Genomic DNA, 57,671 nt, shown 5'->3' with positions numbered 1-57,671 from the left:
AACGCATATCCTGTTGCCAGGTGTTGCCAACTCGGACGGGACAGGACAAATGGATACCGGCCGGACTCTGCGCACAGCAAGGCAATCCGCTGGCATTTCCTTGCGCGAGGTCTCCCGGCTCACCCACTACAGCCCGAGCTACCTGTCCCGTGTCGAATCGGGCCAGCGCGCCGTTACCCCCGAGGTGCTCAGCGCATACGAGGCCGCCCTGGGTGTGGATATGAGCAGGCTGACCGCAGTGACCGAAAAGCTGGCCAGGATCGACACCAGCGCCCTCAATGACGTGTCTGTGATGCTGGCCGCCACCCGCCGCCTCGAGGATGCCACCGGACCCGTTGCCGTGTTGCCCGCGGTCGCGGGTATATCGGCAATGACGGATCAGTTCGTACAGTCGGCCCCTGCCCGCAACGTAACCGCGCTGGCGTCGGAGGTGTCGCAGTTCCGGGGATGGCTCGAACACGCCACAGGGGCCAGTGGGGCGTCGCGGCGCAGCCTGGGCAGGGCTCTCAACTTGGCGAAGGACTCCGGCCACCCCGACCGCCTGGTACACGGTCTGAGCTTCGCGGCCTACGTGCTCCTCGAATCGGGCGACCGGGCCACAGCTCAGGCGATGTCGGACGCGGCCATGACGGTCAGGGGCGCCGACCCCCACCTCCACGTCTACGAGCAGTTCCAGCGCGCTCGGATTCACGCCCTGGCCGGCGAGGCACACGAGGCCGATCGACTGCTCCTCGACGCCGACAAGGCCATCACTACACTCGACGGCGAGACGCCCCCGGACTCCGGCTACTGGTACGGCCCGGGGTTCTACGGCTTGCAGCGCTCCCGCGTTCTACGCACCCTCGGCCGGGTCGCCCTTGCACAAGACGAGGTTCGGGCTGCCGTCGATGCCCTGCCGCCGAACCACTTCCGATCCGAATGGGCAGCGAAGTGGCGTGCAGCTGCGGATGGCGAGACCGACGTTCCGCAGTAGGTACGCACCCGTGCCCCTTCTCACTTTTGGCATCGGTGGAGATACCGGCGCCGGTGAGCACGACCATCGATCGGCCACCGATCAACTCGGCCAGATCGTCGAGAGCATCGGCCCGGGGACCCGAGGGGTGCTCGTACAGTGACGCCGTAACAGGCATCTTCCGAGCCTACGTGCCGGGCAGCGACCGGAGTACGGCCGCCACCCGAGACGGTGCACCGATCGGTCAGGTCTGGATACCCGCGAGTTTGCCCGCTTCCGCGTCGAGACCCAGCATGGCGAGCAGGTTGCGGCAGTCGGCGGCATCGGTGGAATGGCCGGCGACGATCCGGGCGGCGACGGCGCTGCGGCGGGCGGCCTCGGCACGTTCGGCACTGCGGATCTCCGCGAATTCGGCCAGATCGGACTCGGGGATATCGTGATCGACGGGGGTGGTGCTGCGGCTGGATGTGCCAGGCATGGGTCTCCTTCGAGTTGTCCGAAGCCTACGCCGAGGACCGGTGACGCACAGCGCAACCGGAAACTCGGATCGGCCTCCGACATATGGTCACTTGCACCCGGGATTCGCGAACCGGGGACCGGTCGTAGGTGTATTCGCCGAATCCGCTGGGCGCACCTCGTAACTCGACCGAATCGAGGCCCGGTGGGTGCCGGAAACGACATGCCGATCGATTGCCGGAATTCATATCAGAGTTTCCGGTACTGTGTCCCGCGTCATAATGGGATCTCCGAGCCCGCCGCGTCCGACATCGTGTCGCAGGTGCGCCGATGTCGTTTTTACGGCCCTTGTTTTTTATGACATACCTCCTCTAAATTCACCTCCTGCACGTACACCAATTTGGAATACTCGCGTTCCGCTACTCGGGGGGCGGTATTCCAACCCAGCAAGGAGGTACACCGGTGCAGATCGACCACTTCAGCCATGGCTGGCTCACCCCCGTGGTCGCGTACATCATGTCGTTCACCGGATCGTTGCTCGGGCTACGGTGCATGAGCCGCGTACGCAGCGAATCACCGTTCGACGGCTGGCTCATCGCGGCGTCGGTCGCCATCGGCGGCACCGGGATCTGGGTCATGCATTTCATCGCCATGCTGGGATTCCGGATCGACGGTGCGGCCATCAAATACGACGTGCCCGTGACGCTGATCAGTGCGGCCATCGCCATGGTGGTGGTCTGGGCCGGACTGTGCCTGGCCCAGCAACGCCGATTGGGCGGCCAGAGCCTGCTGGTCGGGGGCGTGGTCACCGGGATCGGCGTGGGTGCCATGCACTACGCCGGTATGTACGCCATGAAGACCGATGTCGAAATCGGTTACGACTGGTCGACCGTATCGTTGTCCATGGTGATCGCGGTGATCGCGGCGACCGCCGCACTCTGGTTCACCCTCAATGTCCGCGGCACCCTGGCCACTATCGGCGCCGCGCTGGTGATGGGCGTGGCCGTGGCCGGTATGCACTACACCGGGATGTACGCCATGCATCTGGGCACGCAGCACCATATGACACCCTCGGGCGCGGGAGCGGCGCAACTGCTGACTCCACTGATCGTCGGTGTCAGCCTGTTGACCGTGGGCATGCTGTTCCACCTGGGTCTCACCGAGGTGAGTGGCGGCGCGGCGATATCGCGCCGGCCCGCGGCCGACAACTACTGGCCCACCCGCGACTGAGCCCGGAACCGTCCACGCCGCGACATTTCGGCTGCCTGTCCGAAATGCGTCACGTGACACGACCCGCGCCGGATGCTTCCCGATGCCACCCCGATAGGGTCGAGGGGTGCGACAGCGGATCATCCTGGATGTGGACACCGGCGTGGACGATTCCCTGGCACTGCTGTATCTGCTCGCCAGCCCGGACGCCGAGATAGCCGGTATCGCCTCCACCGCCGGTAATGTGCCCGCGGCCCAGGTCGCGATCAATAATCTGGCGTGGCTCGAGCTGGCCCGGGCACCGGAGATCGAGGTGGCGCTCGGAGCGGCCGATCCACTCGAGATCTCGCTGCGCACCACCGAGGACACCCACGGACCGCACGGGGTCGGCTATGCCGAACTCCCCGCCCCGACGCGCAGTATCTCGACGCGCAGCGCCGCGCAGATGTGGGTGGACCTCGCCCGGCGCCATCCCGGGGAGCTGATCGGTCTGTGCACCGGGCCGCTCACCAATCTGGCACTCGCTCTGCGGGAAGAGCCCGGACTCCCCCGGCTGCTGCACCGGCTGGTGATCATGGGCGGCGCGTTCAACCACCCCGGCAACACCACGCCGACCAACGAATGGAATATCCACGTCGATCCCGAGGCCGCGAAAATCGTCTTCGACGCGTTCTCCGCGGCCGCGCCCGATCGCCGCCCGATCGTCTGCGCGCTCGATATCACCGAAACCATCGAGATGCGGCCCGCACATCTGATCCGGCTGGCCGAACGCGCCGGCAGCCTCCCGATCGAGACGGTCTCCCCCGCCGATCCACCCGAGGCACGGTCGGCGGCGAGCAATCCCATCATCCGGTACCTGACCGACGCGGTCCGCTTCTATTTCGATTTCCACGACGGCTACGACCTCGGCTATCTGGCCCATATGCACGACCCGTTCGCCGCGGCGGTCGCGCTGGACCCGGCGCTGGCCCGCACCCGGCCGGCGACCGTGGACGTCGAGCTCGCGGGCACACTCACCCGGGCCACCACCGTCGCCGATTGGACCGGGATGTGGGGTCGCCCGCCCAACGCCGATATCGTCGTCGGCACCGACCCCGTGCAGTTCTTCGACCGGATGATCGCCCGGATCGGCGACCATGCCCGGGCCGTCTATCCCGGGGAACCCGGCGCAGACCCCGGCGCCCGGCTCCGCTGATATGCCGGCGAACTCTGCCCGAACCGAGCGAGAGGTACGAACGTGGACACGTCCGGACTGACCGAGGTCCCGGCCGACGAGGCGTACCTGGCCGGGTTCCGGGAGCGGTTGGGGCTGCCCGGGATGATCGATGTGCACACCCACTTCATGCCGCACCGGGTGCTACGCAAGGTCTGGGCGTACTTCGACGATGTCGGCCCGCTCACCGGCCGCCCGTGGCCGATCACCTATCGCGCCGAGGAATCGGTGCGACTGGACACTCTGCGCCGCTTCGGTATCCGCGCCTTCACCGCCCTGGTATACCCGCACCGCCCGGATATGGCGGCCTGGCTGAACGAGTGGACCGCGAAATTCGCCGCGGAGGTCCCGGAATGCCTGTCCACCGCCACCTTCTACCCGGAACCCAGCGCGGCCGGGTATGTCGCCGCCGCCGTCGACGCGGGCGCCCAGGTGTTCAAATCCCATATCCAGGTCGGCGCCTACGACCCGCGCGACCCCCTGCTGGATCCGGTCTGGGGCACGCTCGAGGACGCGGGCGTGCCCACGGTGATCCACTGCGGTTCCGGCCCGGCGCCCGGCGCTTTCACCGGACCCGGGCCGGTCGCCGACGTACTGCGGCGCTTTCCACGACTCCCGCTGATCGTCGCGCATATGGGTATGCCCGAGTACCAGGATTTCCTGGACCTGGCGGATCGATATGCCGGGGTGTATCTGGACACCACGATGGCGTTCACCGATTTCGCCGAGGCCGATATCCCGTTCCCGGTGGCCGACCGGCAACGATTGATCGACCACGGCGACCGGATCATGTTCGGTAGCGATTTCCCGAATATCCCCTACCCGTACCGGCATGCCGTCCAGGCCCTCGAACGGCTCGAACTGGGCGAGGACTGGTTGCGCCGGGTCTGCTACCGCAATGCCGCCGACCGGTTCGGCCTGGACTGACGGGGTTCCCGTCCCGGCCGAACCGGTGCCTCGGCGGCGGCGCCGGGATCCGGCGTCAAGTCGTTCTCTCCGTCGCGATCATCGCCGTCGCCATCGGTTCGCCCGGCGCCTCGACCCCGGCCCAGCGCGCCAGCGCCGTACGGCATTCGGCGATCTCGCCGGGCCCGGGCGCGCAGTCGGTGGCCCAGGCGACCCGGCCGTCGGGCCGTAGCACCAGCGCTTTCGCCGTGGTCTCCACCGTCCGCGCCCGCACTACGGAGATCCGGCTCGGCAGATCGGTGAGCGCGGCGGACCATGCCTCGTCGGCGCTGAGATCCAGCAGTAGTGTGCGGGAGTCCCGAATCAGCTCGGCCAGACGTACCGTGCCGTCGCCGGTGCGCAGCGTGAGATCCGGTGCGCTGTAGCCGATGAGCGGGTGCGGATCGGTGACGCCCATATCGAGACGCACATCCGTCCCCGCGATCAATCCGGCTACCCGCGCGACCGCGGTCTCGTCCGCGAGCAACTCGCCGAACACCGTGCGCAGCGCGGTGACATCTCCGCCCGGCGCGAGCAGGGCCGATTGCGCGCGGGCGGCGAGTTCGGCCCGGACCGCCGCCTGCCGGCGTTCCCGGTCGTAGCTGTCGAGCAGACCGGCCGGCGCCCAGCCGTCGATCTCCGCCGCCAGCTTCCAGCCGAGGTCCACCGCGTCCGGCAACCCCGCGTTCAGCCCCGGCCCGCCACCACCGGTGTAGACGTGCGCCGCGTCGCCGGCCAGGAAAACCGGTCCGTCGCGGAACCGTTCGGCCACCCGGGTGTGCCCGCCGCGCAGCCGGCGCAGCAGATGTGGGCCGGGGCCCTCGGGCGCGGCGAGTGGGATCTCCGCGCCGAGGACCCGGGCGATACTGGCCCGCATCTCCGCCAGCGTCATCGGCTCCGCGACCGCGGGTTCGTCCCATTCGACGGTGGACAGCATCACCGGCCGGCCGGCGAACGGAGCGTAGGTGAATCCGCCGTGTTCGGTACGCAGCGACAGGAACGGCCGGATCGGGCCGAAACCGGGCACCCGCAGTTCACCCGTGCGCGGATCCACCCAGTCGGCGGGGATCGAGGCGTGGACCGTGCGGGCGGTCGTGCGGTCGTATCCGATACCGGGGAAGCCGATTCCGCGCTGTTTGCGCACCACGCTGTGGGCGCCGTCCGCGCCGACCAGATAACGCGTGTGCAAGCGCACCGCGCCGTCCACGCCCGAGAGTTCCACCGCGACCCCGTCGCCGTCGTCCTCGACGGCGACGACGGCCGCACCGCGGCGGATCTCGATACCGAGTTCGGCAGCGTATCCGGTCAGTGCGGTGACCAGTTCCCGCTGCGGGATCGGCAGTGTGTAGACCGGTCCGTCGTCGAGCAGGCTCAGATTCAGGGCCAGCCCGCCGAACATGAAGTAGCGGTCGTTGGGGCGGGGTGGTCCCGGTGTCCCGCTGAGCCGCTCGTACAGACCGCGCCGATCCATCAGCGGCACCACCTGACCTACCAGGCCGTTGGCCCGGGGTTCGGTATCGGCTTCGGCGTTCCGCTCGAGCAGGAGCGGCCGGATACCGGCGCGGCCCAGTTCGCAGGCCAGCAGCAGACCCACCGGGCCCGCCCCGGCGATGATCACGTCGTAGCGCATCTCAACTCCCGGTATCCGGTACGGGCAGCCCGGCGGCCACCTGGCTCAGGGCGGCGCGCAGTGCGGCCGCGATCGATTCGGGCGGGCGGGTACTGCGGGAGTGTTCGGTGGCCACCGCACAGGCCGAACCCACTACCGCGGCGACCAGTTTCGGATACATATCCCGCGCGGGGTCGGCGCCGATCCGCGCCGCGACGGCAGCGGCCAGGTCCCGTTGCGCGAGCGCGTCGGCCTCCAGTACGGCACCGCGCACCGCGGGCTGGGCGAGAATCTCCCCGACCCCCTCGGCCCAGCGGGTATCACCCGCCGTGCCCGCCTGCGCGGCTCCCACGCCCAGTTCGAAACCGTGCAGGACAGCGGCAGTGATCGCCGGCCAGAGCGGTTCGTCCACCGGACGGGTGCCGAGCAGCCGGCCGATCTCGTTCATCCGGTCCAGGTGCCGGGAGGCCACGGCTTCGGCCTTGCTGCCGAAGTAGTTGCGGAAAGTGCGGTCGGAGACACCGACGGCCGCCGCGACGTCCTCGACGGTGACCGCGTCCCAGCCCTTTTCGATCGAGAGCCGGATGGTGGCGAGACTCAGCGCGAGCCGGGTCTCGCGTTTCTTGCGTTCCCGTAGCCCGGGTTCGGCATCGTTCATACGAACCACGGTACCGATAATTTCCAAAAACGAAAGATTTCCCTGTCGGAAACTTTTTCAGCTGTCGAAGGCGTTCAGCAGTTTCTCGGCCGCCAGTGCCGCGGTCAGCGTCCCGTCCCGGACCTCACGCTCCACCTCACCGCGTAACGCTTTCACCTTCGGATTGTCGGCGAGGCGACGTAACAACTGGTCGTGCACCATGGTCCAGGTCCAGTCGACCTGCTGCCGTCGGCGCTTCTCGGCGAACTCCCCGGCATCGGTGAGCACCCGGCGATGGTCCAGGACGGTCTGCCAGAACTTCTCCAGACCCACACCCTCCAGCCCGCTCATGGTCAGCACCGGCGGACGCCACAGCGCGTCGTGCGGATGGATCAGCCGCAGCGCCCCGGTGAGTTCCCGCGCCGCCGATTTCGCCTCGATCTCGTGTTTACCGTCGGCCTTGTTCACCGCGACGAGATCGGCCAGCTCCAGCACACCCTTCTTGATGCCCTGCAACTGATCACCGGTCCGCGCCAGCGTGAGGAAACAGAACACGTCGACCATATTCGCCACGGTCACCTCGGACTGCCCCACACCGACCGTCTCCACCAGGATCACGTCGTAACCGGCCGCCTCGAGCAGGACGATGGTCTCGCGGGTCGCCTTGGCCACCCCGCCCAGCGTGCCCGCCGTCGGCGACGGGCGGATGAAAGCCCTCTCCTCCACCGACAGCCGGGCCATCCGGGTCTTGTCGCCGAGGATCGAACCGCCGGTCCGGGTGGACGACGGATCGACCGCGAGCACCGCGACCCGGTGACCCGCCCCGATCAGCTGCATACCCAGGGCATCGATGAAGGTCGATTTCCCCACCCCGGGCACACCGGTGATCCCCACCCGATTCGACAGTGCCGCACCGGCTTCCGGAGTCAGCCGGAGCAGCAGTTGCTGGGCCTGGTCCCGGTGATCGGACCGGGTGGACTCCACCAGGGTGATCGCCCGCGCCAGGGCGGCCCGCTCACCGGAGCGGACCGCCTGCGCGAGGGCTTCCACGTCGACTACACGTGCGCTCATCCCTGGGCTTCGGCCTCGGATTCGGTAGCACCGGAGCCGAGTTCGTGCCCGAGTGCGGCACCGAGCTTGCGCAGCAGATCGATCGCCGCGTCCGCGATGACGGTGCCCGGCGGGAAGATCGCCGCCGCACCCGCCTCGTACAGCTCGTCGAAGTCACCGGGCGGGATGACCCCGCCGACGATGACCATGATGTCGGGCCGGCCGACATCGGCCAGTGCCTGCCGCAGGGCGGGCACCAGCGTGAGGTGACCGGCGGCCAGCGAGGACACACCGACGACGTGCACGTCGTTGTCCGCCGCCTGGCGGGCCACCTCTTCGGGGGTCTGGAACAGCGGGCCCACATCCACGTCGAACCCGAGATCGGCGAAGGCCGTGGCGATCACCTTCTGGCCGCGGTCGTGACCGTCCTGGCCCATCTTCGCGACCAGGATGCGGGGACGCCGCCCTTCGGCCTCGGCGAACTCCTCCACCAGATCCCCGGCGGTGGTGATGTTGGTGACCTTGCCGGCCTCGTCGCGGTACACACCGGACAGGGTACGGATCTCGGCCTGATGGCGGCCGTAGACCTTCTCCAGCGCGTCCGAGATCTCCCCGACCGTGGCCTTCGCGCGGGCCGCGTCGATGGCCAGCGCCAGCAGGTTGTTCTCCATCCCGCCCGCGGACGAGGCGGCGGCCCGGCTGAGTTCACCCAGCGCCCGCTCCACCGCGTCCTGGTCGCGGCCGGCCCGCAGCTGCTGCAGTTTCTCGATCTGCTCGGCCCGGACCCGGGAGTTCTCGACCTTGAGGACCTCGACCTCGTGGTCCTCGGCGACCTGGTACTTGTTGACGCCGATCACCGGCTGCTGGCCGGTATCGATCCGCGCCTGGGTCCGGGCCGCGGCCTCCTCGATACGCAGCTTCGGAATACCTTCGCCGATGGCCTGGGCCATCCCCCCGTGGGCCTCGACCTCGGCGATATGCGCCCGGGCCCGTTCGGCGAGCTGATGGGTCAGCCATTCCACGTAGTACGAACCACCCCACGGGTCGATCGGCCGCGTGGTGTTGGATTCCTGCTGGATCAGCAGCTGGGTGTTCCGCGCGATCCGGGCCGAGAAATCGGTCGGCAGCGCGAGCGCCTCGTCGAGGGCGTTGGTGTGCAGCGACTGGGTGTGCCCCTGGGTCGCCGCCATCGCCTCGATACAGGTGCGCGCCACATTGTTGTAGGCGTCCTGCGCGGTCAGCGACCAGCCCGAGGTCTGCGAATGGGTCCGCAGGGATAACGATTTCGGGTTCTTCGGATCGAATTTCGCGACCAGTTCGCTCCACAGCAGCCGACCCGCACGGAGTTTGGCGACCTCCATGAAGAAGTTCATCCCGATCGCCCAGAAGAACGACAGCCGCGGCGCGAACTCATCGATCTCCATCCCGGCGTCGATTCCGGCCCGCAGGTACTCCACCCCGTCGGCGAGGGTGTAGGCGAGTTCGAGATCGGCGGTCGCTCCGGCTTCCTGGATGTGGTAGCCGGAGATCGAGATGGAGTTGAACTTCGGCATCTTCGCGCTGGTGTAGGCGAAGATATCGGAGATGATCCGCATCGAGGGCTTCGGCGGATAAATGTAGGTGTTACGGACCATGAACTCTTTCAGAATATCGTTCTGAATGGTTCCGGCCAGCTGTTCGGGAGCCACACCCTGCTCCTCGGCGGCCACCACGTACAGCGCCAGGATCGGCAGCACCGCACCGTTCATGGTCATCGATACGCTTACCTGATCCAGCGGGATCTGGTCGAAGAGCTGGCGCATGTCCAGGATGGAATCGATGGCGACACCGGCCATCCCGACATCGCCCTGGACCCGGGGGTGATCGGAGTCGTAGCCGCGGTGGGTCGCGAGGTCGAAGGCCACCGACAGGCCCTTCTGCCCGGCCTGCAGATTGCGCCGGTAGAAGGCATTGGAATCCGCGGCCGTGGAGAAGCCCGCGTACTGGCGGATGGTCCACGGCTGGTTCACATACATGGTCGGGTACGGCCCACGCACGAACGGCGCGACACCGGGGACACTGTCGAGGGGGAAACCCGCTTGGGCGACGGCGTCACGATCGGACCGGGTGAACACCGGCGGGACATCGATCCCCTCCGGCGTCGACCACACCAGCTGTTCGGGCGTGTAACCGTTCGCCTCCGCCGCGTGCCGCACATAGGCGTCCCGGGCGCTCCCGTCGGCCTGGTCCGGGGTGAAACCCGGCTCGGTGAGCGGAACCTCGGCGAAACTGCCGACCTCCTGCTCGATTCGCTGTGTAGTCATCAGGCTCCCACCTTCTCCAGCAGGCCGGTCAGGGCGGCGACCGCGTCGATCCGGGCCGCCAGGAACCCGTCCGGACGCCGGGCCTCCTCGATACCGGTCAGCACCTTCTCCGGCCCGGCCAGCAGTACGGTCTCGACTCCGGCTCCCCGCAGCTGTTCCACCGCCGCGGCCGCGTCGGTGCCGTAGCGTGCGTCGGTACCGCAGAGCACCGCGATCGACGCCCCGGATTCCTTTGCCGCCGTGGCGATATCGTTCTCGGCGAGCGGGCCCGGATCGATGGATTCGATCCCGCCGGATGCCAGCAGGTTGGCGATGAAGGTGACTCGCACATTATGTTCGGCGACCGTACCCAGCGGCACCAGCAGCGCCTTCGGGCGTGTGCCGTGCGCGGCGAGGTAGGCGTCCGAGCGGTCCCGCAGCGCGTCGAACGGCGCGCCGTAGCGCGGGCCCGGTCCCGCCGCCCGCGCGGCTTCCGACAACGGCGCCTCGGCGAGATTCGGGAATTCGTTCACCCCGGTCACCGCGGTCCGGCGATGCGCGATATCGCCTTCCCGCCGGGCATTCGTCTCCCCGATCCGGGTGGCCAGCAGGCCGGAGTCCAGGGCCGCGCGGTAGCCGCCGGCCGCCTCCAGCTCCTGCATGAAACCCCATGCGGCGGTGGCGAGTTCGTCGGTGTACCGCTCGACGTACCAGGAACCCGCGCCGGGGTCCTGGACATGCCCGAGATGGGATTCCTCGAGCAGCAGCAACTGGGTGTTGCGCGCCATCCGCTCCGAGAACGAGGCCGAGACCCCGAGTTCGCCCGCGGGCAGCGCGGAATCGAACGGCAGGACGGTGACGGTATCGGCGCCGCCGACGCCGGCCCCGAAGGCGGCCAGCGTGGTACGCAGCAGGTTCACCCAGGGGTCACGCCGGCTCATCATGGCCGCCGAGGTCACCGCGTGCTGCGGGGCCGCGCCCTCCGACGGCGCGCCCAGCGCGTGGGCGACTCGGGCCCACAACCGCCGGGCAGCCCGGAACTTCACGAGCGTGGCGAACTGATCGTCGGTGGCGGCGAACCGGAACTCCAGCTGCCGCAGCGCCTCGGCCACCGGCATCTCGCCGGACAGCACGCGCAGGTATTCGAGTCCGGCGGCGACGGCCGCGCCCAGCTCCTGGGCGTCGGAGGCGCCGGCATCGTGGAAGACGGTGCCGTCCACGGTGATCGCCCGCACCGTCTCCGGTCGCTGCCCGGCCGCGACGGCCAGGTCCGTGGTCTCGGCGAGGCCGAGATCGTCGACGCCGGCGAAGGCACTCGTGAGGGGTGCCGCACCGAGAGCGACCCGGATGGCGGCGCGATCGGGGGCCGCATAGCCGTCGATCACCGCGTACACGGCAGCGGCCGCCGCGGCCGCCGCGGTCCCGGCGCGCAGGCTCAGCGGGGCCAGCTCGAACAGCAGACCGTCGAGCGCGGCGGCGATGTCACCCACCGGCACGCCGTGGGCCCCCACCCCGAGTTCGACGGCGCTCAGGCCGTTCTCCAGGCCGACGGTGATCTCCCGGTTGGCGGTCGCGGCATCGGCGGCACCGATGCGGGCGCTGACGAACCAGCCGCGGTGGACATCGCGGCCGGCGTCGGCGCCCCGGACGAACGGGTAGGCACCGGGCAGCGGCGGCTCGGGCAGTTCGTCCCGGCGTGTGTACAGCGGCGCGATACTCAGTCCGTCGTAGGTGGACTGGTTCAGTAGCTTTTCGGGTTCCGCACCGAGTTCGGCCGCGTCGACCTTGCGGGTCTTGGCCAGCACTCCCGCCACACCCTTGCGCCAGGCGGGATATTCGGGCACCGCGGACGAGGACGGATCAGCTCCGGCCGCGGGCTCTGCAGCAATCGGCATACCCTGTTCCCTCATTGTCGTTCCAGTACGAGCGCACCACAGGTGAGCGCGGGTACCTTGGCATCCGCCCAGCTCAGCGAATACTTTGGTTAACGAGCATTCAGCCCGCCCCTCCGATGCTAGCGGGATGCCCGTACGGCATCGTCCGGGGCCACCACTACCAGCGAGTAACCTGCGGGTCGCCGACGGCACAAGCCCTGCTCACCGCGCTCGGCCGGGCGGACGGTCCATCCACCGGGTGCGCAGTCCGGCCACGAGGTGCGCGGAGGGTTCCCGCGACAACTCGCCCGGCCCGGGCATCGGCACCCCCCGGGGCGGCCCGGCGCCCTACCGGTAGCCTCGGCCGGTGCCCCGTATGCTCCGCGACCGGCGGCTGGTCCTCCTACTGTGCGCCGCCGCGCTCGTCTGCGCGGCAGCCTTGCTGACCCCACTGCCGAGCCCCGCGCAGATCCAGGGGTGGGCCGGCGAGGCCGGACCCTATTTCCCCGCCCTGTTCTTCGTCGCGCATGCCGTGATCACCATTGCCCCGGTGCCCCGCACCGTGTTCACTGTGGCGTCGGGTCTGCTGTTCGGCCCCGCGGTCGGGCTCGCTGTCGCCGTCGGCGCCACAGTACTCAGCGCGGCCACCGCTTTCCTCCTGGTGCGCGCCCACGGACGCGACCGGGTCGGCGCGTATCTCGATCATCCGACCGTGCGGACGGTGGACGAGCGCCTGCATCGCCGGGGCTGGCTCGCCGTCGGCGCGCTCCGGCTCATCGCCTTCGCGCCGTTCTCGGTGGTGAACTATTCGTGCGCCCTCTCCTCGATCCGGTTCTGGCCGTATCTGGGCGCGACGGTGATCGGCATCCTGCCCGGCACCGCGGCCACCGTCATCCTGGCCGACGCGCTGACCGGAGGCACCCATCCGGTGATGGTCGCGGTCTCGATCGCCTGTATCGCCGTCGGTCTGCTGGGCCTGGTGATCGACCAACGATGGAAACCGGCCGTCGAGAATCCGGTCACCGTCCTCGACTGATCCCGCGCCGACCGACCCCGCGCCGGTGTGCAACGCCACGCCAAAAATCGTTGCTGACCGATAGCCAGCGCTGTCCTGGTTACCATTCAGGTGACCGACCCCCGCGCATACACGCCGTTTCCCTGTTCGATCGGGAACGCCATCGGATAGCTGAAGGGTTCTTGCCCATGCGGATAGCCGTTCGGACGTTGGGTACCTGCTGGGCAGCACTGGCGGTCGTCGCCCTCACCGCGGGCCCCGGAACCACCCAGCCACCGGACACGATCGCGCGACCACCGGCCGGGACCACCGAGTTCGCGGCGCGCGATCTGGGCCTCGGCGAGCAGATCGTGCTCCGCGGCGACGACGACCAGGTGGATCTGACGATTCCGGTACCGCCCGGTATGTCTCCCGTCCAGCTCACCGCCGCCGTGGATCTCCCGGCCGATCTCGCACGCGGGACAATCGATGTGGAATCGGGTGACCGGTTCATCGGCCATGCCGATCTGCCCGCCGGCGCCGACGGCCGCGTCCCGGTCACCCTGCCGTTGGACGGAGCCGAGATCCGAGATCAGGCGGCCGGTGTCACCCTGCACGTGAACCTGTACCCGGAGGTGGGACGCTGCCCGGACGACTGGTTCGAGCACGGCGCGGTCCTGCGCGAGGTGCGGATCGACTACGCCGGTACACCGCAGGCGCCCGCGGTCATCGCGGATTTCCTGCCGCCGATCCTGCAGGAACTGCGGATCTACGTCCCGGAGAAGCCGTCGGCACTGGAGGCCGACGCCGCGTTGTCGTTGTCCACCGCGATCGTGGCCTACTACGGCAGCCAGCCGGTCCGGGTGAGCCTGCGGAAGCTGCCCGCCGACGGGACTGTCACCGAACCGGATACCGATTTCACCCGGTCCGTCGCCATCCGGGCGGGCGGCGGCGCGGCCGCGACACTCAGCCCCACGGCCGGGCCACCGGCACTGCTGATCACCGGGGAGGATGCCGCCCTGCTCGATCAGATCCGGCTGATCACCAGCCGGGTATCGGAATTCGCCGTGGCCGGCCGGGCCGTCGCGGGGTCCTTCGATCAGCCGCCGGTCCTGGCGGCCGGCACCACCACCCTCGGACAGCTCGGCGCCGGTACGCTCAGCGCCAGTTCCCATGCCCAGGTGAGTGTCCCGTTCACCCTCGACCAGGCCCGGCTCGGCCGGCCCTCCGGCAATATCCGCGTGAAACTCCAGGGCAACTACACGCCACTGCCACCGAGTCAGGCCGGTCTGCTCACCGTGACCGCGGACAATCGGGAACTCACCAGCTGGGCGGCCGATCCGACCGGACAGATCGACCGCTGGATCGATATCCCCGACGATGTGCTGCGGCGCAGCACCACCGTGAACGTCACCCTCCGTACGACCGGCGACACCGGCCGCTGCGGCACCGACCAGCCGCTCACTTTGACCATCCTGCCGAGCAGCGAGGTCACCGGCGAATCCACGCCGGGCGGGCCGCCGCAAGGTTTCCAGGCGCTGCCCCAGAGTCTGCTCCCGGTTTTCGATATCGCCACCACCACCGGTGGTTTCGACGATCTGGACCGGGCGGTGGCGGTGGTGGCCGGTCTGCAATCGCTCACCACGACCCGGTTGGACCCACACTGGACGCCGGTAGCCGACGCGGTCGGCAGCACCCGGCCCACCGTACTCATCGCGGCCGACGGTGAACTGCCCGCCGGAATCTCACCGCCGCTGAACAAGACCGACGACACCCGTATCGCCCTGACCGACCGGACCGGGACCGTCACTCAGCTGCAGCTCTCACCCGGGCTGCGCTTCGCCTCGTTGCAGAGCTACTACGACGACGGGCGGCAGCTACTCGTCGCCACCAGCAATGCCGGCCCGGGCGAACTGAACCGCACCCTCGACCGGCTCGCCACCGAACCCGGCGGCTGGTCCTCGCTGTCCGGAGATGTCCTGTTCACGGCGGCCGGACGGGAACCGGTCGACTATTCGCTGACGGCCGCCGAATCACCGACCGGCACCACGGCACCGATATCGCCGGCCATGCGGAACCTGCTCATCGCGGCCGGGGTGCTGGTGGCCGTCGGGCTGGTGGTGGCACTGTGGTTCGCCGCCCGCGGCCTCCGCCCCACGAACCGACGCTGACCCGTGATGCTGTGCGGCACCGCGGACCCCGTCGCCCGCGTCACGGTCCGCTGGGCGGTGTTGATCGTGCTCACCGGGCTGGCGTTCCGGCGCACTCTGATCGACGTCTGGGTCGGTGCGGGCGAGGGTACCTCGATCGGCTATGTATTCCTGCTCCCGCTCCTGGGCGGAGCACTGATGCTGGGCGTCCGGCGCCGCGACAAACCGGTACTGCCGATCCACGACCGGGAGACCGATGTCATCGTCGGCCTCCTCGGCCTGGTGGTGGCGCTGTTCGTACAGCGGCTGCTACTCCCCCGCTACGCCCCCTTCTACGAGCTGTTCCACTTCGATGTACTCGCCCTGACGCTGTTCGTCCTGTCGGGGTCCATCCTGCTCTTCGGGATGCGGGCCACCATGCGTTACTGGGAAGTCTGGGTGCTGTTCCTGGTGGTCAACCCGATCACCTACCGGCTCACCGCGGTCGCGCTCGGCGGCGGGCAGCTCGCCTACGCGTTCGTGATGATCGCGGCGTCGGCGGTCACCCTGGCCTACGGATTCCACATCGGTTTCCGGCGGGTCACCGCGGTCGCCGCACTGACTGTGGTCGTGGATACGGCGGTACTGGCCCTGATCGGCCACTGGTACCCGAATCTGCGGATCTCCCTCGTCACGACCGGGGTGGTCGCGTTGTCGGCACTGGTGGTCTGCGGCTGTGCGCTGCTCCGGCGGGAACCACTGCTGCCGTCCGGCACCGCACCCCGGATCGGCGGCGGACCGGACGCGCCCGGCTATGTACTGGCCCTGCTCGCGGTGGCCGCACTGCTCGTCGCGTTCGCGCCCATGCCGGCCATGACGAGTGACAAGGTGGTCGCCGGACCGCCGTATCAGGGTATGACCGGACTCGTGGTACCGCCGGGCTGGCGGGAGACCGGATTGCAGACCATGGACTGGCCGCAACACTATTTCCACACCGAATCGACATTTTTGCGCCAGACCCTCCGCACCATCGAACCCGACCCCGCCTGGGACACCCTGGGACGGAACCGGACCGCGCAGATCGATCTGCTCACCGTGCGCTACGGCGCCGCGCTGGATGTCTCACCCACGCTGGTCACCTACGACCTGCGCTATGCCAGGGTCAGCAATCCACCGCGATCGGTCGAGTTGGGGCGCGGTCTGACCGGCACCATGTACTCGATCGTCGACGAGCGCATCCACCTCACCTGGAACTACCTCACCTTCACCTGGCGCCGGGATTCCGCCCATATCCAGCGGGTCACGGTGATGACCGTGGACAACCACGAGCCCGACGCGTACTTCCTGCCTCCGCAGCCCTCGGTGGCGGGGACAGCCTCGGCGATGGTCGCGCTGCTGGCCCGGGGCGTTTCCGCGGTGACCGACAGCGCTCCGGTTTTCAAGGACGCCGATCTGCTCGAAACCCTGGGCCGGCAACTCGTGGAGGTGCAGCCGTGGTGAACGACGATCCGGCCGGCCGGGCGGATCCGGTGGCCGTGGCACTGCACGATGCGGTGCACGGCCTGCGGGAGCGCCGGCCCGAGGTGTCCGCGGCGACGGTGGTGGTGCCCTGGCAGCGCTGGGTGCTGATCGGCCTGCTGGTCGCGCTGGTGCTCGGAGCGGTATTCGCCCGGCTGCAGACCCTGATCGCCATCACCGTGGTGTGTACGGGCGCCTATGTCTGGACACTGGTCGATCGCCTGATCCTGTTCTTCCGCGGCCTCGACGGCCGCAGCATCGTCTCGGTCGGCGACGCCGACGCGCTGGCCGCCCCCGACCACACCCTGCCGACCTATACGATCCTGGTCCCTGCCTTCCACGAGCCCGAGGTGATCGGCACGGTGATCGCGAATCTGGCGGCCTTCCGGTACCCACCGGACAAGATGCAGATCCTGCTGCTGCTCGAAGCCGACGACGAGGCCACCATCACCGCCGCCCGGGCCGCCGACGCTCCGGAATCGCTGCGCATCATCGAGGTACCGCCCGCCGAACCCCGCACCAAACCCAAAGCGTGCAACTTCGGCCTGCACTTCGCCACCGGCGATATCGTCACCATCTACGACGCCGAGGACCGGCCCGATCCGCTCCAGTTGCGGCGTGCCGCGGTCGCTTTCGACCGGCTGCCCGCCGAGACCGCCTGCGTCCAGGCCCGGCTGGCGTTCCACAACGGTGGCCAGAATCTGCTCACCGCCTGGTTCACCGCCGATTACGCGCTGTGGTTCGGTTTCGTCCTGCCCGGGCTGATGCGCGGGAACGCACCCATCCCGCTGGGCGGTACCTCCAACCATCTGCGCCGCGAGGTACTCGACGAGATCGGTGCCTGGGACCCGTTCAATGTCACCGAGGACGCGGATCTGGGTGTACGCATCGCCGAGAGCGGCTATCGCACCGCGGTACTGGATTCGGTCACCTGGGAGGAGGCCAACAGCGACCCGGTCAATTGGATCCGGCAGCGTTCCCGCTGGTACAAGGGCTACCTGCAGACCTGGCTGGTCCATATGCGCCGCCCCGTCCGGTTGTGGCGGATGCTGGGCCCCACCGGTTTCGCGCGGTTCACGACGCTGCTGGCCGGAACTCCGCTCATCGCCTGCCTGAACATGGTGTTCTGGTTGATCACCCTGGCCTGGCTGCTCGGCCAGCCGCACGCGGTCCAGGAACAGTTCCCGGCCTATGTCTATTTCCCCGCGCTCTTCTGTCTCGTCTTCGGCAATACCGCGGTGATGTACATGAATCTGGTCGCGTGCCGGGAGAGCCGGCTGACCGTGCTGCTGCTCGCGGCACTCACGACTCCGCTGTACTGGCTGCTGATGAGTGTGGCCGCGATCAAGGGCACGTATCAGCTGATCAGCAAACCTTCCTACTGGGAGAAGACCTTCCACGGCCTGCCCGGTACGGAGAGCGCGGAACCGACGGGCGCGCCGCGATGAAGACCACCCGGTGGTTGTTCGCGCTCGCCACGCTCGGCTACCTCGCGGCCGGGTTGTACCTGGCGATCGAACCCCACTACATCCTCGGCGATTCGCTGAGCCGGGTCTCGGCGGCGCGCAGCGTACTGTTCAGCCGCGACCCGCATCTCGCGGCGATCGGGTTCATCTTCACCCCGCTGGCCACGGTCGTCCAGCTACCCGCGGTAGCGCTGAGCCAGTGGTGGCCCGAACTCACCTCCTGGAATATCACCGGCGTCCTCATGTCGGCGCCGTTCATGGCCGGCGCGGTGATCCAGATCCGCGGTATCTGCATCGATCGCGGCGCACCGACCTGGCTGGTCTGGGTGCTCACCGCCGTTTTCGCCCTCAACCCGATGGTGGTGTTCTATGCCGCCAACGGGATGAGCGAGGCCCCGTTCCTGTTCCTGCTGTGCTGGACGACCCGGCGGCTGATCCGCTGGCTGCACACCGACGACGTCCACGATCTGTGCATCGCCGGAGTAGCGCTCGCGCTGGCGTACCTGACCCGCTACGACGCCCTGCCCGCGGCCGCGGGGGTCACCGTGTTCGTGGCTGTCGTGACCTGGCTGCGCGCGCGGGAGCCGCGCCGCGACCGCGTCACCGATACCGCGATGGACGCCCTGCTGGTGGCCGCGCCCACCGGGGTCGCCTTCGTGGTGTGGACGGTAACCAGCTGGCTGATCACCGGTGAGCCCTTCCAGCAGTTCACCTCGAACTACGGCAACACCAGCATCATCGAACAGAGCAGCGGCGGCGGCACCACCACCATCGGACCCGTTTACGGACTGGTGTTCTCGATCAGCGAGATCATGGTGCTCGGACCGGTGCTACCGGTGCTGATCCCGGTCTGCCTGGTGCTGTCGTGGCGCCGACGCGACCCCGAAGTGCTGGCCGCGGGTATCGTTTTCGGTGCGGTCCTGGTGTTCGCCACCCGTAACTACATGACCGGGACCACGTTCCCGTTCCTGCGTTTCTACATCAGCGCGATCCCGCTCATGGTCGTCCTGGCCTGTCAGCTCGTCCCGGCCCGCGGCCCGGTACCCGCGCGCCGGCCCGGACGGCATCAGCGGCCGCGGGGCACCGTACCGGGTGCCCGCCGCGCACCGGCGGTATTCGCGGCGGTAGGGGTCCTGGCGACCCCGGTGGTGACCGGTGCGCTGATGATGTCACCGACACTGTCGGTGCAGCAGTACGCACTACAGGAGATCATCTTTCCCGATCCCGCCGATACCGCCGCGGTCCGCTCCGAACAGCGGCGCATCATCGCCTCGTTCCACACCGAACGTGAGCTGGCCGGATACCTCGATGATCTGAACCTGCCGGATTCCTCGGTACTGATGGATACCGTGTACGGCTTCGCCGTGTACACGGCCACCGACCGGCCGCACACCTACATCATTCCGTCGGATCAGGATTTCATCACCGTACTCAACGACCCCGCCGCGCACGGGGTCCAGTACATCCTGGCGGTCCCGAACAGTGGCCGCGGTGCCTCCGACGCGATCAATGTGCGCTATCCGACCCTCTACGAGACCGGCGCGGAGATCGCGACGCCGGAACTCGAGATCCCCAACGACGGCGACGATCAGCCGACCTGGCGCCTGTACCGCGTACTGTCGGCGCCCGGTACCGGTCAGGGCTGAATCGACCCTGTCAGAAGGACTGATCGTCCGAATCGCGCACCTCCAGCGGCCAATACGTGAACTCGGGTGGTTCGGCCACCCCGCGGACCGCCGCCGCGCGGTCGGCGTAGTAACCCACGTGGGCGGCATCCGGATTGCGCCGCCCGGCCTCGGCCAGCCAGCTGTGCGCGCACCGCATCACCTCGCCGATCCCGGGTGCGGCCTCCTCGGCGAGCACCAGATCACCGTGCTCCGGCGCCACCAGCACCGCGGCTCCGAGATGCTGCAGACACCGCCCGATCCCGTTGTCGTCGGCCAGATCGCGGTAGGTGGTCAGGGCGCGCTGCCAGCAGCGCAGCGCACCCCGGGGTTCGCCCCGCGCCCAGGCCACCGCCCCGGCGATCTCGTGCACCCGGGCCCATCCGTCGGCGTCCTCGTCGTCGAGCGCGCGCAGCGCCGCCAGCTCGAGCCGGTCCTGGGCGGCGTCCAGCCTGCCCTGATGGATATGCGCCACGGCGAGATCGGTCAGCACCCGGACCTGGTTCGCCAGATCCTCACGCGGTAGCCGCCACCAGGCCGTCCGCAATCGGTCCGCGGCGTCGGCCAGTGCCTCCGGTGTTGTCGCCGAGCGGAGCAGGGCCAGACCGGCCGCGTGCTCCGCGCGGGCGCCGACGCCGGTGGCGCGCCGCCACCACGGCCGCCACCGCCGTCCCTCCGGCCCGAGGGACTCCCCGGCGCGTAACGCGATCGCCCGGTGGTGGCCGCCGAGGATTCCGGGGCCCAGTTCCAGCAGATCCCTTGCCACCGCTCGGGTTTCGGTGCCGTCGGCCGGACCGATCGCGTACCAGATATCGAGGGCGTCGCCGATCCGGACCAGCTGCGCGGCCGTGGACGGTGGCACCGCGGCGGCGATATCACCACGGCAACACTGATGGATCAGCGCCCGCAATCGCGGCTCCTCCACGACGAACCAGCGCCGGGCCCGCGGCCCGAAGGGCACCGTGCCGGAGCCGATGGCCCAACTGGTCGCCCGGTCCGCACTGTGGTACAAGAGCGCGAACAGGGCCGCCTGCCATACCGCGCCACCGATCACCGCATCGCGGCCGGGTGAATCCGGAAACCGCGCGAGCCGGTAGCGCTGGGGTTCGTGGCACTCCAGCACACCCGCCGATACCAACCGGGTGAGCAGCCCGGTCGCGGTCCAGCGCTCGCCCAGGGCGGGCTGCTGGTCACCGTCGGGCGGATCGCCGATCTCGGGGGGCAGCGCCAGTTCCATCCCGGCCGCGGTCAGGATCGCGTGTACGGTCGCCGCGTCGTATTCGGTGACCGGCAGTTCGCGCAGCGCGGCCGCGACCGGATTCTCGTCGAGTCCGGGGTCGCGCTCCGGTGGATCCGGCAGCGGGCGTGGGCTCGACGGCCCGGTCAGCGGCGGTCCGTCCAGATCGGCGAGCAGGGTCCGGCGCCGCAGCAGCCGACGCCGGTCCCGCCGTTCGGCGGTCATCCGGTACCCGGTGTAGAACAGCGCCAGCACCACGATCAGCACTGCCAGCCAGCGCAAACCGGAGGCCAGCAGTTGCACTTCCGCGCTGTCGCCGAAGGAGTTCATCACCAGATTGCGGCCCAACTCCAGCAGCAGGGCCGACGCGAGCACCGACAGGCCGCTGAGCACCCCGGACACGACCGGGGCCCGCGGCAGCGGTTCCCTCATCGCAGCACCCCACCGGTCAGGCCCGGCACGATCCAGCGCCGCCAGGTCGCCAGGACCAGCGCCACCGGTAGCAGGGCCGCGATGAGCGCACCGGCGGCCAGCTGCGCGGCGTTCTCACCGAACTGCCGCGCCTCACCCCACAGCAGCAGCGACCACGGCGACGCGCCCGCACCACTGATCAGCAATCCGACGATGAAATCGTTCCACACCTGAACGAATTCGAGCACCGCCACCGCCGCCAGCGCGGGCCCCGCCGAGCCGAGCAACCGCCGGCTGATGGTGCCCGGAGCGGCCAGGCCGCGCAGCGCGTCGGCGGCCGGGCTACCCGGTGGTGCGGCCACGGCGCCCCGCAGGATCAATACCGCGATGGGAAGTCCGGCGGCGGCGTGCACGAGAACGAGCGGTACCCGGGTCCCGGACAGACCGTGATCGTCGATGAAGATATCCAGCGGGCCGAGATACGCCTGCACCGGCAGCACCGCGAGCACCACCAGGGCGGTGACGATCGTGCGCGTCACCCATCCGGCGGGCGCCACCGCCAGCCGGTAGGCCAGCGGCGCGGCAGTCGCCACCACGATGATCGTGGCCAGTACCGCCACCCAGAACGTGGCCTCGACCGAATGCAGCAGCCACCGGTCGCGCCAGACATCGGTGAACGCGGCCGCCGACCAGCCGTCGGGTCCGCGCAGGGCCACCACCGCGAGTACCAGCAGCGGGATCACCGCCGCCACCGAGACCACGCCGATCACCGCACCCCGGGCCCATCCGGCGAGCGAACCACCGGCCGGTGCGCCGGGCCCGGGGTCACCGGGATGTCCGGTGGCCGGGAAACCGGTGCGCCGATCCCGGATATCGGTCTGCAGTGCCAAGGCCACCACGCCGAGCAGCGCGGCCAGTGGCAACGCGTACGCGGCGGCATCGCCCGCGGTCGCCGGGTCGGTGGCCAGCCGCCACCACGAAACGGTGGCGCTGTCCACCTGGTACTGGACCGATCCGGGTACTCCGATGAGCACCACATCGAAAACCCGGGCCGCCGCCACACCCACCACGAGGCCGGCCACCAGGACTATCGGCCGCTGCAGCGTGAACAGCCGCCACACCAGCGTGATCCCGGGCTTCTCCCGGAGCAGGGTCCAGCGCACCGGATCGCGTTCCAGCGCCCGGATACCCGCGCGGAACACACCGATCAGGAAACCGAGCCAGGTCCACAGGAAAGCCGAGCCGAGCATCACCACGAACCAGGCCCGGTATCCGGGGAACCCGTCGAAGCCCAACCGGGCGCCCGAGTACTGGAAGATCAGCCGGAACGCGACCCCGGAAACGATCGCCGAGATACCGAACGGCACGATCAGCGGCAGCAGCAGCCCCCGACTGCGCCGAGTCCACCAGGCCAGCAGCATCGCCGCCACCAGTAGCGCCGCAGCGAACGCCATCCAGTACAGGCTGCGCGCATACGATTCGTCCGACCAGTACAGCGCGGCGAGAGCGACCGTCCCGACCGCCGCCGGGACCGCCCACAGTCGCCGATGTGCGCCCCGGCGGGCCGCCTCCAGCGCGATCACGAACGCCACGGCCGCCACCACACACCCGACCACCGGCCACAGCCGGGTCCGTACCGCGAGGACGACCGTACCGGCGGTGGGCACCAGCAGCAGGGTCAGCAACAACACTGCGGGCAGGCACGCGACCAGCGTGATGCCCCGCTGGGGTGGACGGCCGGATACCAGTGGTCCGCGCATCGGGCCGACGGGTAGCTCCACGCGCAGGCCGTGCGCTTCGAATTCCGTTGGTGCCGTGGTCATCTCCATCCTCTTTCGAAGCGGCTCAGGGTCGTGACAGCTGTTCCGGTCGCGCCCGCGACATCGCCGCCCCGGTCGCCCACGGTGATCAGGAATTCGGTGAGTACCCGCCACAGGCCGTCCCGGCCGCCGACCGCGCCGATCCGGTCGGACAGATCGAAATCCGGCCAGTCCCCCAGCGCGGCGGCCGTCGGTGCCGCCCACCGGGAGTAGCGGGCCCGGGTGCCGAGATTGGGACCGAGGAAGCCACCGACCTCTTCGATCCACGGCACGGGTACCTGTTCGGCCGCGAGCCCCGCGACCACCGCCTCGGCCCGGGCACCCGCCGCGCGGGTCAGCACCATGACATCGCCGCCGACGATGCGCGGGCCCACCGCACCGGGCCCGGTGCCCGGGAACGGCACCACCGCCGCGGCGTCCGCGGAACGGCCCGACCGCGTCAGCGCATCGCGCACCACCGGTTCGGCGAAATCCGGTGCCGCGACCGCCAGCGCCCGGCGATGACCGAATACATCGCGGATCGAATCGGCGAACTGACTGGTCAACGCCGTACCGACACCACCGGGCAGGCCATCGCGGATCCCCCACAGACCGCCCAGTCGCCGGAAGGTGTCGTGGACCGCCGCGACATCCCACTCACGGGGCCCGGTACCCAGCGCCCGATACACCGCGGGCGATTCGGCCAGCAGCAGGTTCTCGAACAGATCCGTCAGCACCCAACCGTCGGCGGCGCCGAGCGCGAGCAGCCGCCGGTCCGCCCCCGCGGCCTCGCGGACACCGGCGAGCCAATCGTCCACTGTCCAGGTGGCCGGATCGCTCAGTCCGGATCCGGCGAAGGCGTCCCGGTCGTACCAGATCAGCGATTTACCACTGGCCTTGAAGGGCACGCCGTACAGGCGACCGCGATCGTGACACAGTTCCCGCCACTGTTCGGCATACCGTGGCCCGTCCGGACCGGACCAGAGTTCGCCGGGCACCTCTCGCAGCCGCCCGGCCGCGACCAGATCCCGGAGTTGCCCGGCCTGCGGCAGCATGACGATATCGGGAGCCGATCGCCCGAGGGCGGTGAGCGCGGTCCCGATCTCGTCGCCCAGGGGTACCACTTCGACCGGGTCCGGTAATGCCGCGGCCTCCAGCACCGACCGGAAGGCCGTCAGTTCGAGACCGCTCCAGGCGACCGCGATACGCACCACATCGCGGTCGCCGAGTAGTACATCGGGTGAACAGGCCGCGAGCAGCGGCGCGAGCGCCGCCGCCCGGAGTACGGCACGACGTGTCCTCACGATCCCCCGATGCGTCTGTCCGGCAGTGGGTTCCGATTATGACCCAGGTACCGGGCGGACGCGCGCGGTTCGGTGAAGCCGGTAGCGGCCGCCGCCGGTGCACGGCGACGGCCGGTCGTTTGCTACTGCCCCGGGTACTGCCGGGGCCGGTACTGCTGCGGCGGCCCACCGGGCTGCTGCTGCGGCGGCATTCCCGGCTGCTGGGGTGCGATTCCGGGCTGTGGCGCCGCCTGCTGCGGCGGCAGCGCCGGCGGGGCCGCGGGCTGCCCCGGTTTGCTGGTCGTCACCGGCGCGGCGGTGTCCACCGGGGTACGCGCGACCGATTCCGCGGCGCGCACCGCCCGTTCCACCGCCGGATCCGTGCTCGTATCGAACCAGTCGGCCACCTCGTCGGCGTCGTCGTCCGGTTTCGGGGGGACCTCCGCGTCGGTGGGCGGTTCGTACCGGAATACGCCGTCCTCGCCCTGGGTCGCGAAGTTCTTCGCGAACCCCTCCAGCGCCTTCCCGAAATCGCTGGGCACCAGCCACACCTTGTTCGCGTCACCGCGAGCCACCATGGGCAGGGTCTGCATGTACTGGTAGGCCAGCAGTTCGGGCGTCGGTTTACCGGATTTGATCGCGGCGAAGACCTTCTCGATGGCCTTGGCCTGGCCCTGGGCCTGCAGATACGAGGCGGCCCGTTCACCCTGGGCACGCAGGATCCGGCCCTGCCGCTCACCCTCGGCCGACAGGATCGCCGATTGTTTCGCGCCCTCCGCCGACAGGATCTGTGCCTGCTTGGCGCCCTCGGCGGTCTTGATCTGCGATTCCCGGGTGCCCTCGGCGGTGAGGATCATGGCCCGCTTCTCCCGGTCCGCCTTCATCTGCTTTTCCATCGATTCCTGGATCGACGGCGGCGGATCGATGGATTTGAGCTCGACCCGGGCCACCCGCAGCCCCCAGCGCCCGGTGGCTTCGTCGAGCACTCCGCGCAGCTGGTTGTTGATCTGGTCGCGGGAGGTCAGCGTCTCTTCGAGGGTCATCCCGCCGACCACATTGCGCAGCGTGGTCACGGTGAGCTGTTCCACGGCGGCGATGTAGTTGGAGATCTCGTAGACCGCGGCCTGCGGCTGCATGACCTGGAAGTACACCACCGAGTCGATCTGCAGGGTCAGATTGTCCTGCGTGATCACCGGCTGGGGCGGGAAGGAGACCACCCGCTCACGCAGATCGACCTTGGCCCGGATCCGGTCGACGAACGGGACCAGGAAGGTCAGCTGTCCCGATGCGGTCCGGGAGTACCGGCCCAGCCGTTCGATCACGGCAGCCTCGGCCTGCGGTACCAGCGCGATCGATTTGAACACCACCACCGCCACCAGCAGTACCAGTGCAAGGACGATTATCAGCGCAGCCATTACGGCCCTTTCCAGACGACAGCGGTCGCCCCGTCGATCTTCATCACGTACACGGTCGCGCCCTCCGGGTACTCCTCACCCGGGTCCAGGGCACGCGCGGTCCATACTTCACCGCCCAGTTTCACTAGGCCGCCGTGCTCGCCCACCGGTTCCAGCACCCGCGCCGTCTTACCGGGCAGCGCGTCCGCGTTGGTCAGGGTGGGCGGCGGCGTCCCGAAGCGGCGCAACAGAACCGGGCGGACGCCCAGCAGCAGCACCACCGCCGCCACCGCGAACACCACCGCGTCCACGACGGGTGTCGTCTCACCGAGGAAACTCACTCCGGCGGTCAGGAGCGCGGCGGAACCGAGCATCAGCAGAGTCAGTTCACCGACGAACATCTCGGCCGCCGCCAGCAGTATCCCGGCGACCAACCAGACAATTGCGGCCACGTAGCCCACCTTAGTGCGCGACGACGCATCCTGGGGGCGGACGGGCGACACCCCGCCACCGGACGAGCGCCGGGGGCGGCCGGTGCGCTACGTTCGGCCCGGTGAGCGATCGATACGGCGATATCTTCTCCGGGCATCCGCGCACCGCCCGGCGCACCGTCCCACGGGTGGACGCCGACCCGGACCTCGTCGTCGAGGATGCCGCCAGCGGGTTCTGTGGGGCCGTGGTCGGATTCGACCGGAGCTACGACGGCGATTTCGTGAAGCTCGAGGACGCCCGGGGCGCGGTACGCCTGTTCGCCCTCCGGGAAGCCGCCTTCCTGATCGACGGCGAACCGGTCACCCTGGTGCGGCCGCGGGTGCCGGCGGCCGCACGCCCCACCCGCTCCGCGTCCGGGTCCACCCGAGTCGAGGGATTACGCGCGAAAGTCGCCGCGCCCAGCCGGATCTGGGTCGAGGGCGTGCACGATGCCGCCCTGGTGGAACGGGTCTGGGGTCACGATCTGCGGGTGGAAGGGGTGGTCGTCGAACATCTGGAGGGCCTCGACAACCTCGCCACCCGGCTCACCGAATTCGGCCCCGGCCCCGGGAAGAAGGTGGGTGTACTCGTCGACCATCTCGTCACCGGGTCCAAGGAGACCCAGCTCACCACCGGACTCGGCGAATACGTTCTGGTCACCGGTCATCCGTATATCGATGTCTGGCAGGCGGTGAAACCGGCAGTCCTCGGAATCCCGGAATGGCCGCGGGTACCGCGCGGGGAGGACTGGAAGACCGGAGTGTGCCGGCGACTCGGCTGGGGCACACCGCAGGAGGGCTGGCGCCGGGTCTATTCGGCGGTGAATTCGTTCCGCGATCTGGAGGCCCCATTGCTCGGCGCGGTGGAACGGCTGATCGACTTCGTGACCGAACCGGGCGAACCATTCTAACCGCACGAAACAGCCTGCGCAGAGGCTGCCCGCCGGTAGCCGACACCCTTTATGCTCGATGATTATGTGCTCTCCCAGTGCCACCCTCACACTGTGGGCCGGATCGTGGCTCACGGGTAGCAGCGCGCCCGACGACGTGCTGGAGGCGCTGCACGCCTGGGCGCCGCGGCATACCCTCGCGGCCGGGGACCCGGTCACCGGCGGGCGTACCGATCTGCCGTGGTCGGCGCACGGCAACCCGGGCGGCACCGGAGTCATGGCGCTGCTCAAGCTGATTCGTGAGGAACTGGCCGCGCCGGGGGCGGAACTACGGCTGGTGCTGCCGGTGCCCGGTGATGTCCGCGGCCTGCCGACCGGTACCGCGTTCGCGGCCGACGCGGTGGAATCGGGTGAGGGAATTCTGCTGGGCGTCCCGGGGACCGAGGGCACCGGTCTCATCCCCTCCCAGACCGACGAGAACACGTTGCAGTGGACCGTCTACAGCGTGCCGATGCCGCGGACCGCCGGATCGGATATGTCGCTCGGCGAGGCCGAATACGCTATGCGCGAGGCGGTCCGGGACGCGGCCGACGCGCTCATGCGCCTGCACACCACCGGCCTGGGCGCCGGGGACGCCGACCCGCGCGAGCTCATCGAGGCCGAACTCGCCGACTACTCCCGGCACACCTATCCCGAATACGTCCCGCTGCGCGCCAAGCGGATCCTCGATTCGGCCGATCACGTGGCGGCGATCCTCACCGTCGCTCAGCGCGAACCGGCGTCCGCGCCGACCTCGGCCAGCGCGGCCACCGCACACGAGACCCTGCTACGGCCGCTGTGGGATGCCATCCGCGCGGCCCGCCTCGTCGCCGTGCACACCGCCGCACCACAGTCACACTGATCCCGATCAGGGGCAGCCACCACGGGGCGCGTATGCGCCGCTATCCCCCCGCGCCGAGAACCGCGCGGCATTCGCTTTCCGTTCTCCTGTGGCACAACGGTATCGGACGATGGTTCGCCGGCGTCACCAGCGAGCCGAACTTGTAGCGCAGGCGGCCGCGCCCCGCGGTGACCGCCACCTGGTGACCGTCGGGGTGCGGACGCCGACCGGCGCTTCCGCTCGCGGACTGCCGCGCTGCCCGGCCGCGACCGTGCGGGCTCGCGACCGGGAGAACCGGGGAGTCAGCGCGCGGCGATGATCGCCGAGCCGTGCCCGAACAGACCCTGGTTCACCGCGATGCCCGCGCGGGCGTTCTCCACCTGGCGACCGTCGGCCTGCCCGCGCAACTGCCAGGTGAGCTCACAGACCTGGGCGATCGCCTGCGCCGGGATCGCCTCACCGAAGCTTGCCAGTCCACCGCTGGGGTTCACCGGCACCCGTCCACCCAGTGTCGTCGCGCCGCTGCGCAGCAGTTCCTCGGCGCCGCCTTCCGCGCAGAGCCCGATATCCTCGTACCAGTCCAGTTCCAGCGCGGTGGACAGGTCGTAGACCTCCGCGAAGGACAGCTCCGCCGGCCCGAGTCCGGCTTCCTCGTACGCGGCCTGGGCGATGGCGGAACGGAACGTGCGCTCCGGGGGCGGGACGGCCACAGCCGAGTCCGTCGCGAAATCCGGCAGGTCGAGGACGGTTTTCGGGAAGGTCGGCGTCACCGTGGACAGCGCCCGGATACGGACGGGGTTGTCGATACCGTGCCGGCGGGCGTACTCCACCGAGGTCAGTACCAATGCCGCGCCGCCGTCGCTGGTCGCGCAGATATCGAGCAGTCGCAGCGGGTCCGCGACCACCGCCGAGGCCGCGACCTCGTCGGCCGAGACCTCTTTGCGGTATCGGGCGTACGGATTGTTCAGTCCGTGCTTGGCGTTCTTCACCTTGACCGCGGCGAAATCCTCGAGTGTCGCCCCGTGCACGGCCATCCGGCGGCGGGCGTACAGCGCGAAATAGATCGGATTGGTGGCGCCGAGCAGGTGGAAGCGCAACCAGTCCGGATCATCGCGGCGTTCACCGCCGACCGGCTGGAAGAACCCCTTGGGGGCGGCGTCCGCGCCGATCACCAGGGCCACATCGGTCAATCCGGCCAGAATCTGGGCGCGGGCGTTGGCGATGGCCTGCGCACCGGAGGCACAGGCGGCGTAGCTGCTCGAGATCCGCGCACCCGACCAGCCCAGCGCCTGGGCGAACGTGGCCCCGGAGACGAAACCGGGGTATCCGTTGCGGATCGTGTCCGCGCCGGCGATATAGCCGACATCGCGGTGGTCCACACCGGCGTCGGCCAGTGCCGCGCGCGCCGCGACCAGCCCGTACTCGACGAAATTGCGTCCCCATTTACCCCACTGGTGCATACCCGCACCGAGGACGGCGATATCGCGATCAGTCCTGTCGGTCATCGACCGGCCTCCACATCCACACCGTGTGATCGGCTTCCTCGTCGGTGTACAGCACGCCGAGCGCGAGCTCCACCGGCATTCCGACGGCCAGGTCGTCCACCGTCAGGCCGCGCACGACCTGCCCGAGGATCACCATCTGCTCGACCTCGAGCTCCACCGCCGCGACGACATAGGGCTCGAACGGGTCGGGCGAGACATAGGGCGGGGGTGGTTTGTACCGGGCATCCGCGTACGACCAGATCCGTCCCCGCGTGGAGAACTGGTATTCGGACAGTTCCGAGCCGTCCTTCGGGCTTGCACACTGCGGGTTGCGGCAGGCCAGGGTGTTCCGTGGGAAATACGGTGTGCCGCACACATCGCAGCGGCTTCCCACGAGACGCGGCGCACCGTCGTCCGCGGTGAACCAGTCGGGCACCGCAGGGCGTTGTTCCTTCTGCACAACCCGACACTATAGGAACACGTTCTATTTCGGGACAGGAACACGTTCTATTTTCGAGCCGGAATCGGCTCCGCCGAGATATCGGCGGAGGTACGGTGAAACGCGATGGGTACCAGAGCCGTCGACCCGCAGTCGATCCGGAATGTCACGCTCGCCGGAGAACCCGCCGATACGACACGGATCGTCCGGCGCCTACCCCACCCGGGCACCGGGTCCGGCGCGGCGGTCCACCGGATGACGGGCCGCACCGATCACACGATTCGCGTCACCGAGTTGTCGAGCCACGCGCCCATCGCCGAGTTGGAACGGTCGATCCGGGTGGCCGAGGGGCTGATCGTGGTCCTGAATGCCGCCGTGCCGCGCGCCCCGCGGCTCGAGACGATCCTGCGCATGGCCGACGACCATCAGGTCGCGCGGATGTGCCTGGTGACGGGGCTCGATCACCCCGCCGCGGACCTCGACCACTGTCTGCGCGCGATCGCCGATACTCGCGGGGCACGACCGCTGGCACTGCATCTCCCGCTCGGCACGGGCGCCGGATTCGACGGGGTTATCGATCTGGTGCCGATGTGGGATCTCGAACCGATGGCCACCGAGTTCTACGGGAGCCGGTGGAAAGTCGCCGAGCAGTGGTATCGCGATCTCGCGGCCGCGGTGACCGAACAGCACGAGACGGATCCGGGTGCCGGCCACGGACCGCGAAAGATCCCGCCCGAACAACTGCACGACCGTATCCGCCGGGTCACCCGGATAGGTGAGGCAGTCCCGGTACTGTGCGACGCGGCGCGGTACAGCGACGACATCGCGCCGCTCCTGGACGCGATCGTCCGCTATCTCCCCTCACCCATGCTCGTCTGCCAACCGGAACACGCCCTCGACTATTGACCGGCATTCCCCGTCGCCGACACCCTCGATGCGTCGGTCACCGGCCGGCGGGACGCCGCGGGGGCGCACAACAGTCGAGGGCGCAGGGTGCGCCGTCGATCGTGCACCCGTAGCCGGGCACCGCACCGAGACGTCGCGGCGGGACGCCGCCCAGGTGTTCACCGACCAGCTCCACGACCAGTTCGGCGAACCGCGGATCCGTACCGGGAGTCGCGGCGCGGGCAAAGGACAGGCCGAGCTCGGCGGCCTTCTCGGCAGCCTCGTTGTCCAGATCCCAGATCACCTCGAGATGATCGGAGACGAACCCGACCGGACAGACGATCACGGACTCGAATCCCTTATCCGCCAGCATATCCAGGTGATCGACGATATCGGGCTCCAGCCATGGGATATGCGGCGGGCCCGACCGCGACTGCCAGACCACGTCGTACTCGTCGAAACCGGTTGCCGCCGCACACAACCGGGCCGCTTCGGCGACCTGCCGGCTGTAGAGCCGCCCGCCGTCGGCCGGCGGCCCCGCCGCGGCGTCGGCGCTCACCGGCACCGAATGCGCGGTGAAGACCAACCGGGTCATCTCCCGATGCTCGGCGGGCAGCGTTGCCCGCGCGGCGCGGATGCCGTCGGCGAAGGCGGCGACCAGCAGCGGATGATCGAAGTACTGGCGCAGTTTCACCAGTTCCGGAGCGTCCGGGCCGACGGCCGCGCGCGCCCGGGCGATATCCTCGTCGTACTGTCGGCAGCCCGAGTATCCGCCCCAGGCCGAGGTCGGGAACACCAGCGCCGAACGGACCCCGTCCGCGGCCATCCGGGCAAGTGTGTCCTCCACCATCGGATGCCAGTTGCGGTTACCGAAGTACACCGGCAGTTCCGTACCGGCGGCCGGCAACGCCCTTTCCACCGCGGCGATGATGTCGCGGTTGAGGGCGTTGATCGGCGACACTCCACCGAAGTGCAGATAGTGTTGCGCGACCTCGGCGAGCCGTTCCGGCGGGACACCGCGGCCGCGGGTCACGTTCTCCAGGAACGGCAGCACATCGTCGGGGCCCTCCGGACCGCCGAAGGACAGCAGCAGCAGTGCGTCGGCCGCGCGGGCCACGGTGTCTCCTCCTCGGTCGATTCCGTCAGGCCTGCGGCATGTTCTCGGGGAACCAGGTGTTGTGGCTGGCGCCACCGTCGACGTAGATGATCGAACCGGTGGTCGCGGGCAGCCAGTCCGACAACAGCGCGACGATCGATTTGCCGACCACCTCGGCGCCGCCGTCCCAGCCGATCGGCGAGGCACCGTCCCAGTAGGTGTCCAGCTGTTTGAGCTGTTTCGCGTCATCGGTGGCGGTACCGGCGATCGCCTTGGCGGCCAGTGTCTTGACCGGACCCGCGGCGATCAGGTTGGACCGGATCTGCTTCGCGTAGCCGACCTCACGTGCCACGTAGCGGTTCACCGATTCGAGCGCGGCCTTGGCCACACCCATCCAGTTGTAGAACGGCATTGCCGTCCGGGGGTCGAAATCCATCCCGACGATCGAACCGCGCTCGTTCATGACGGGCAGTACCGCGCGCGCCAGCGCCGCATAGCTCCAGGCCGAGATCTCGAACGATTTCGCCGCGTCCGCACTGGGGCCGTCCAGGAACGGCAGCGCGTCGGGACCCATGAGGGTCTTGGGGGCGAAGGCGATCGAATGCAGCACCCCGTCGATGCCCTCGGGTGCGAGGCGGCGGATCTCGTCGGGCAGTTTGCGCAGGTCCTCGTCGTTGGTCACATCGAGCCCGATGGCCGGCGGCACCTCCTCGGGCAGCCGCTTGGCGATCCGGTCGATCAGCCGCAACCGCTCGGTGAGGCCGGTGATGATCACCCTGGCCCCTTCCTTCTGCGCGATCGCCGCCGCGTGGAACGCGATGGAGGCATCGGTGATGATGCCGGTGACGAGGATCGTCTTGCCTTCGAGCAATCCGCCCATGAGTTCTCGGTTCTCCCTGAGTGTGATGTGGTGGCGCCGGGCCCGGCCGGGGTACCGGCCTCGCACACGGTATCGGCGCGGTGTTCGAGCTGTCGTGACCGGAGGGCGGGGGTCAGTGCCCCATACCCATACCACCGTCTACCGGGAGCACCGCACCCGAGACGTAGGCCGAATCCTCCGACGCGAGGAAACTGACGACCGCCGCCACATCCTCGGCCCGGCCGAGGCGCTGCAGCGGGATGAACTTCTTCGCCATATCCCGCATATCTTCGGGAAGATCCTTGGTCATATCGGTCTCGATGAAACCGGGCGCGACGACGTTCGCGGTGATCGACCGTGAGCCGAGCTCCCGGGTGATCGACCGCGCCAGGCCGACGACACCGGCCTTCGAAGCCGCGTAGTTGATCTGCCCCGCCTGACCGGAGAAGCCGACGACCGAGCCGAGGAAGATCATCCGGCCCCACCGGGCGCGCAGCATCGCGCGGTTGGCCCGCTTGGCGCAGCGGAAGGCACCGGCCAGGTTGGCATCGACCACCTTGGTGAACTGGTCCTCGCTCATCCGCATGAGCAGGGTGTCATCGGTGATACCGGCATTGGCGACCAGCACCTCCACCGGGCCCTGCTCGGCCTCCACCTCGGCGAACGCCCGGTCCACCGAGTCACTGTCGGTGACATCGCATTTCACCCCGAGCAATCCCTCGGGGGCACCCGAACCGCGATGGGTGACGGCCACCTTGTGGCCGTCGGCGTGCAGACGCTGCGCCACCGCGAGCCCGATTCCGCGGTTACCGCCGGTCACCAGGACCGAGCGTGCTGTGAAGTTCGACATGGGGACAAACCTACCTCGCGGCCGCACGGCTCCCGCCATGGGACGTCCACCCATATTTGCCCGTCCCGATTGTGCGTCACGGACAAGCCGCACAAAAGAATCCGGGGCCGGGTTCCACGAGAGAACCCGGCCCCGGACGAACCTGTGACGACGGTCTCGGCGGCAGCCGGCGCGAGGTCGTACCCGCGCGGGCCACCGGCCATGCGGCGGACGGATCAGGGCAGGCGCTGGCGCAGCACCAGCGCCACCACCACACCGCCCAGGGTGGCCAGCAGACCGAGCAGCCACCACGGGCGGCTGGCGTCGCCTCTGGTCACCTCGTAGCCGATCTGCTCCTCCAGAGTGTCATAAACGCTGGAGAGTTCCTGCAGGCTGGAGGCGGTATAGAACTCACCACCGGACAATTGCGCGATCTCCTGCATCGCGTCGTCGTCCACCGGTACATCCACCTTGTCGGTACCGCCCCCCTCGCGCGGGATCTCGACCACACCCCATTTGGTGCCGAAGGAGATCGTCGAAACCGGGATCTTCTTGGTCTTGGCCAGCCGCGCGGCCACGAATTCGTGGCGTGAGTTGTCCACATCCTCGAAATCGGGAACGGTCTGCTTACCGTCGGACATCAGCACGATCCGCGCGGGCGGCGGCGTCTCCGAACCACCCAGCACCGAGGCCAGGGTCTCGATGGACTGCAGCGCGGTCAGGATCCCCTCACCGGTGGCGGTCCGTTCGGCGAGTTTGATGTTGTCGATGGCGGCTTTCACCGAACCGCGATCCGTGGTGGGCGAGACCAGTACCGATGCCGTACCGGCATAGGTCACCAGGCCCAGGTTGATGCCCGGGGTCAGACCGTCCGCGAAGTTCTTGGCCGCCTCCTGGGCGACCTGCAGCCGGTTCGGTGACACATCGGTGGCCTCCATGGACAGCGATACATCCATGACCAGCACCACGGTCGCCCGGTTACGGGGCACCTTCTGCTCCGCGGTGGGTCCGGCGGCCCCGATGGTGGAGAACACCATTCCGGCGATCACGAGCGCGATGGGTACGTGGCGCCAGAAACTGGGCCGGTTGGGAGCGACTTTCTCGAGCTGCTCCATATTGCTGAACCGCAACATATGGCGATGCTTGCTGCGCTGCACCAGCAGATAGCCGAGCGCGAGCAGGAGAACAACAGCAAGAAATCCGAGCCAGATCGGTGCGGCGAAATTCGAAATACTCACTGGCGTGGCACCCGCGGGGTCGAGGCGCCGAGGCTGTGGCGCCGAGTGGAGACGAACCGGACCACATCGGCGATCCAGTCCCGGTCGGTCTGCAGGGTGAGCACCGGGGCGCCGCAACTGCGCAGGGTCTGTTCGACCTCGTCCCGGTGCCGCTGCGCGGCCGCGGCGTAATCGGCGCGCAGTTGGGGCGTAACGGTGAACTCGCGGGTCCGCCCGGTCTCGGGGTCGTGCAGGACGACGTCACCGATATCGGGTAACGCGGTATCGCGCGGGTCCAGTACCTCGACGGCCAGCAGGTCGTGGCGCGCCGAGATGGCCCGCAACGACCGCTGCCAATCGATATCGCCCAGGAAATCGCTGATGACGACGGCGAGGCCGCGTTTGCGCTGCGGCCGGCGCAGCGATTCGATGGCGCCGCGCAGATCACCGCGCACTCCGTCGCGCGGATGCGGCGTGGTGGCGATACTGCGCAGCAGCGACTGCGCGTGTACGCGGCCGCTGCGCGCGGGAATCCGCTGCATCTGCTCACCGGTCGCGACCACGGCACCGACCCGATTGCCGCCGCCCATGGTCAGATGGGTGATCGCGGCCGCCGCCGCCACCGCCAGATCGCGTTTCTGGCAGGCGGCGGTACCGAAATCCAGGCTGGCGGACAGGTCCACCACCATCCAGGTCTCCAGTTCGCGATCGGCGATCATCTGCCGGACGTGCGGATGGGTGGTCCGCGCGGTGACCGACCAATCCATCTGCCGGACATCGTCGCCGGGCTGGTAGGCACGCGCCTCCCCCGGCTCCGAGCCGGGTCCGGGGATGAGCCCGAGGTGGTCACCGTGCAGCACGCCGTCGAGGCGGCGGCGGACGGTGAGCTCGAGGGTTTTCAGCGCGGCGGTCAGATGCGGATCGGTCAGCTCGCCCGAACGGAACGACGGCGGAGCGTGGGGGTCGGGCACGGTCTCTCGGGCGCGGGGGTCCGGCGGCCGGGTCACTGGGGCTGGTTCGTGCCGGCGGTCTGCGGTACCTGGGGCGCCGGAGCCTGCTGCGGCAGCGCGGGCGGCCGGTTGCCGTTCTCCGTGACGGGCGGGGCGCCGCCGGGCGCCACTGCCTGCGGCGCCACCTGCGGGAGGCCGACGGTCTGCAGCACCCGCTGGACCACGTCCTCCGGGCTGATCTCGTCGGCGAGGGCGTCGTAGGACAGCACCAGCCGGTGCCGCAGCACATCCGGGATGACCTCGATGACGTCCTGCGGGACGACGTAGTCGCGACCACGGATGAGGGCCACCGCGCGCGCGGCGGCGATGATGCCGAGGCTGGCGCGCGGCGAGGCACCGTAGGACACCCAGTTCGCCACATCGTGCATCCCGAATTCGGCCGGGTTGCGGGTCGCGGAGATGACCCGGACCACGTAGTCGACCAGTGCGTGATGCACGAAGGTGTTCGCGGCCAGCTTCTGGAGGCGGATCAGTTCCGCCGGTTCGAGGATCCGGTTCGGTTCCGGCGCGGTCACACCCATCCGGTAGATGATCTCGCGTTCTTCCTCGACCGAGGGATAGTCGACGACGACCTTGAACAGGAAGCGGTCGCGCTGGGCTTCCGGCAGCGGGTAGACGCCTTCGCTCTCGATCGGGTTCTGGGTGGCCATCACCAGGAACGGATCGGGCATCGGGTAGGTCTTACCACCGATCGACACATGCCGTTCGGCCATCACCTCGAGCAAGGCGGACTGCACCTTGGCCGGGGCGCGGTTGATCTCGTCGGCGAGGACGAAGTTCGCGACCACCGGTCCGAGTTCGGTATCGAACTCTTCCCGGCCCTGGCGGTAGATCCGGGTACCGACGAGGTCGGTCGGGACCAGGTCGGGGGTGAACTGAACGCGGGAGAACGAACCGCCGACCACCTTGGCGAAGGTCTCGACCGCGAGCGTTTTGGCGATACCGGGGACACCCTCCAGCAGGACGTGTCCCTTGGCGAGCACCCCGACGAGCAGCCGCTCGACCAGCCGGTCCTGCCCGACGATGACCCGCTTGACCTCGTAGATCGCCTTTTCCAGGGTCTGGACGTCACGCTCGAGGGTGTTCGGAGCAGGCGTCGGCGGTTCCTTCGCCAAATCTGCCCCGCTGACACCGTCCGTCGAAGTCACCAACATCCCCGCTTTCGCCTCGGTCCTGTGCGTGCTGTCACAACTATTCCAGGTGGTGGCCGTATATGCCGTAACCGGCTCCACCATAGGCGCAAAACCGACGCGCTCGCATGCTCACCGGGCCCGGAGTGCCGCCCCCCGGATCCGGCGCCGACCGGCCGGGACGCGACGGTGCCCGATCACGATCGTGATCGGGCACCGTTTCCGCCACTGCGCGGTTCACCGGAGCACCGGCTATCCGGACACCCGCTCGGCGCTACGCGAATCGTCTTCGGGTAGTACCGCTTTCACACCGTTACGTGCCTTGAGCCAGGCCAGCCCGGCGATGGCGGCGACGAAGCCGAGCAGGATCACGATCGTGACCGTGGTCGGATCGATCAGTCCTTCGTGCTGGACCCGGTCCACGAACGTCTGCGTCTTCACATCCACCGAATCCGCCGGCCGGACCGCGCGGACATGGTCCTCGGCCAGTTCGAGACGGACCCGGCTGATGGTGTCGCTGTAGGTGCCCACCCAGTCCTGGCTCAGCACCAGGACCGTCCCGTGTTCGGTCTTGGCCACCTCGGTCGCGAGATCACGCAATTCGGAATCGTGACCGGGGTTGCCCTCGATCACCACCACGCTCAATTCGATCCCCTGCGCCCGCGCCGAATCGACGAGTGCGGCCAGGTCCTCCTGGTCCGCTCCTTCGGGAGTGGCCACCGAATTGTCGGCGAGATCGTTGCGAACCTCTGCCATGGTCTCCGAATCGAATCCGTCCGGGAGCTTGGTGGCCCTCAGGGAGAAGGCCGAGGTGTGGGTGACGGTCATCTTCCATCCGGTCTGGTCGAGCCGCATCGTGTCAGGACGCGACGGGGAATCCGTACTGGGCACAAATCGCGGGGGTACCCGTTGGCACCACCCGGCTAACTCGGACCAGCTCGAGAGCAGGTTACGCGACGAATGGAAGCTCCCCTACTCCCGCCACGCCCGACGCGCGGCACGCCGTAGAACCCGCTTCGCGTCGCGCCCCGGAATTTTCACAGGACAAGCGTACTGTTAGGGTTGGGAACCGCGGGGAACCGGCGCCTTCCCGGGCCGGCACCTCATGCCAGAGACGTACCGCCGCCGGCACAGCCCCGCCGACGGCGTCCGCACACCCGACAAGTGGAGCTGACGTGACGAAAAGTATCGATACTTTCGGCGCCCAGGGCAACCTCGAGGTCGGAAGCAACTCCTACGAGATCTTCCGGCTCTCGGCCGTACCCGGCACCGAGAAACTCCCGTACGCACTGAAAGTCCTCGCCGAGAACCTGCTGCGCACCGAGGACGGCGCGAACATCACCGCCGACCATATCCGTGCGCTGGCGGACTGGGATCCCAACGCCCAGCCCAGTATCGAGATCCAGTTCACCCCGGCCCGGGTGGTGATGCAGGACTTCACCGGCGTGCCCTGTGTGGTCGACCTGGCCACCATGCGCGAGGCCGTCTCCGCCCTCGGCGGCGACCCGGAGAAGGTCAATCCGCTCTCGCCCGCCGAGATGGTCATCGACCACTCCCTCATCCTCGATGTCTTCGGCCGCGCCGATGCCTTCGAGCGCAATGTCGAGCTCGAATACGAGCGCAACGGTGAGCGCTACCAGTTCCTGCGCTGGGGCCAGGGCGCGTTCGACGATTTCAAGGTCGTCCCCCCGGGCACCGGCATCGTGCACCAGGTCAATATCGAATACCTGGCCCGCACCGTCATGGTCCGCAACGGCCAGGCCTACCCCGACACCTGTGTCGGCACCGACTCGCACACCACCATGGTCAACGGCCTGGGCGTACTGGGCTGGGGCGTCGGCGGTATCGAGGCCGAGGCCGCCATGCTGGGCCAGCCGGTCTCCATGCTCATCCCGCGGGTGGTCGGCTTCAAGCTCACCGGTGAGATCCAGCCCGGCGTCACCGCCACCGACGTGGTGCTGACCGTCACCGATATGCTGCGCAAGCACGGTGTGGTCGGTAAATTCGTCGAGTTCTACGGCCAGGGCGTGGCCGAGGTCCCGCTGGCCAACCGCGCCACCCTGGGCAATATGAGCCCCGAGTTCGGCTCGACCGCGGCGATCTTCCCGATCGACGAGGAAACCGTCAACTACCTGCGCCTGACCGGCCGGACCGACGAGCAGCTGGCACTCGTCGAGGCCTACGCCAAAGAGCAGGGTATGTGGCACGATCCGGCCGCCGAACCCGTCTACTCCGAGTACCTCGAGCTGGATCTGAGCACCGTGGTGCCCTCCATCGCCGGGCCGAAGCGCCCGCAGGACCGCATCGTGCTGAGCGAATCGAAGATCGCCTTCCGCAAGGACATCCACAACTACGTCGAAGAGCAGCACCCGGCGCCGCATTCCAAGCTGGACGAGGCGGTGGAGGAGACCTTCCCGGCCTCCGATCCGGCCACCCTGTCCTTCGCCGACGACGGCGCGGTGGATGTCCAGTCCGCGGCGAACAACGCCGAGGGCCGGCCGTCCAAGCCGATCAAGGTCGTCTCCGCGGAGCGCGGCGAGTTCATCCTGGACCACGGCGCGGTCGCGGTCGCGGGTATCACCTCCTGCACCAACACCTCCAACCCCTCGGTCATGATCGGCGCGGCCCTGCTGGCCCGCAACGCGGTCGAGAAGGGCCTGTCCAGCAAGCCGTGGGTCAAGACCAACATGGCCCCCGGTTCCCAGGTCGTCACCGACTACTACGAGAAGGCCGGCCTGTGGCCGTACCTGGAGAAGCTCGGCTTCTACCTGGGTGGTTACGGCTGCACCACCTGCATCGGCAACACCGGCCCGCTGCCGGAGGAGATCTCCAAGGCGGTCAACGACAACGATCTGACCGTCACCGCGGTGCTCTCCGGTAACCGCAACTTCGAGGGTCGTATCTCCCCCGATGTGAAGATGAACTACCTGGCCTCGCCGCCGCTGGTCATCGCCTATGCGCTCGCGGGCACCATGGACTTCGATTTCGAGACCGACGCGCTGGGCAAGGACACCCAGGGCAACCCGGTTTTCCTGAAGGACATCTGGCCCTCGGCCCAGGAGATCGACGACACCATCAAATCGGCGATCAACCAGGAGATGTTCACCAAGTCCTACGCCGATGTGTTCAAGGGCGACGAGCGGTGGCGCAGCCTGCCCACTCCGGAGGGCAACACCTTCGAGTGGAGCGACGACTCCACCTACGTCCGCAAGGCGCCCTACTTCGACGGTATGGGCATGGAGCCGGAGGCGGTCACCGATATCAAGGGCGCGCGCGTGCTGGCCCTGCTGGGCGATTCGGTCACCACCGACCACATCTCCCCCGCCGGTGCCATCAAGCCGGGCACCCCGGCCGCCGATTACCTCGACTCGCACGGTGTCGCGCGCAAGGACTACAACTCCCTGGGCTCGCGGCGCGGTAACCACGAGGTCATGATCCGCGGTACCTTCGCCAACATCCGGCTGCGCAACCAGCTCCTCGACGATGTCTCGGGCGGTTACACCCGCGACTTCACCCAGGACGGTGCGCCGCAGGCGTTCATCTACGACGCCTCGCAGAACTACCAGAAGGCGGGTATCCCGCTGGTCGTGCTGGGCGGTAAGGAGTACGGTTCGGGCTCCTCGCGCGACTGGGCCGCCAAGGGCACCAGCCTGCTCGGTGTGCGGGCCGTGATCGTGGAATCGTTCGAGCGCATCCACCGCTCGAACCTGATCGGCATGGGCGTGATCCCGCTGCAGTTCCCGCAGGGTGAATCGGCCGGGTCGCTGGGCCTGACCGGTACCGAGGTCTTCGATATCGCGGGTATCGAGGAGCTCAACTCGGGTACCACGCCGGCCACGGTGCACGTCACCGCCACCAAGGACGACGGCTCGAAGATCGAGTTCGACGCGGTGGTCCGGATCGACACCCCCGGTGAGGCCGATTACTACCGCAACGGCGGCATTCTGCAGTATGTGCTGCGGAACATGATCAGGTCCTGATCACGCCGTGTTCGACGGCGCCGTTCCGGCGGCGCGGGTTCCCGCCCGAGGTCTCGTCGTCGTCCACCCGGAAACACACGTCTGCGGCGCAGGCGGTCCGGGGACGCGACGACGGGACGGGCGCGAACGCAGGACTCGCTCCCGGCGGGGTTGCGAGGGTGACGACAGGTCACTTGTTCGTTCGCTCGTAATCTGATGACCCCGCGCGGTGATCCGCCGCGCGGGGTTCGCATATCCGTTGAAGGAGACCGATGCCCAAGGTCAGCGATGATCATCTGGCCGCCCGGCGCACACAGATACTCGACGGCGCCAGGCGCTGCTTCGCCGAGTTCGGATACGACGGCGCCACGGTCCGTCGACTGGAGGACGCCATCGGCCTGTCCCGCGGCGCGATCTTCCATCATTTCCGGGACAAGGACGCGCTCTTCTTCGCCCTGGCGCAGGAGGATGCCGAGCGGATGGCCGATGTCGCGGCCAACCAGGGGCTCGTGCAGGTGATGCGGGATATGCTCGCCGACCCGCAGGAGTACAACTGGCTGGGTACCCGGCTCGAGATCGCCCGCCGGCTACGCACCGATCCGGAGTTCCGGGCCGGCTGGACGCAGCGGTCGGCCGAACTCACCGCCGCCACGCTGGCCCGCCTCGAACGCCGTAAGGCGGCCGGCGCTCTGCGCGACGATGTGCCCACCGATGTGCTGCTGGGCTATCTCGATCTGGTGCTGGACGGACTCATCGCCCGTATCGCTTCGGGCCATACAAACGAAAACCTCACCGCCGTGCTGGATCTGGTGGAGGCCTCCGTCCGCCGTCGCCCCTGACGCGCCTCGTCCGGGACGCGCCGACCGGCTCAGTTCCCGGATTCCAGTGCGGTGAGCAGTTTTCCGGCGATCCGGTCCAGCTCCCGGCGGTCGGCTGCGGTGAGCGCCGACAGCATGCGCGTTTCGTTCGCGATGTGCTCGGTGACCACCCTGTCGACCAGTTCACGGCCGTCGGCCGTCAGCGAGACCAGGACGGCCCGGCGGTCCCCGGTATCGGCGATCCGCCGCACATAGCCCGCCGACTCCAGGCGATCCAGCCTGCCCGTCATTCCCGCCCGCGACAGCATGAGGGTATCCGCGAGCGCGGAGGGGTTGAGCTCGAACGGTTCACCGGACCGCCGGAGCGCGGCCAGGACGTCGAATTCTCCGCGCCGTAGCCCATGGGCCAGGAACACGGCCTCGATCTCGCGTTCGGCGACGATCGCCAGCCGGCCCAGGCGGCCGAAGACCACCATCGCCGCGAGATCCAGGTCGGGGCGTTCCCGGCGCCACTGCGCCGCGATGGTGTCGATCGCATCGGAATCCGTCATGGACAAGATTCTATTCGCCACGATATAGTTAGTCATCTAATTATTCGCCGACGAATCATCAGGAGCAGTCGTGAACACCACCCCGCACTCCCTCGCGATCCAGCAGCCCGGCGACGCCGAGACGCTGCGCACCGAATCGGTCACCATGCGGCTGCTCATCGACGCCGAGCAGGCCCACGGCGCGGTCAGCACCCTGGAGGTCACCATGGACCGCGGCGCCGACGGCGCGGCACCGCATTTCCACACGCGGTCGGCCGAGCTGTTCTATGTCGCCGAGGGCGAACTGCAATTGATGGCCGGGGACCGCATCCGCACCCTCGGCGCCGGTGGGTCCGCGGTGGTACCGAAGACGACCGTGCACGCCTTCGGTGCCACACCGGACAGCGGTGCCCGCATCCTCATCGCACTCATGCCCGGCGTGCAGCGCTTCGGCTACTTCCGGCTGCTCGAGCGGATCGCCCGTGGCGAGGCCACTCTGGACGAACTCGCCGCCTCCCAGGACGAATACGACAACCACTTCGCCGACGCACCCCAGTGGTGGGCGCAACGCAATGCCGAACGTCGCTGAACGGGAACAACCGCGCCCCCGGCCGGGTTCGCACCGGCATGACCTTCTCCGTCCCCGTAACCGTCCGCGGCTACGAACTCGATGTCCAGGGCCATGTCAATCAAGCGGTCTACCTGCAGTACGCCGAACACGCGCGCTGGGAGCTCCTACTCGCCGCGGGTCTGCAGGCGGACAAACTGGTGGCCGCGCGCGTGGGGCCGGTAGTCCTGGAGACCACCATCAAGTACCGGCGCGAACTGCGCGGCGGTGACGATATCCGGGTCACCTGCGTATTCGAATGGGGTAGCGGGAAGAGCTACCGGATCCGGCAGGAGATGATCCGCGCCGACGGCACCCTCTCCGCCGAGGTGGCGGGGGTCGGCGGCCTGCTCGATCTGGACGCCCGGCGATTGCTCGCCGACCCGGGCGGCCGTTTCCGCGAACTGGCCACGAACCCGGAGCTACTCGGACTCTGATCGACCGCGGGCCGGTTCGGCAGACAATTTTCCACCGACCGGCCATCGCCCGATTTCCGGAAATCTTCCGCCGCAGGAAATTTTCCGAAACAAGATCAGGTATCCGAACAGGGTAAATCCGGCGATATCGGCTTCCACGGTCCTGGTACGGCGATATGATCCGGACGCGCTCGGGTCGTGTCACGCACTGCGAGCAAGATCGGAGAATCCAGATGATCGATGCCCTCCACCTCCTCGACACACCCGAATGCGGTGCGGTCGCCACCCTCACAGGTGTCCTGGTCGGCGAATCCGACCGCGATATCCGTATCCGGGTGACAGACGGGACGTGGACCTTCCGGTGCCGGGACGTACTCGCCGTCCGGACGCTCGACGACCGGACGGCCGGCCATCGGGTCCGCGTCGACATCCGCCCCGGCAGCACCGCCGATTTCACCCGTACCCTGCGGATCGATGTTGCGGAGCGGCCGTTGACTCTCGCGGCGCCGCCGTCGGAGGCTTTCGGCGATCGACAGCTGCGCCGGCTCACCGAATCGTGGGCCCACCGCCTCGACCTGGCGGATACACCGGAATATCCCGCGACGTTCACCTGCGCACAGACCAGGTCGCACAACACCAGCGACGACGGTGTCCACAGCGACAGTTTCGACTGAACGGCGAGCGCGGTGCGCACCCCGGCGACCGGATCGGTCCTCATCGTTTCCGAATCCGACGATCTGCACGCCGCGGCCATGGAAGCTACGCTGCGCGAACAGCATTCGCTCGTGCCGCTCCGGCTCGACCTCCGCGATTTCCCGCGCGAACCGGGCAGTTTCCGGATGGCCGAGAACAGCGTCGAACGGTCGCTGGCCGGTTTGGCGGGGCTGGACGAGGTCCGGTCGGTGTGGTGGCGGCGGCCGCACCCGGCGGCCGTCCCCGCCGGGGTCCGGGCCGACGACAATGCCTACCGGCAGGCCGAATGCGACGCTTTCGTCCAGGGGCTGCTGTGGTCGCTCGGCGCCCAGTGGGTCAACGACCCCGGTAACGACCGGATCGCGCATCGCAAGATCGTTCAGCTGGACACCGCGCGCCGGGCCGGTTGCGCGGTCCCCGAAACATTGATCACCAACGATCCGGACGAGGCCCGGGCGTTCATCGAAACCCGCGGCGATCCCGTTGTTTTCAAACGCACCGGTACCTCCCGCGCCGAATTCGCCGAGACCCGGCTGGTCGCGGCCGCCGATCTGGACCGGCTCGGCGGTATTCGCTGGGCTCCCACCATCTTCCAACGCTACATAGACCCGGAATGCGATCTACGGGTGGTGTGGGTCGACGGGCAGGAATGGGCGGTACGTATCGATTCGCGCGCCGGCGCCGGGCGCGTGGATTCCCGGCTGGATACATCGGTCGATTTCGCGCCCGCGCTCCTACCGGCAGCCGTCAGCAAATCGCTGGCGACGCTGATGGGCACGCTGGGATTGAGTTTCGGCGTGCTGGATCTGCGGGTGGGCCTCGACGGTGAATACTACTTCCTCGAGGTCAACCCACAGGGGCAGTTCGCCTATCTCGAGATCAAGACCGGACTGCCGATCTTCACCAGCCTCGCCAATCTGCTGGTGTACGGAGACGGCTCCGTATCCGGGTGGTGAACGCGCCACCCGAGGCGATCCGCATGCCGACCCGCGCCGCCGGGCCCATACTCCCGGCGGCGGAGCCTGCGAATACGGTGGACTAGCGGGCTTTACGGCGGTTGGCACCACCGCGGCTGCGGAGCTGCACATGCGACTCCGTCAGCACATTGTGGATGAACCCGTAGGAGCGCCCGGTCGCACGTGCCAGCGACCGAATACTCGCCCCCGCCTCGTATTGCTTCTTCAACTGGGTTTGCAGGCGGTCCCGTGACTTACCCGTGACGCGGGTGCCCTTGCCCAATGTGCTCTTGCTCTGTACCGGCCTGTCGCCCATGGCTTCCTCCGAGTCGCCGAGCAGCGTCACTCTCAGGCTAAGCACTCCGCGACCATCCGGCAATGAGTTCTTGTGATGAAACTCACGCGAGCTGAATCAATTCCAGATACTCGGCCGACCAGTGGTCCTCGGTGCCGTCCGGGAGCAGGATCACCCGCTCCGGGTTCAGCGCCTCGGCGGCGCCCGGATCGTGGGTCACCAGCACCACCGCGCCCGCATAGGTGCGCAATGCGTCGAGCACCTGTTCGCGCGAGATGGGGTCGAGGTTGTTGGTGGGTTCGTCGAGCAGCAGCACATTGGCCGCCGAGGAGACCAGCCCGGCCAGCGCGAGGCGGGTCTTCTCACCGCCCGAGAGGGTCCCCGCGGGCTGCTCGAGCTGCGGACCGGTGAACATGAAGGCACCCAGCAGGCCACGCAACTCCTGCTCACCCGCGTCCGGCGCCGCATGGCGGATGTTCTCCCAGACCGAGGCCGCGTCGTCGAGGGTGTCGTGCTCCTGGGCGAAGTACCCCACCTTGAGCCCGTGCCCCGGCACCAGCCCACCGGCGGTGGGCTCCTCGGTACCGGCCAGCAACCGCAGCAGGGTGGTCTTACCGGCACCGTTGAGCCCGAGCACCACCACCCGGCTGCCCCGGTCGATGGCGAGATCCACGCCGGTGAAGATCTCCAGCGAGCCGTAGACCTTGGTGAGGTTCTCCGCCATCAACGGGGTCTTACCGCAGGGAGCCGGTTCGGGGAATTTGATCCGGGCGACCTTGTCGGCCACGCGTACCTCGTCCAGTTCCGACATCAACCGGTCGGCGCGTTTGGCCATATTCTGCGCGGCAACGGCTTTGGTCGCCTTGGCGCCCAGTTTGGCGGCCTGAGCCCGCAGCGCCGAGGCCTTCTTCTCCGCATTGGCCCGCTCCCGGCGGCGCCGCTGCTCATCGGTCGCGCGGGCATCGAGATATTTCTGCCAGCCCATGTTGTAGACATCGGCCTCGCCGCGTACCGCGTCGAGGAACCAGACCTTGTTGACCACGTCGGCGAGCAGTTCGACATCGTGGCTGATCACGATCAGGCCACCATCGTGGTTCTGCAGGAAACCGCGCAGCCAGGTGATGGAATCGGCGTCCAGGTGGTTGGTGGGCTCGTCCAGCAGCAGGGTGGTGTCGGACCGGCCGCCGCTGCCGTCGGAGGCGGCGAACAGGATGCGCGCCAATTCGATTCGCCGGCGCTGACCGCCCGAGAGGGTGCGCAGCGCCTGGTCCAGCACCCGGTCCGGCAGCCCGAGGCTGTTGCAGATCCGGGCCGCCTCACTTTCGGCCACATACCCGCCGAGCGCGGAGAAGCGGTCCTCGAGCCGACCGTATTTGCGGACGGCGCGTTCGCGTTCGGTCTCGTCGGCCAGTTCGGCCATCAGCGCCTGCTGCTTCTCCATATCGCGGATCAGCGCGTCGAGGCCACGGGCCGAGAGAACCCGGTCGCGGGCCAGGACGTCGAGGTTTCCCTCCCGCGGGTCCTGCGGAAGGTAACCGATATCGCTGGACCGGGTGATCGCCCCGGCGTAGGGCTCACCCTCGCCCGCCAGAATCCGCAACGTGGTGGTCTTACCGGCGCCGTTGCGCCCGACCAGACCGATCCGATCGCCGGCCTGTACCCGCAGCGCCGGTCCGGGCGCGGACAGCAGGGTACGGACGCCGGCCCGGACCTCGAGGTCGGTCGCGGTGATCACAGATATCTCCTAGGAACACGGGTTGGGGGCAGCGGCCCGGCTCGCCCTACGGTGGGCCCATCCATCGATCATCGGATGTGTCCGGACACGGAACCACCGATTTTACCCGGACCACGACACTGCCCGGTCACGGCGGCCGCCGGTCGGTCGGCGCCCGCCGGGAGCGCGGGCGGGCACGGTAACGTGCCCGGATATGAGCACCGATCTGTTGGGCAAGAGCGCGCTGGTCTCCGGAGCCAGCCGTGGTATCGGCTACGCGGTGGCCGCCGAGCTGCTGAGCCGGGGCGCGAATGTGCTGATCACCGCGCGCAAGGCCGAACCGCTGGAGAAGGCGGCCGCCGAACTGCGGGCACTGGGACACCAGGGCGAGGTCGCCGCCGTGGCCGGTAACTCCGGAGACACCGAATCGCGCCGCGCGGCCGTACAGCGCGCCGTCGCCGAATTCGGTTCGCTGGACATCCTGATCAACAACACCGGGATCAACCCGGTGTACGGCGCGCTGATGGAAGCCGATCTGGATGCTGTGCGCAAGATCTTCGATGTCAATGTCGTGGCGGCGCTCGGCTACATCCAGGAGGCGTACAAGGCATGGATGGGCGAGCACGGCGGCGCTGTGGTGAACGTGGCCAGTGTCGCCGGTATCCGCTCCACCGGGGTGATCGCGGCCTACGGCGCCTCCAAGGCGGCGCTGATCCGGCTGACCGACGAACTGGCCTGGCAGCTCGGCCCGAACATCCGGGTCAACGCGGTCGCGCCCGGGGTGGTGAAGACGAGCTTCGCGGACGCCCTGTACTCGGCGGACGAGGAGGCGGCCGCGCAGGTCTACCCGATGAAGCGGCTGGGTTCGCCCGAGGATGTGGCACGGCTGATCGCGTTCCTGGCTTCCGACCAGGCGGCGTGGATCACCGGTGAGACGGTGCGGGTGGACGGCGGGCTGCTGTCGACCGGCGGTATCTGAATCGATCGGTCAGGGCCGGGGTGGTGTCCGCACCGCCCCGGCCCTTGCTGTTCGGTGGGCCCGTGGCCCAGGGGTTCAGGAGCGGTGCGGCAGGTTCTGCAATCGGACCTGACCGCGAGCGATCAGCCGGTCGTCCGCGTCGGTGATCACCACCTGCCACAGCTGTTGCATTCCACCGCGATGCAGCGGGGTCGCCTCGGCCTGCAGCGTTCCTTCGCGGACGGCGCGCAGGAAATCGGTGTTGTTGTTGACCCCGACCACCACACCTCGTCCGCCGTACCAGGCTGCACCGCCGGTGCTGGCCAGCGTCTCCACCACGGTGCACAGCACCCCGCCGTTCTGAATTCCGGCCGGTTGATGCAGCTGCGGCGTCACGGTCCATTCACCGCGGACGCGGTCGGGCCCCAGTTCGGTCACGCGCAGACCCATCAGATCCGCGAAGGTCCCCTTGTTGATCTCGTTGAGTTGTTCGACGCTGAGATCGGCCATCGACATCGGGGGGCGGGTCTGCTGTTCGGTCATGGCTCCACAATCGCATGCTCGTCCCGGGACCCTGAGCGGGCCCGGGTGGTCCGGGGTGGAAATGGAGCGGCGAGCCCCACCTCGAGGGTGGGACTCGCCGCGGGCATTGGATCGGGGGTCACCGCAGCCCTCGGGACTCTCGCGCGATCCGTACGCCGGTTCAGAGTATAGGTCAGGCTTACCTAACTAGGCAACCCGCTGGGCCCGCCGGATCGCCATACCGCGATCTTCCAGCGCCATCAGCAACCCCTGACCCCGCCGCGCGCCCGCCACGGGATCCGTACCGGCCAGGTCCGGCACGTAAGTGGTCGCGCCGGAAACGGATTCGGCGACCAGCGCCCAGAAGCGGCGTGAACTCAGACCCGCACACCGCGCCAGCGCACCCTGGACCAGCAGCAGCGAGGGTTCGCAACGGTAGGCAAGCCATACCCACATCGCCCGTTCGCACGGTAGCGACACCACCCCGGAAGAACCCTCGAGCGGATCACCGGCGACGACCCGAATAGTGGTGTCGGTCAGGCCCGCCCAGTCGATCCCACCGTCGTTGTCGGTGTGGATCCACACATTCTCCAACCCGGGATCCCAGGCCCGCCCGTCGGCGATCCACAGGGCCGCGACCCGGCCGACCACGGCGTGGATGAGGGCGGTGGCCACCACCTCCGACGCGGCGGTCGCACTGATCATCTCGGCGACATGCCGCCGGTACATCAGGTCGATACGGCCCTCACGCAAACCTGTCGACAGCGCCCACCAGCGCCGTTTGCCCTGATCGGCCATGGCCGCGGCGGCATAGACACGCGGATGCTCCGGCTGCAGGGACCGTAACCGGGAACATGCCGAACCGAATGCCGCCTCGTACGGACGGGGGATGCGCACAGTGGCGAGTTCGGACATTCGAACCTCCTCGAGATCGGCGTCGCAGCAACGACTTGATCGAAAGATAGGTTAGCCTTACCAGACCTAGCAAGTATTTCTTGCGAACAAGGATGTAACGGACCGGTGACGTCACCCCGGCCCCCTCCCGCGGTGACGCATGCCCGGAGCCGGCCGCCGCCGCGACACCACACCTGCCGGGTGCGCCGATCACGCATCCGGCCCCGCATCACATATCCGGCTTTTCCGGTGTTCCACGGCCTATGATCAATCCCACGAAGTTACGACACCCTGTAGTACGGCACAGCGTCGTTGTAGTCGTAAAATCAAAAGATGGCTGGACTTGGTGAGCTCGAGAAAGCGGTTATGGACCAACTGTGGTCGGCCGACGAACCACAAACGGTCCGGCAGGTCCACGAGGCCCTGTCGGCACGCCGCGAACTCGCGTACACCACGGTGATGACCGTGCTACAGCGTCTCGCGAAGAAGAATCTGGTGGTGCAGCGTCGCGACGACCGCGCCCACCGGTACGCTCCCGTACACACCCGCGACGAGCTGGTCGCCGGTCTGATGATGGACGCGCTGCAACAAGCCGACGAGGCCGGAAGCCGGGCCGCGGCCCTGGTGCACTTCGTGGAGCAGGTCGGTAAGGACGAGGCCGCGGCCCTACGGGACGCACTCGCTAAGCTCGAAGCAACCGAGGACAATTAGCCTCCGCAGCGACCGACCTCGGACCCTGGCCCCACAACGCAGTGAGCAGAGTCGATGAACGCAGCAGCACCGGCATTCGCCGTACTTGCCTTGCTTCTCGCCGGTCCCGTCCCGGAATCACTCAGCAGGGCGACCTGGACTTATCGCGTACCCCGCGCCGCGCTCGTGCTCTGGCAGGCCATCGCGCTGGCCGCCGTGCTCAGCGCGTTCAGCTCCGGTCTCGCCATCGCGGCCGAACTCCTGGTTCCGGGGCACGACGGCCGCCCCACGACCAAACCCACCGACGAGATCGATGCGCTGGGCCTGCCGCTGTGGCTGGCCTACGTCTCGGTGTTCATGCTCACCCTGCTGGTCGGCGCGCGGCTCGTGTACGCCGCGATCCGGGTCGGTGTGCACACCCGGCGGCGGCGTGCCCGGCACCGCATGCTGGTGGATCTGCTCGACCAGAGCGGTCCGGTGCGCCGGGCCGCCGATATCCGGGTGCTGTCGGCCACCGAACCCATCGCCTACTGCCTACCGGGGCTGCGGCGGCGGGTCGTGGTGAGCGCGGGCACCCTCGACAACCTGAACGAGCAGGAACTCACCGCCATCCTCAGCCATGAGCGGTCGCATCTGCGGGCCCGCCACGATCTGGTGCTCGAGGCGTTCACCGCCGCGCACGAGGCCTTCCCGCGTTTCGTGCGCAGTAAATCCGCGCTGGACTCGGTGAAGCTGCTCATCGAACTGCTCGCCGACGATTCCGCGGTCAAGGTCACCGGCCCCAAACCCCTGGCCCGGGCCCTGGTGGCGTGCTCGAAATCGACCGCGCCGCAGGGCGCACTCGCGGTGGGCGGGCCGAGCACTCTGATCCGCATCCAGCGGCTGGCCGGCCCGCTCGGCGATTTCCGCGTCGCCGGGGCCGCCTATCTCGCCTCGATCGCCATTCTGGTGGTCCCGACCCTGGCCGTAGCGATTCCCTGGCTGGTCGAGCTGAGCCGGTTGTTCCGTGCCTGATCGCGCCGCTTCGGCGACCGGGACCCCGGCCGCTCCGCACCCCGACACCGTCCGCACGCCCCCGCCCTTCGCGCGCCTCGGGTTACCCGTACTGACCGTGCAGGCGTTGCACCGGGAAGGCATCACCGATCCGCTGCCGATCCAGGCCGCGGCCGTTCCCGACGCGCTGGCCGGCCACGATGTACTCGGCCGGGCCCCCACCGGATCCGGGAAGACGCTGGCGTTCGGGCTGCCGATTCTGGCCCGCCTCGCCGGGGCACCGGCGATCGCGCGCGCGCCGCGGGGCCTGATCCTCGCGCCCACCCGGGAATTGGCCCTGCAGATCGAGCAGGCGCTCGAACCCTTCGCGCTGGGCCTGCGGCTCGCCACCGCGGTGGGCGGTATGCCCCTGGCCCGGCAGAGCGAGAAACTCCAGCGCGGTGTGGATCTGCTGATCGCCACCCCCGGCCGGCTGGCCGATCTGCTCGACCAGGGCGCCGCGGTTCTCGACGCGGTCCGGATCGTCGCGATCGACGAGGCCGACCATATGGCCGATTTCGGTTTCCTACCGCAGGTGCGGCGGCTGCTCGATGCCGCACCCGGCGACGGGCAACGACTGCTGTTCTCGGCGACCCTGGACGACGAATCCGTACAGGACCTGGTCCGGCGGTATCTGCGCGACCCGGTCACGCACAGCGTGGCCGCGGAACCGGAAACCGGCACCGCGACTCACCATCTGCTGTACGTGGAGGTGGCGGACAAACCGGCCGTACTCGCCGAGATCGCCGCCCGGGAAGGCCGCACACTGCTGTTCGCCCGCACCCAGTACGGCGCCGAGAAACTCACTCGCCGGTTGCGCGAACAGGGGATCCGGGTCGCGGCGCTACACGGCGGCAAAGCCCAGAACCGGCGCATCCGGACGCTCGCGGCCTTCGCCGACGGCGGGATCTCGGCATTGGTCGCCACCGATATCGCCGCTCGCGGTATCCATGTGGACGCGATCTCACTGGTCGTGCACGCCGATCCACCGGCCGACGCCAAGGACTACGTGCACCGGGCCGGGCGTACGGCCCGGGCGGGTGCGAGCGGGACGGTGATCACGGTGGTCACGCCGGATCAGCGCGCCGAAGTGGCGGCGCTGGCGGCGGCCGCGGGCGTGGACGTCGTCGAGCACACGGTCCGGCCGGGCGACCGGGAGGTCCGCCGGCTCACCGGCGCACGCACCCCACCGGGGCCGGACACCACGGAGGCCCCCGCGAGTCCACCGGCGGCGCCGCGCGGCCACTTCCGCGGGCCGGGCGCCCGGGGCCGAACAGCCGGAGCCACCGGGAAACCGCCCTCCGGGCGCAGGCCCCATCGCCGTCGTTCGAAGTGAATCCGCCGGGCCCCCACGCCGGGGACACATCCCGATTACCATGGGCGCAGTGCAGTTTCTCCCCGGACAACACCCGCCGTACGACCTGACCTACAACGACGTCTTCCTGGTTCCGAACCGCACCGATATCGCCTCCCGGTTCGACGTCGACCTCGCGACGGCCGATGGTTCCGGCACCACCATCCCGCTGGTCGTCGCCAATATGACCGCGGTCGCGGGTCGGCGGATGGCCGAAACCGTGGCCCGGCGCGGCGGGATCGTGGTACTGCCGCAGGACCTGCCCAACAGTGCCGTCGCCGAGACCATCTCCTTCGTCAAGAGTCGATCGCTCATCGCCGATACACCGGTCACCCTCACCGGCGATCACTCCGTCTCCGACGCCCTGGCCCTGATCCACAAGCGCGCGCACGGTGCCGTCGTGGTCGTCGACAACGGCCGCCCGGTCGGCCTGGTCACCGAGGCCGCCTGCGCGGACGTCGATCGGTTCGCCCGCTTGCACGAAGTCGCCACCACCGATTTCGTCACCGTCCCGGCGACCGCGGAGGCGTCCTATATCTTCGACCGTCTCGAGGCAGCGCACGTCGGCGGTCCCGCCGTACTCCTCGCCCCCGACGGCACACTCGCCGGGGTACTCACCCGCACCGGCGCGGTACGCGACGGGATCTATCGCCCCGCGGTCGACGGTGACGGCAAACTGCGGGTCGCGGCCGCGGTCGGGATCAACGGGGACGTACCCGCCAAAGCGAAGGCACTCGTGGACGCGGGCGCCGATGTGCTGGTGGTGGACACCGCGCACGGTCACCAGGTGAGGATGCTGGAAACCCTGCGCGCGATCCGGGATCTCGACCTGGGCGTCCCGCTGGTCGCCGGTAACACGGTGTCGGCGGAGGGCACCAAGGACCTGATCGAAGCCGGCGCCGATATAGTCAAGGTCGGTGTCGGCCCCGGCGCCATGTGCACCACCCGGATGATGACCGGGGTGGGTCGGCCGCAGTTCTCCGCGGTCGCCGAATGCGCGGCGGCGGCCGCCGAGCTGGGCGCCCATATCTGGGCCGACGGCGGCGTCCGCCATCCGCGTGATGTCGCCCTGGCGCTCGCCGCGGGCGCCTCGAACGTGATGATCGGTTCCTGGTTCGCCGGCACCTACGAATCCCCCGGTGATCTGCGGATCGATCGGGACGGCAATGCCTACAAGGAGAGTTTCGGCATGGCCTCCAAACGCGCGGTCGCCGCCCGGACCACCGCCGACCGCGGTTACGACCGCGCCCGTAAGGCCCTGTTCGAGGAGGGGATCTCCAGTTCCCGGATGCAATTGGATCCGGAGCGCCCCGGTGTCGAGGACCTCATCGACCATATCTGCTCCGGTGTGCGCAGCGCCTGCACCTACGCCGGTGCCCGCACCCTCGCGGAATTCCACGAGCGCGCGATGATCGGGGTGCAGTCGGCCGCCGGGTTCGCGGAGGGCCGGCCGCTACCCGGCGGGTGGTGAGCCAGGCCACATCATCGGACGCCCCTACCGCGACCGTGCGCCCGCGCGCACGGTCGCGGTAGCATGAGAACCGCCGGCGACCGCCGGCCGCAATCGTCAGGACGAAAGGATCCAGTTGTCACCCGCGTCCGAGGGCGCCACTCAGGAGGGCTCATCTATCGAGCCGGGTGACAGACCCGGCGTCCTCCGATGTACGACCCTCCCCCCTCATCCGGCCCTGTCCACATCGCGGATCCCGATGTCCGCCGGGTGGTGGTGATATGGCCGTCGCACTCACCGTCCTCAGCCTCATCGGATTCGTCGCACTCACCGCGGGTACCGCGTTGTTCGTCGCCGCGGAATTCTCGCTCACGGCATTGGAACGCAGCACCGTCGAGGCACACGCGCGGGACGGCGACGTCCGGGCCCGGGCGGTCCGGCAGGCACACCGCACGCTGTCCTTCCAGCTGTCCGGCGCCCAGCTCGGTATCACCATCACCACGCTGATCACCGGTTATATCGCCGAACCCGTACTGGCTCGGCTACTCCAGCCCCTGTTCGGCCTGATCGGGGTCCCCGATTCCGCGGTCACCGGCATCTCCCTGGTTCTCGCGCTGATCCTGGCCACTTCGCTGTCGATGATCTACGGCGAACTGGTACCCAAGAACATCGCCATCGCCTCTCCCATGGCCACCGCCCGCGCGACCGCCGGGCCGATGGTGGCGTTCTCGGCGGTGTTCAAACCGATGATCCAGTTCCTCAACGGCACGGCCAACTGGGCGGTGCGCCGCTTCGGGGTCGAACCCGCGGAGGAACTGCGTTCGGCGCGGTCACCGCAGGAACTCGGATCGCTGGTCCGCACCTCGGCCCAGCACGGCGCGCTCGATCAGCGCACCGCGCAGTTGCTGGACCGCTCGCTGCAGTTCGGCGAGCGCAGCGCCGAGGAGCTGATGACACCGCGGGTCAAGATCGAAGCATTGGATCGCACCGACACCATCGGTGATCTGCTCGCCGCCGCGGCCCGTACCGGCTATTCGCGGTTCCCGGTGATCGACGGCGACCTCGACAACACGCTCGGCATCGTCCACGTCAAACAGGCCTTCACCCATCCCGCGCCGACCCGCGCGGGCGTGGGCCTGGCGCAGATCGCGCAGCCGGTACCCGTGGTTCCGGCGAGCCTGGACGGTGACGAGGTCCTCGAACGGGTCCGCGCCGACGGTATGCAGGTCGCGCTCGTCGTGGACGAGTACGGCGGGACCGCGGGACTGGTCACCATGGAGGACATCATCGAGGAGATCCTCGGCGATGTCCGCGACGAACACGACGAAGAGGAACGCGATGTACGCCGGGTCTCCGACGGCTGGGACTGTTCGGGGCTGCTGCGGATCGACGAGGTGACCCGGGCGACCGGGTACATCGCCCCGGAGGGCGAGTACGAGACTCTCGGCGGTCTGGTGCTCACCCGCCTCGGCCGGATCCCGGTGACCGGCGATACCGTCGTACTACCGCAGCGCCGCGGGCACGATCGCCGCCACGGTGACGGGCAGGGCGGCTGGCTGGCCCGGGTCGAACGGATGGATGGACGCCGGATCGACCGGGTGCGGCTGGTCCCGGCCGACGCCGAGGCCATCGCCCTGCGCGAACAGCTGCCCATCGCCCGGGAGGTCCACCATGGGTGACCTCTTCGGGGTGGCGCTGACCGTATTCCTGCTGGCGGGTAACGCCTTCTTCGTCGGCGCCGAATTCGCGCTCATCTCCGCCCGCCGCGACCGGCTCGAAGCGCTGGCCGCGCAGGGTAAACGCAATGCGGACACGGTGATCCGGGCCGGGCAGAATCTGTCGATGATGCTGGCCGCCGCACAGCTGGGCATCACCATCTGCTCGATCCTGCTCGGCCGGGTCGGTGAACCCGCGGTCGCGCATCTGCTGGAGAAGCCGTTCGAGCTGGCCGGCCTGCCGGATGCGCTGCTGCATCCGGTGTCGTTCGTGCTGGCCCTGGCCATCGTGGTGATCCTGCACATCCTGCTGGGCGAGATGATCCCGAAGAACATCGCGCTGGCCGGGCCCGAACGCAGTGCGCTGCTACTGGTGCCGCTGCATCTGGCGTGGCTGCGGATCGCCCGCCCGCTCATCGCGGTCTACAACTTCGCCGCGAACCTGAGCCTGCGAATGCTGCGTATCGAACCCAAGGACGAACTCGAGGCCGCGGTATCGAGCGACGAACTGGCCGAGATGATCGGCGAATCCCGGTCCGAGGGACTGCTCGACGCGGAGGAACATCGCCGGCTCACCCAGGCACTCGGTACCGGGGAGCGTTTCGTGGCCGAGGTCATGGTGCCGTCGGCGCAGGTACGCACGATTCCGCTGCGCGCCCACGGCACCACGCTCGGCGATATCGAGAACGCTGTCGCCGAAACCGGGTTCTCCCGCTACCCGGTCCGCGCCTCCGATGGTTCCCTGGTCGGGTATCTGCACGTCAAGGATGTGCTGGACAAGGTCTCCGATGAGACCGCGGGCCCAGGGACCGAGATTCCGCGTACCGATATCCGGCCGCTCCCCACCGTGCTGATGGGCACCACGCTCTACGAAGCGCTGGCCCGGCTGCGGCGCACCAGTAGCCATCTCGGCCGGGTGGTGGACGGGCGTGGCAATACCGTCGGCATCGTCGCGCTCGAGGATCTCGTCGAGGAATTCGTCGGCACCGTCCGCGACACCACGCACCGGGTCGCCGAATGACGGCTGCGGCGCTGCGCTCGGTGCTGGGTGCTACCGAGTGGCGGGCGCGCGCCGCCGCCCATCGCGACCGCCTCGACGCTCTGGCCGGCCCGTACCTGCACGCGCGGGCGGCCGGGGTGAAACATCCGGTGCTCGATTTCCTGTTCACCTACTACGGTCACAAACCCGCGCAGCTGCGCCGCTGGCATCCGGGTTTCGGGATCGCACTGGCCGACGCCGGCGAGTACACCGGGCTGCGCGGCTATCACCGCGTCGACCCCCCGCCCGGGGCAGCAGGCCCGGTGGTGACCGCCGACCCGGCCTTCCTGCGCGCGCGTGCCGATACGGCCTCCTATATCGCGGATCTGCTGCGCGCGACCGCTTCCCGCCCGGCACAGCTGTCCTGCTTCGGCCTGCACGAATGGGCGATGGTGTACCGGACCGGGGAGATCCGCCACGACGCGGTACCGCTGCGGCTGGGTGCCGGGGGTACGGACGCGGTGGTCGAATCGATGCCGGTGCGCTGTACCCATTTCGACGCATTCCGGTTCTTCACCCCGGATGCGGTCCCCCGCAACAGCCGCCGGCTGACCCGCGCCGACCAGATCGACAGCGAACAGCCGGGCTGCCTGCACGCCAATATGGACTTGTACAAATGGGGTTTCAAACTGACCCCGCTGATCTCGTCGGATCTGCTGCTGGACTGTTTCGCGCTGGCCCGAGACGCCCGGGAACTCGATATGCGGGCCAGCCCCTA

Annotated in this window: 51 protein-coding genes (1 of these 51 cut by a window edge); 26 read left to right on the top strand and 25 right to left on the bottom strand. The window is 68.7% G+C overall.

The genetic code is table 11. The features are described 5' to 3' along the window. Window positions 1-49 precede the first annotated feature (49 nt). Entirely contained in the window at window positions 50-973 is a 924-nt protein-coding gene (locus ACWEWT_RS03985) for a helix-turn-helix domain-containing protein (protein WP_452555905.1), read from the top strand. Window positions 974-1,196: 223 nt separating this feature from the next. Here ACWEWT_RS03985 and ACWEWT_RS03980 read toward each other — a convergent pair whose 3' ends face one another. Then, on the bottom strand, window positions 1,197-1,430 hold the full coding sequence (locus ACWEWT_RS03980; RefSeq protein WP_452555903.1) for a hypothetical protein: 234 nt from the start codon (window positions 1,428-1,430) through the stop codon (window positions 1,197-1,199). Window positions 1,431-1,870: 440 nt separating this feature from the next. Here ACWEWT_RS03980 and ACWEWT_RS03975 point away from each other — a divergent pair, with 440 nt between their 5' ends. The 3 genes from ACWEWT_RS03975 (at window position 1,871) to ACWEWT_RS03965 (ending at window position 4,757) form a co-directional block, all read left to right on the top strand. Continuing rightward, window positions 1,871-2,638: an MHYT domain-containing protein gene (locus ACWEWT_RS03975; protein ID WP_452555901.1), complete on the top strand. Its 768-nt coding sequence runs from the start codon at window positions 1,871-1,873 to the stop codon at window positions 2,636-2,638. A 106-nt stretch (window positions 2,639-2,744) separates the two neighbouring features. Continuing rightward, complete coding sequence (locus tag ACWEWT_RS03970; protein ID WP_452555899.1) at window positions 2,745-3,812, top strand: nucleoside hydrolase; 1,068 nt, start codon at window positions 2,745-2,747, stop codon at window positions 3,810-3,812. A 123-nt stretch (window positions 3,813-3,935) separates the two neighbouring features. After that, complete coding sequence (locus ACWEWT_RS03965) at window positions 3,936-4,757, top strand: amidohydrolase family protein (protein WP_452557660.1); 822 nt, start codon at window positions 3,936-3,938, stop codon at window positions 4,755-4,757. Window positions 4,758-4,812: 55 nt separating this feature from the next. Here ACWEWT_RS03965 and ACWEWT_RS03960 read toward each other — a convergent pair whose 3' ends face one another. From ACWEWT_RS03960 to ACWEWT_RS03940, 5 genes are read right to left on the bottom strand one after another with little or no spacing between them, the layout of a single operon-like run. Then, complete coding sequence (locus tag ACWEWT_RS03960; RefSeq protein ID WP_452555898.1) at window positions 4,813-6,405, bottom strand: FAD-dependent monooxygenase; 1,593 nt, start codon at window positions 6,403-6,405, stop codon at window positions 4,813-4,815. A 1-nt stretch (window position 6,406) separates the two neighbouring features. Then, the gene (locus ACWEWT_RS03955) at window positions 6,407-7,042 is read right to left on the bottom strand and encodes an acyl-CoA-like ligand-binding transcription factor (protein ID WP_452555896.1); all 636 of its coding nucleotides are present in this window, start codon (window positions 7,040-7,042) and stop codon (window positions 6,407-6,409) included. Window positions 7,043-7,099: 57 nt separating this feature from the next. Beyond that, window positions 7,100-8,092 (bottom strand): methylmalonyl Co-A mutase-associated GTPase MeaB, encoded by a 993-nt coding sequence (gene meaB, locus ACWEWT_RS03950; RefSeq protein WP_452555894.1) that lies wholly within the window; start codon window positions 8,090-8,092, stop codon window positions 7,100-7,102. Then, on the bottom strand, window positions 8,089-10,374 hold the full coding sequence (gene scpA, locus ACWEWT_RS03945) for a methylmalonyl-CoA mutase (RefSeq protein WP_452555892.1): 2,286 nt from the start codon (window positions 10,372-10,374) through the stop codon (window positions 8,089-8,091). The genes meaB and scpA overlap by 4 nt, the downstream gene beginning before the upstream one ends. After that, window positions 10,374-12,248 carry a methylmalonyl-CoA mutase family protein gene (locus ACWEWT_RS03940; RefSeq protein WP_452555890.1) on the bottom strand — a complete coding sequence of 625 codons (1,875 nt, stop codon included), beginning with the start codon at window positions 12,246-12,248 and terminating at the stop codon, window positions 10,374-10,376. Before ACWEWT_RS03940 ends, scpA begins: the two co-directional genes overlap by 1 nt. 355 nt (window positions 12,249-12,603) lie before the next feature. Between ACWEWT_RS03940 and ACWEWT_RS03935 the strand changes: the two genes are divergently transcribed. The 5 genes from ACWEWT_RS03935 (at window position 12,604) to ACWEWT_RS03915 (ending at window position 19,980) form a co-directional block, all read left to right on the top strand. After that, window positions 12,604-13,263, top strand: a complete 660-nt coding sequence (locus tag ACWEWT_RS03935; protein WP_452557659.1) for a TVP38/TMEM64 family protein — start codon at window positions 12,604-12,606, stop codon at window positions 13,261-13,263. 167 nt (window positions 13,264-13,430) lie between these two features. Further along, entirely contained in the window at window positions 13,431-15,392 is a 1,962-nt protein-coding gene (locus ACWEWT_RS03930; protein WP_452555888.1) for a hypothetical protein, read from the top strand. 6 nt (window positions 15,393-15,398) lie between these two features. Continuing rightward, window positions 15,399-16,850, top strand: a complete 1,452-nt coding sequence (locus tag ACWEWT_RS03925) for a hypothetical protein (protein ID WP_452555886.1) — start codon at window positions 15,399-15,401, stop codon at window positions 16,848-16,850. Further along, a complete protein-coding gene (locus tag ACWEWT_RS03920) occupies window positions 16,844-18,316 on the top strand; it encodes a glycosyltransferase (RefSeq protein WP_452555884.1) in 1,473 nt (490 codons plus the stop codon). Before ACWEWT_RS03925 ends, ACWEWT_RS03920 begins: the two co-directional genes overlap by 7 nt. Continuing rightward, window positions 18,313-19,980: an ArnT family glycosyltransferase gene (locus ACWEWT_RS03915; RefSeq protein WP_452555882.1), complete on the top strand. Its 1,668-nt coding sequence runs from the start codon at window positions 18,313-18,315 to the stop codon at window positions 19,978-19,980. Before ACWEWT_RS03920 ends, ACWEWT_RS03915 begins: the two co-directional genes overlap by 4 nt. Before the next feature lie 10 nt (window positions 19,981-19,990). Here the strand turns inward: ACWEWT_RS03915 and ACWEWT_RS03910 are convergent, their stop codons facing one another. From ACWEWT_RS03910 to ACWEWT_RS03890, 5 genes are all read right to left on the bottom strand, one after another. Beyond that, window positions 19,991-21,667 carry a hypothetical protein gene (locus ACWEWT_RS03910; RefSeq protein WP_452555881.1) on the bottom strand — a complete coding sequence of 559 codons (1,677 nt, stop codon included), beginning with the start codon at window positions 21,665-21,667 and terminating at the stop codon, window positions 19,991-19,993. Continuing rightward, a complete protein-coding gene (locus ACWEWT_RS03905) occupies window positions 21,664-23,469 on the bottom strand; it encodes a hypothetical protein (protein WP_452555879.1) in 1,806 nt (601 codons plus the stop codon). Before ACWEWT_RS03905 ends, ACWEWT_RS03910 begins: the two co-directional genes overlap by 4 nt. After that, complete coding sequence (locus tag ACWEWT_RS03900; protein WP_452555877.1) at window positions 23,466-24,749, bottom strand: extracellular solute-binding protein; 1,284 nt, start codon at window positions 24,747-24,749, stop codon at window positions 23,466-23,468. Before ACWEWT_RS03900 ends, ACWEWT_RS03905 begins: the two co-directional genes overlap by 4 nt. 122 nt (window positions 24,750-24,871) lie before the next feature. Next, the gene (locus ACWEWT_RS03895; RefSeq protein ID WP_452555875.1) at window positions 24,872-26,143 is read right to left on the bottom strand and encodes an SPFH domain-containing protein; all 1,272 of its coding nucleotides are present in this window, start codon (window positions 26,141-26,143) and stop codon (window positions 24,872-24,874) included. Then, entirely contained in the window at window positions 26,143-26,574 is a 432-nt protein-coding gene (locus ACWEWT_RS03890; RefSeq protein WP_452555873.1) for an NfeD family protein, read from the bottom strand. Before ACWEWT_RS03890 ends, ACWEWT_RS03895 begins: the two co-directional genes overlap by 1 nt. Before the next feature lie 101 nt (window positions 26,575-26,675). Between ACWEWT_RS03890 and ACWEWT_RS03885 the strand changes: the two genes are divergently transcribed. Both ACWEWT_RS03885 and ACWEWT_RS03880 read left to right on the top strand, forming a co-directional pair. Then, window positions 26,676-27,503, top strand: a complete 828-nt coding sequence (locus ACWEWT_RS03885) for a DUF3097 domain-containing protein (RefSeq protein ID WP_452555871.1) — start codon at window positions 26,676-26,678, stop codon at window positions 27,501-27,503. A gap of 64 nt (window positions 27,504-27,567) precedes the next feature. Continuing rightward, window positions 27,568-28,383, top strand: coding sequence for a hypothetical protein (locus tag ACWEWT_RS03880; protein WP_452555869.1), 816 nt, complete (start codon window positions 27,568-27,570; stop codon window positions 28,381-28,383). A 281-nt stretch (window positions 28,384-28,664) separates the two neighbouring features. On the opposite strand, the gene ACWEWT_RS03875 is transcribed toward ACWEWT_RS03880, so the two are convergent. Both ACWEWT_RS03875 and ACWEWT_RS03870 read right to left on the bottom strand, forming a co-directional pair. Then, on the bottom strand, window positions 28,665-29,867 hold the full coding sequence (locus tag ACWEWT_RS03875; protein WP_452555867.1) for a lipid-transfer protein: 1,203 nt from the start codon (window positions 29,865-29,867) through the stop codon (window positions 28,665-28,667). Beyond that, window positions 29,851-30,306, bottom strand: a complete 456-nt coding sequence (locus ACWEWT_RS03870) for a Zn-ribbon domain-containing OB-fold protein (protein WP_452555865.1) — start codon at window positions 30,304-30,306, stop codon at window positions 29,851-29,853. Before ACWEWT_RS03870 ends, ACWEWT_RS03875 begins: the two co-directional genes overlap by 17 nt. 105 nt (window positions 30,307-30,411) lie before the next feature. On the opposite strand from ACWEWT_RS03870, the gene ACWEWT_RS03865 reads away from it, so the two are divergent. After that, window positions 30,412-31,191, top strand: a complete 780-nt coding sequence (locus tag ACWEWT_RS03865) for a GTP-binding protein (RefSeq protein ID WP_452555863.1) — start codon at window positions 30,412-30,414, stop codon at window positions 31,189-31,191. 37 nt (window positions 31,192-31,228) lie between these two features. On the opposite strand, the gene ACWEWT_RS03860 is transcribed toward ACWEWT_RS03865, so the two are convergent. From ACWEWT_RS03860 to ACWEWT_RS03830, 7 genes are all read right to left on the bottom strand, one after another. Continuing rightward, window positions 31,229-32,287 (bottom strand): ferrochelatase, encoded by a 1,059-nt coding sequence (locus ACWEWT_RS03860; protein WP_452555861.1) that lies wholly within the window; start codon window positions 32,285-32,287, stop codon window positions 31,229-31,231. A gap of 25 nt (window positions 32,288-32,312) precedes the next feature. Then, window positions 32,313-33,146: an NADH-dependent enoyl-ACP reductase InhA gene (gene inhA, locus ACWEWT_RS03855; RefSeq protein WP_452555859.1), complete on the bottom strand. Its 834-nt coding sequence runs from the start codon at window positions 33,144-33,146 to the stop codon at window positions 32,313-32,315. 112 nt (window positions 33,147-33,258) lie between these two features. Further along, window positions 33,259-33,975, bottom strand: coding sequence for a 3-oxoacyl-ACP reductase FabG1 (gene fabG1, locus ACWEWT_RS03850; RefSeq protein ID WP_452555858.1), 717 nt, complete (start codon window positions 33,973-33,975; stop codon window positions 33,259-33,261). 215 nt (window positions 33,976-34,190) lie between these two features. Next, a complete protein-coding gene (locus tag ACWEWT_RS03845; RefSeq protein ID WP_452555856.1) occupies window positions 34,191-35,192 on the bottom strand; it encodes a VWA domain-containing protein in 1,002 nt (333 codons plus the stop codon). After that, window positions 35,189-36,142, bottom strand: a complete 954-nt coding sequence (locus ACWEWT_RS03840; protein ID WP_452555854.1) for a DUF58 domain-containing protein — start codon at window positions 36,140-36,142, stop codon at window positions 35,189-35,191. Before ACWEWT_RS03840 ends, ACWEWT_RS03845 begins: the two co-directional genes overlap by 4 nt. Before the next feature lie 32 nt (window positions 36,143-36,174). Continuing rightward, window positions 36,175-37,335 carry a chaperone MoxR1 gene (gene moxR1 / locus ACWEWT_RS03835; protein ID WP_452555852.1) on the bottom strand — a complete coding sequence of 387 codons (1,161 nt, stop codon included), beginning with the start codon at window positions 37,333-37,335 and terminating at the stop codon, window positions 36,175-36,177. A 228-nt stretch (window positions 37,336-37,563) separates the two neighbouring features. Further along, entirely contained in the window at window positions 37,564-38,139 is a 576-nt protein-coding gene (locus tag ACWEWT_RS03830) for an Rv1476 family membrane protein (protein WP_452555850.1), read from the bottom strand. Between the two features lie 347 nt (window positions 38,140-38,486). Between ACWEWT_RS03830 and ACWEWT_RS03825 the strand changes: the two genes are divergently transcribed. Both ACWEWT_RS03825 and ACWEWT_RS03820 read left to right on the top strand, forming a co-directional pair. Continuing rightward, a complete protein-coding gene (locus tag ACWEWT_RS03825) occupies window positions 38,487-41,291 on the top strand; it encodes an aconitate hydratase (RefSeq protein WP_452555848.1) in 2,805 nt (934 codons plus the stop codon). A 251-nt stretch (window positions 41,292-41,542) separates the two neighbouring features. Next, a complete protein-coding gene (locus ACWEWT_RS03820) occupies window positions 41,543-42,109 on the top strand; it encodes a TetR/AcrR family transcriptional regulator (protein ID WP_449893010.1) in 567 nt (188 codons plus the stop codon). Between the two features lie 29 nt (window positions 42,110-42,138). On the opposite strand, the gene ACWEWT_RS03815 is transcribed toward ACWEWT_RS03820, so the two are convergent. Continuing rightward, window positions 42,139-42,639 (bottom strand): MarR family winged helix-turn-helix transcriptional regulator, encoded by a 501-nt coding sequence (locus tag ACWEWT_RS03815; protein ID WP_452555846.1) that lies wholly within the window; start codon window positions 42,637-42,639, stop codon window positions 42,139-42,141. Between the two features lie 145 nt (window positions 42,640-42,784). Between ACWEWT_RS03815 and ACWEWT_RS03810 the strand changes: the two genes are divergently transcribed. From ACWEWT_RS03810 to ACWEWT_RS03795, 4 genes are all read left to right on the top strand, one after another. Further along, window positions 42,785-43,207, top strand: a complete 423-nt coding sequence (locus tag ACWEWT_RS03810; RefSeq protein ID WP_452557658.1) for a cupin domain-containing protein — start codon at window positions 42,785-42,787, stop codon at window positions 43,205-43,207. A 38-nt stretch (window positions 43,208-43,245) separates the two neighbouring features. Continuing rightward, window positions 43,246-43,662, top strand: a complete 417-nt coding sequence (locus ACWEWT_RS03805) for an acyl-CoA thioesterase (RefSeq protein ID WP_452555844.1) — start codon at window positions 43,246-43,248, stop codon at window positions 43,660-43,662. Between the two features lie 212 nt (window positions 43,663-43,874). Beyond that, entirely contained in the window at window positions 43,875-44,315 is a 441-nt protein-coding gene (locus ACWEWT_RS03800) for a hypothetical protein (protein ID WP_452555842.1), read from the top strand. A gap of 12 nt (window positions 44,316-44,327) precedes the next feature. Then, complete coding sequence (locus ACWEWT_RS03795; protein WP_452555841.1) at window positions 44,328-45,290, top strand: hypothetical protein; 963 nt, start codon at window positions 44,328-44,330, stop codon at window positions 45,288-45,290. Window positions 45,291-45,372: 82 nt separating this feature from the next. On the opposite strand, the gene ACWEWT_RS03790 is transcribed toward ACWEWT_RS03795, so the two are convergent. Then, window positions 45,373-45,606: a helix-turn-helix domain-containing protein gene (locus ACWEWT_RS03790; RefSeq protein WP_280422023.1), complete on the bottom strand. Its 234-nt coding sequence runs from the start codon at window positions 45,604-45,606 to the stop codon at window positions 45,373-45,375. 82 nt (window positions 45,607-45,688) lie between these two features. Next, window positions 45,689-47,320: an ABC-F family ATP-binding cassette domain-containing protein gene (locus ACWEWT_RS03785; RefSeq protein ID WP_452555839.1), complete on the bottom strand. Its 1,632-nt coding sequence runs from the start codon at window positions 47,318-47,320 to the stop codon at window positions 45,689-45,691. Window positions 47,321-47,513: 193 nt separating this feature from the next. On the opposite strand from ACWEWT_RS03785, the gene ACWEWT_RS03780 reads away from it, so the two are divergent. After that, entirely contained in the window at window positions 47,514-48,278 is a 765-nt protein-coding gene (locus ACWEWT_RS03780; protein ID WP_452555837.1) for an SDR family oxidoreductase, read from the top strand. Between the two features lie 75 nt (window positions 48,279-48,353). On the opposite strand, the gene ACWEWT_RS03775 is transcribed toward ACWEWT_RS03780, so the two are convergent. Together ACWEWT_RS03775 and ACWEWT_RS03770 are read right to left on the bottom strand one after the other, a co-directional pair. Beyond that, the gene (locus ACWEWT_RS03775) at window positions 48,354-48,800 is read right to left on the bottom strand and encodes a PaaI family thioesterase (RefSeq protein WP_452555835.1); all 447 of its coding nucleotides are present in this window, start codon (window positions 48,798-48,800) and stop codon (window positions 48,354-48,356) included. Between the two features lie 186 nt (window positions 48,801-48,986). After that, the gene (locus tag ACWEWT_RS03770; RefSeq protein ID WP_452555833.1) at window positions 48,987-49,694 is read right to left on the bottom strand and encodes a hypothetical protein; all 708 of its coding nucleotides are present in this window, start codon (window positions 49,692-49,694) and stop codon (window positions 48,987-48,989) included. Between the two features lie 312 nt (window positions 49,695-50,006). On the opposite strand from ACWEWT_RS03770, the gene ACWEWT_RS03765 reads away from it, so the two are divergent. The 7 genes from ACWEWT_RS03765 to ACWEWT_RS03735 form a co-directional block, all read left to right on the top strand. Further along, window positions 50,007-50,384, top strand: a complete 378-nt coding sequence (locus ACWEWT_RS03765; protein WP_058856263.1) for a BlaI/MecI/CopY family transcriptional regulator — start codon at window positions 50,007-50,009, stop codon at window positions 50,382-50,384. A 54-nt stretch (window positions 50,385-50,438) separates the two neighbouring features. Beyond that, window positions 50,439-51,377 (top strand): M56 family metallopeptidase, encoded by a 939-nt coding sequence (locus ACWEWT_RS03760; protein WP_452555831.1) that lies wholly within the window; start codon window positions 50,439-50,441, stop codon window positions 51,375-51,377. Between the two features lie 97 nt (window positions 51,378-51,474). Beyond that, window positions 51,475-52,731 carry a DEAD/DEAH box helicase gene (locus ACWEWT_RS03755; protein WP_452557657.1) on the top strand — a complete coding sequence of 419 codons (1,257 nt, stop codon included), beginning with the start codon at window positions 51,475-51,477 and terminating at the stop codon, window positions 52,729-52,731. 49 nt (window positions 52,732-52,780) lie between these two features. Next, window positions 52,781-54,220, top strand: coding sequence for a GuaB1 family IMP dehydrogenase-related protein (locus ACWEWT_RS03750; protein WP_452555829.1), 1,440 nt, complete (start codon window positions 52,781-52,783; stop codon window positions 54,218-54,220). Window positions 54,221-54,480: 260 nt separating this feature from the next. After that, window positions 54,481-55,878 (top strand): hemolysin family protein, encoded by a 1,398-nt coding sequence (locus ACWEWT_RS03745; RefSeq protein WP_452555827.1) that lies wholly within the window; start codon window positions 54,481-54,483, stop codon window positions 55,876-55,878. Next, a complete protein-coding gene (locus tag ACWEWT_RS03740) occupies window positions 55,871-56,935 on the top strand; it encodes a hemolysin family protein (protein ID WP_452555825.1) in 1,065 nt (354 codons plus the stop codon). The genes ACWEWT_RS03745 and ACWEWT_RS03740 overlap by 8 nt, the downstream gene beginning before the upstream one ends. Then, a protein-coding gene (locus ACWEWT_RS03735; protein WP_452555823.1) for a 3-methyladenine DNA glycosylase crosses the window boundary here: on the top strand, window positions 56,932-57,671 show its 5' portion. The gene runs 160 nt beyond the window's last position; 740 of the gene's 900 nt are visible here — the first part of the coding sequence; it begins with the start codon at window positions 56,932-56,934; its stop codon lies off the right edge, out of view. The genes ACWEWT_RS03740 and ACWEWT_RS03735 overlap by 4 nt, the downstream gene beginning before the upstream one ends.

The sequence above is a fragment of the Nocardia sp. NPDC003963 genome, assembly GCF_053605105.1.
This window is presented reverse-complemented; position numbering and strand designations above follow the sequence as displayed.

Excerpts from the sequence above, each read along its gene's own strand:
- ACWEWT_RS03780 (WP_452555837.1), top strand. The coding sequence starts at position 47,514 with ATGAGCACCGATCTGTTGGGCAAGAGCGCGCTGGTCTCCGGAGCCAGC.
- ACWEWT_RS03865 (WP_452555863.1), top strand. The coding sequence starts at position 30,412 with ATGGGTACCAGAGCCGTCGACCCGCAGTCGATCCGGAATGTCACGCTC.
- ACWEWT_RS03895 (WP_452555875.1), bottom strand. The coding sequence starts at position 26,143 with ATGGCTGCGCTGATAATCGTCCTTGCACTGGTACTGCTGGTGGCGGTG.
- ACWEWT_RS03980 (WP_452555903.1), bottom strand. The coding sequence starts at position 1,430 with ATGCCTGGCACATCCAGCCGCAGCACCACCCCCGTCGATCACGATATC.
- ACWEWT_RS03775 (WP_452555835.1), bottom strand. The coding sequence starts at position 48,800 with ATGACCGAACAGCAGACCCGCCCCCCGATGTCGATGGCCGATCTCAGC.
- ACWEWT_RS03955 (WP_452555896.1), bottom strand. The coding sequence starts at position 7,042 with ATGAACGATGCCGAACCCGGGCTACGGGAACGCAAGAAACGCGAGACC.
- ACWEWT_RS03910 (WP_452555881.1), bottom strand. The coding sequence starts at position 21,667 with ATGAGGGAACCGCTGCCGCGGGCCCCGGTCGTGTCCGGGGTGCTCAGC.
- ACWEWT_RS03960 (WP_452555898.1), bottom strand. The coding sequence starts at position 6,405 with ATGCGCTACGACGTGATCATCGCCGGGGCGGGCCCGGTGGGTCTGCTG.
- ACWEWT_RS03770 (WP_452555833.1), bottom strand. The coding sequence starts at position 49,694 with ATGTCCGAACTCGCCACTGTGCGCATCCCCCGTCCGTACGAGGCGGCA.
- ACWEWT_RS03875 (WP_452555867.1), bottom strand. The coding sequence starts at position 29,867 with ATGACCGACAGGACTGATCGCGATATCGCCGTCCTCGGTGCGGGTATG.
- ACWEWT_RS03935 (WP_452557659.1), top strand. The coding sequence starts at position 12,604 with ATGCTCCGCGACCGGCGGCTGGTCCTCCTACTGTGCGCCGCCGCGCTC.
- ACWEWT_RS03815 (WP_452555846.1), bottom strand. The coding sequence starts at position 42,639 with ATGACGGATTCCGATGCGATCGACACCATCGCGGCGCAGTGGCGCCGG.
- ACWEWT_RS03790 (WP_280422023.1), bottom strand. The coding sequence starts at position 45,606 with ATGGGCGACAGGCCGGTACAGAGCAAGAGCACATTGGGCAAGGGCACC.
- ACWEWT_RS03915 (WP_452555882.1), top strand. The coding sequence starts at position 18,313 with ATGAAGACCACCCGGTGGTTGTTCGCGCTCGCCACGCTCGGCTACCTC.
- ACWEWT_RS03830 (WP_452555850.1), bottom strand. The coding sequence starts at position 38,139 with ATGACCGTCACCCACACCTCGGCCTTCTCCCTGAGGGCCACCAAGCTC.
- ACWEWT_RS03940 (WP_452555890.1), bottom strand. The coding sequence starts at position 12,248 with ATGCCGATTGCTGCAGAGCCCGCGGCCGGAGCTGATCCGTCCTCGTCC.
- ACWEWT_RS03765 (WP_058856263.1), top strand. The coding sequence starts at position 50,007 with ATGGCTGGACTTGGTGAGCTCGAGAAAGCGGTTATGGACCAACTGTGG.
- ACWEWT_RS03905 (WP_452555879.1), bottom strand. The coding sequence starts at position 23,469 with ATGACCACGGCACCAACGGAATTCGAAGCGCACGGCCTGCGCGTGGAG.
- fabG1 (WP_452555858.1), bottom strand. The coding sequence starts at position 33,975 with ATGTCGAACTTCACAGCACGCTCGGTCCTGGTGACCGGCGGTAACCGC.
- scpA (WP_452555892.1), bottom strand. The coding sequence starts at position 10,374 with ATGACTACACAGCGAATCGAGCAGGAGGTCGGCAGTTTCGCCGAGGTT.
- ACWEWT_RS03740 (WP_452555825.1), top strand. The coding sequence starts at position 55,871 with ATGGGTGACCTCTTCGGGGTGGCGCTGACCGTATTCCTGCTGGCGGGT.
- meaB (WP_452555894.1), bottom strand. The coding sequence starts at position 8,092 with ATGAGCGCACGTGTAGTCGACGTGGAAGCCCTCGCGCAGGCGGTCCGC.
- ACWEWT_RS03880 (WP_452555869.1), top strand. The coding sequence starts at position 27,568 with ATGTGCTCTCCCAGTGCCACCCTCACACTGTGGGCCGGATCGTGGCTC.
- ACWEWT_RS03745 (WP_452555827.1), top strand. The coding sequence starts at position 54,481 with ATGGCCGTCGCACTCACCGTCCTCAGCCTCATCGGATTCGTCGCACTC.
- inhA (WP_452555859.1), bottom strand. The coding sequence starts at position 33,146 with ATGGGCGGATTGCTCGAAGGCAAGACGATCCTCGTCACCGGCATCATC.
- ACWEWT_RS03820 (WP_449893010.1), top strand. The coding sequence starts at position 41,543 with ATGCCCAAGGTCAGCGATGATCATCTGGCCGCCCGGCGCACACAGATA.
- ACWEWT_RS03805 (WP_452555844.1), top strand. The coding sequence starts at position 43,246 with ATGACCTTCTCCGTCCCCGTAACCGTCCGCGGCTACGAACTCGATGTC.
- ACWEWT_RS03810 (WP_452557658.1), top strand. The coding sequence starts at position 42,785 with ATGCGGCTGCTCATCGACGCCGAGCAGGCCCACGGCGCGGTCAGCACC.
- ACWEWT_RS03925 (WP_452555886.1), top strand. The coding sequence starts at position 15,399 with ATGCTGTGCGGCACCGCGGACCCCGTCGCCCGCGTCACGGTCCGCTGG.
- ACWEWT_RS03985 (WP_452555905.1), top strand. The coding sequence starts at position 50 with ATGGATACCGGCCGGACTCTGCGCACAGCAAGGCAATCCGCTGGCATT.
- ACWEWT_RS03800 (WP_452555842.1), top strand. The coding sequence starts at position 43,875 with ATGATCGATGCCCTCCACCTCCTCGACACACCCGAATGCGGTGCGGTC.
- ACWEWT_RS03965 (WP_452557660.1), top strand. The coding sequence starts at position 3,936 with ATGATCGATGTGCACACCCACTTCATGCCGCACCGGGTGCTACGCAAG.
- ACWEWT_RS03930 (WP_452555888.1), top strand. The coding sequence starts at position 13,431 with ATGCGGATAGCCGTTCGGACGTTGGGTACCTGCTGGGCAGCACTGGCG.
- ACWEWT_RS03760 (WP_452555831.1), top strand. The coding sequence starts at position 50,439 with ATGAACGCAGCAGCACCGGCATTCGCCGTACTTGCCTTGCTTCTCGCC.
- moxR1 (WP_452555852.1), bottom strand. The coding sequence starts at position 37,335 with ATGTTGGTGACTTCGACGGACGGTGTCAGCGGGGCAGATTTGGCGAAG.